This is a genomic window from Myxococcota bacterium (assembly GCA_035498015.1).
Taxonomy (GTDB): Bacteria; Myxococcota_A; UBA9160; order SZUA-336; family SZUA-336; genus VGRW01.
In genome coordinates this window covers 1-42,343 of the sequence record DATKAO010000226.1, presented here as the reverse complement: position 1 = coordinate 42,343, position 42,343 = coordinate 1, and the positions used below count along the sequence as shown (strand labels likewise).

Below are 42,343 nucleotides of genomic sequence, written 5' to 3'. Positions count from 1 at the left end.
CGCGCCCAACGGCGTCGGGCTCTCACCCGACGGCAGCCGCGTGTACGTGGCCGAGACCCACACCGGCCGCGTGTTCTGGTGGGATCTCTCGGCGCCGGGCCAGATCCGCCCGCACAGCTCGCCCAACCAGGGCCACCTGCTGGCCGGGCTGCCGGGCCTGCAGCTCCTCGACTCACTCGCCGTCGATGCCGGCGGCAACGTGTGCGTGGCCACGATCGTGAACGGCGGCATCACGGTGATCTCGCCCGACGGCGGCAAGATCGAGCACGTGCCCATGCCCGACCCGCTGACCACGAACGTCTGCTTCGGCGGCAACGACCTGCGCACCGCCTACGTGACGCTCTCGGCCACGGGCAAGCTCGTCTCGACACCCTGGCCCCGGCCGGGGCTGAAGCTGGCCTTCGGCTAGGGCCGAGCAAGGGCCCGCAGGCGAACGTAGTCAATCAGTCAAAGCGTTCGAGTGACCTTCTTCAGGCCTGCCGGCTTGTCGGGGTCTCGGCCGCGCGCGCGCGCGAGCCAGAAGGCGAGCAGCTGACCGGCGATCGCCGCGGGAATGGGCGCGAGCCACTCGGGCGCGGCGGGGGTACACAGATCTGCGTCGCTCTCGCTGGCCACGCGCACGATGCGCGCGCCGCGCTCGAGCAGCTCCGCGGCGAGGCGGCGCACGTCGGGCGCGGCCGGGCCGTGCAGCTCGATGGCGAACACCGGGGCGCCGCTCTGCGCCAGCGCGATCGGGCCGTGCCGGTAGTCGGCGGCCGAGAACGGCTCGGCGAACACGCCCGCGAGCTCCTTCAGCTTGAGCGCCCACTCGAGCGCCACGGGATAGCCGAAGCCGCGCCCCACCACGGCGCAGGCGGGGTGCGGCGCGAGCGCCTCGGCGAGCTTGCGCGCGGCGGCGTTCAGCGCGAGCGCGCGCTCGGCCAGGCCGGCGGCGCGCTCGAGCTCGCGGTCCTCCTCGCCGCGCCAGCCGGAGGCCAGGTGCGCGAGCGCGAGCAGGCTGGTGGTGAACGAGGCCGTGGCCGCCACGGCGCGCTCGCCGCCGAGCCCGAGCCCGACCACGTGCTCCGACGCGGCGGCCAGCGGTGACTCGAGCCGGTCGGTGATCGCGAGCGTCACGCAGCCCTGCGCGCGCGCGTCGGCGATCACGCGCACCACGTCGGGCGAGGCACCCGATTGGGAGATGCCGATCGCGATCCAGCGGTCGAGCCGCAGCTCGCGCTCGTAGAGCGTGATCAGCGACGGCGCGGCCAGCGCGACCGGCACGCCGAGCCGCGCGCCGAACAGATACTTCGCGAACACCGCGGCGTGGTCCGAGCTGCCGCGCGCCGCGATCAGCACGCCCGCGGGGCGGCGCGCGCCCAGCTGCGCGCCCAGCTCGATCGTGCGCTCGCCTTGCTGCGCGCAGAACTGCGCCAGGAGCTCGGGCTGCGCGAAGATCTCGCGGGCGAGCAGCGAGTCTTCCGGGCCGGTCATCAGGCCACGAGCTCGCGCAGCTTCTCGACCTCGCGCGGCGTGGCTGCGACCAGAGCGCCGCGCACCCCGGGCTCGAAGCGCGCCGGCAGCGCGCCGTCGAGTGACTCGATCGCGCCGCCCGCTTCCTGCAGCAGGAGCCCCGCGATCCACGCGCGCCGCGACAGGCCCTGCGACTCCGCCGCGATGCGCACGCCGCCGCCCACGCCGTCGAGCAACGGCGCGATCCCGATCGCGGCGCCGGCGGCGACGATCGGCTTCCAGCCCGAGGCGTTGGCGCGCGCGCGCACCTCTTGCGGCAAGCCGTGCGAGACCAGGAGCTGCGGGCCGCGGCGCTCGGCGCGCACGCGCGCGAACTCACCGCCGTTGCGCGCGAGCTCGGCGCCGCCACCGCGGGTGGCGCGCACCAGCACGCCGAATTGCGGCACCGCGACCAGCGCCGCCTCGACCCGCCCCTCGCGTTCGAGGCCCACGAGCAGCGCGTACGGGCCGTCGCCGCGCAGATAACGCGCGGTGCCGTCGATCGGGTCGATCACGACGGTCTCGACGGAGCGGTTGCCGGCGAATGCCTCCGCGGTCGGCGTGTCCTCCTCGACGAACACCGAGACCGCGGGAAAGTGCGCGCGCAGCGCGACCAGCAGGATCTCCTGCGACACGCAGTCGCCGTCGGTGAGCGCCGCCTTCTCGGGCGTGAGCTCGTCGGCCTTGGGCCGATTGCGCACCCGGCCCTCGAGCCAGCGCACGGCGGCACACGCCTGCCAGACGGGCAGGGTCATGCGCTCGATGAATTCCCTCGGATCCATATGGAGCCGGCGAACCTTAGCGACTTCGTTCGCCTGCGGCTCACAGGCCTCGCTCGGGCGGCCGGCGCTCGGCTCTCAGCGCGTCCGCCGCGCTCGCTCGAACAGGGCGTCGATCAGCTCCGGCTTGCACGGCTCGTGCTCGGCCAGGGCGAGGTTCTCGTCCACGTGCTCGGGGCTGCGCATGCCGACCAGGGCCGTGGTGACTCCGGGCGTGCTGCGTGCGAACTGGAGACAGCGCTGCGCATCGGTCGCCAGGTCGGGGAACGCCTGGCGGAAGAACGCCGGAAGCCCGCGCGCCGCGCGGCCCTGCACCAGCGACGCGGCGGTGAACACCGACGTGCCGGTGTCGCGCAGCGTGTCGAACAGGTTGGCCGGCCGGGCTTCCGGGCCGAACTGTGAGTCGAGGCCGCGGGCCTCGCCCTGCCCCACGCTGTAAGGGAGCGCCATGCCGCGCAGGTGGTGGTCGGGCCCGCCGACCGCGATCGCGGTCTCGAGCAGCTCGAACATCGAGAGGTGCCCGCGCTCGCCGTACGGCAAGAGCAGCCCGTGCCAGGTGGACAGGCCGTAGGCGGCGATCGCGCCGCGCTGCACCGCGCGCTCGAGCGCCTCGAACCAGGCCGCGAGTGACTCGCGGAAGCCGCTGGGTCCGCGCGCGGCGAGCTGCAGCTCCGGGTCCTCGAGCAGATACAGGTCGATGGTCTCGAGGCCCAGGTTCGCGCGGCTGCGCTCGATCTGGTCGGTGATGAAGCGCGGCGAGAGCACGTGCACGCCGTTCACGACCTCGTCGAGCGCCACCAGCCCGCTGTCGAGATACGTGCGCACCAGGTAGCGGCGGCCGTCCATCACGCTCTCGGCGTCGGGCGCGAGATACCCGCACTTGCTGATCACGAACACTTCGTCGCGCCGGGCCAGCTTCTCGCGGAACGCGCGCGCCAGCGCGCGGCCGAGCGCACGCTCGCTGGTCTGCTGCCGGTACGAGATCGAGGTGTCGAAGACGTTCACGCCCCCCTCGAGCGCGCGCGGCACCACCGAGCGATAGCACAGGTCGTCGACGCCGCCGGGCATGCCCGACTTGGTGCCCAGACCCAGCGACGAGAGAGTGAGTCGGTCGGGCCGGCGGAAGTGACCCGGCAGCCCGGAGAAGCGCCCGGCGAAGCGGCGGGTGCCGTCGGCGGTCGCGCGTCCGGGAAGCAGCTCGGCCTCGGCCATGCGCGCAATCTAGCGCGAGGCGGCCGCCTCGCGGAGGCGCAAACGCCAGCGCTCCGAGCCCTCGCTCTCGAAGGCGCGCAGCCGCAGGTCCTGCGCCACCCGGTAGAGCGCGCGCTGGAAGGCCGCGCGGTCCCAGGCCAGCTCCTCGCTCTCGGAGGCGGCCGCGCCCCCCAGAGTCACTGCCGCGATCGAGTCGTCGCCGCCGAACACGTCGGGGCCGGCCAGGTCCGCCCAGAAGCGCTCGCCCTCGACGCGCGCCTCCTCGCGCGCGGCGAGCGACGCCATCGCGACCGCGTGCGCGCCGTGGCCGTACTTGCGCAGGAGCCGCGCCGCCTCCTCGAGCGGAGTCATGGCTCGCCCAGCCCCGGGCTGATCTCTTCCAGGATGCGCCAGGCGCCCTCCTCGCTCGGCCCCACCAGGAGTGACACGGGCAGGCGCCGGCCGTTGGTCGAGACCGCGCGCTTGGCGCTGATGCGCACCTGCCCGCCGTCCTCGAAGAACGACGGGTCGCGCCACTCGACGGTCTCGCCCGAGGACTTCCAGTGCGCGAGCTGCTTGCGCAGCTCCGGCTTGTACTCGGCGCCGGTCGTGGGCGCGGCGTCGATGATCTGGATCTTGGCGTCGATGCTGTAGCAGTCGGTGAAGTGCGGGTCGGCCGCCTTGAGGCGGTGCGCGCACTCCTCGAACAGCCGATGGGCGGTCTCGGCCTTCGACTCACCTTCGCGCGACTGGACCGCCGCCACGCGCTCCACGTCGACGCGCTGCTCCTCCTCCTGCTGCGCGGCGAGCGCGCTGTCCTTCGGGATCGTGTAGGGCAGGAGCACGGTGTCGCCGATCAGCGAGAACGGGAAGTCGACCGACGAGAACACGAACGCGCCGATGTTGAAGGTGATGAGCGCTTCGGGCCACATCTTCAGGTCCTTGCGCACGCCGCTGTAGACGTACGGGCCCGGGTAGCTCGCGTCCATCTGGGTGTCGATGGTCAGGCAGCCCGGCGCGGCCAGGGCTGCGACCAGCGCGAAGAGCGCGCGGCGACTCACCGCCGCGTGGCCGTCGCGATCCAGACCGCGTAGCCCAGGTGGACACCGTTCGGTGTCATGCGCGAGGCGACGAGCTCCGCGATCGCCCCGGTCGCCGCCTGGCGCGCGGCCTCGGGCGCATCGCGCAGCACGCGCGAGACGGGGCCGATCTCGGTCACGAAGCGCGACGCCTCCGCGGCGTTCGCGCCCAGCCACAGCTCGCCGGTCTTCGGCTCGAGCGCCACGTCGGAGAAGCCCGCGCGCTCGAGGATGCCCCGGGTGCGCGCCGCGTCGCCGAAGGCGAACGGGCCCGGCGCGTCGGGCGGCGGTGGCGGCGGCAGCGGCAGGCTCTTGGCGACCGCCAGCATCGGCTCGCGCACCCAGGCGTTCTGCAGCACGGGCTGCCAGCACACGAAGGCCAGGCGCCCGCCCGGGCGCAGCGCGCGCGCCAGGTTCGCGAAAGCCGCGACCGGGTCGACGAAGAACATCACGCCGAAGCGCGAGAAACACAGGTCGAACGCGCCCGCGGGCAGCGAGTGAGTCTGCGCGTCGGCGTTCTCGAAGCGCACGTTCGTGAGTCCCTGCTGGCGCACGCGCTCGCGCGCCAGCTCGAGCATGGGCGTCGAGATGTCGACGCCGAGCACCGCGCCCGACGCGCCCACGCGCGCGGCGAGCTGGAGCGAGGTCTGTCCCGTGCCGCAGCCGACGTCGAGCACGCGCTCGCCCGGGCGCGGCTGCGCGCGCTCCTGGGCGGCGGCGCCCAGCGGCTCGATCAGTGAGTCCATGCGAGTCACTTGGGCGACCCACTGCGGTCCCCCCTGCTTGTTCCAGTACTCGATCTGCTCCGCGTTGGGTCCGTTGGCTTCCATGCCCGGGATTCTATGGAAACTTCGGGCTTGACTCCGAGGCGAAAATAGAGCGAAACTCCCTCCGTGCGACAGAGCCCGGTCCGAGTCGACGCCCTGCGCGAGATGCTGCTCCAGGCAGGCCTCGCGGATCGCGTTCGAGTCGGTGCCTCGAGTCCCCCACCCGAGGCAGCGCCGGCTTCGAAAACCCACCGCACGAGCGAAAGGACGAGGCAAACCCCCGGGGCGGAGGAGACGTTTTCCCCGGACGAGCTCCTCCGCCCCACCTCCCTCTCCATGGGCGGGTGCCTGATCGAGCTCGGGGGCGAGCCGTCCTCGGGCCGGACGGCGCTCGCCTACCGCATGGCCGCGCTCACCTCGGCGCGCAGCGAGCTGGTGGGCTGGGTCGACCTGCCCAACGCGCTCGACCCGCGTTACCTGCAGCGCGCCGGCGTGCGGCTCGACGACGTGCTCTGGGTGCGCCCGCCCGGGCTCCAGGCCGCGCTGCGCTCGGCGGAGCTCCTGATCAAGACCGGCTTCGCGCTGGTGGTGCTCGACCTCGAGGGCGCGCCCGCGCCCGAGCTCGCGCGCCTGGGCGCCGCGGTCTGGACGCGACTCACACGCGCGCTGCGCGAGTCGCGCGCCAGCGCGTTCGTGCTCGGGTCACACGGCCTCGCGGGCACGTTCGCCACGCTGGGCGCGCGCACCCGGCGCGAGCGCGCGCTGTTCGACGCCGGTCTCTTCGAGGGCCTCGCTGGCCAGCTCGAGGTGCTGCGGCGCCGCGCGGGGCCGCCCGGCGAGAGCCTACACTTCTCGGTGTTGCAGCGGGCCTGAGCGCTCAGACCACCGACTCGCGCACCAGGGCCGCGACGTCGGCCTGCGCCGCGCCCAGGCGCGACTGGAGCGCCTCGAGGCCGCGCTGCTTGGCGAAGGCCGCCTCGCTGCTCGTGATCGGCAAGAGCCAGATGAAGCGCGCGGTGGCCGTGCGGTCGGACAGCCACTCGAGCTCGGGATCGAAGACCGCGGGCAGCGCCACGACCAGGTGGTCGGCGCTCGCGCCCGGCAGCCAGGAATGGCCGATCTCGAGCACCTGCCCGAGCGACAGCGGATAGCGCGGGTCCGCGTGCAGGTTCGCGACCATGGCCACGAGCTTCGCCGCCTCGAGGCCGCGCGCCGGTGCGCACAGCAGGAACTCGAGCCCGTAGCCGTCGTCCATGGGCTCGGCCGAAGCGCCGCCGGACACGTACAGCCAGGGCGCGTGCGGCTCGCCCGGCGGCGGCGCGACCTCGAACACCGCGAGCTCCGGCAGGTTCACCACCAGGCCCGCCCGCGGCAGCGCCGCGCGCGTCAGCTCGCGCTTGGGAAACACCCGCGCGAGGTGCGCGCGCACGGCTTCGGCAATCCCGGTGGACGGCGTGGGCACCCTACCCACGCCTCCGGCCGCGTCGTGACTCCGCCACGGCGCGCATCGTAGCCGATGCGGCTAGGTCTGCGCCCCGAGGATGCCCGCGAACAGCTTCTGCACGCCGCTCACGATCTCGGGCCGCGCCTTGGCGGGCGAGCCCGCGTCGGTGGGCGGCTGCGGGTCGTACTCGATCGCGAGCTGGACGGTCTCGGCCAGGTCGCGGCCGCCCATGCGCTCGACCAGCGCCAGCGCCATGTCGATGCCCGAGCTCACGCCCGCCGCGGTCACGATCCGCTCGCCCGCGAACACCACGCGCTTGGGCGTCGGCTTGGCGCCCAGCGTGCCGAGATAGTCGAGCATCAGCCAGTGACTCGTGGCCTCGAGGCCGTTCAAGAGACCCGCCGCGGCCAGCAACAGCGAGCCCGTGCACACCGACGTGGTCCACTGAGAGCGCGCGTGCAGCGCGCGCAGCCAGGGGATGATCGGGTCGTTCGGGATCAGCGTGTGGGTGAACGGCGAGCCGCCGACCACCACGATGTCGGCCTCGCCGACCTCGCCGAAGCTGCGCGTGGCCTCGAGCCGCACCGCGCCGCTGTCGTCGGCCACGGGCCCGCGCCGCGCCGCCACGAAGAACGTCTCGGCGCCGGGCAGCGCCGAGAGCACCTGGTAGGGGCCGATGATGTCGAGCGCCGTGAACTTGTCGTAGAGAGCGAGAGCGATCTTCATGACTCACACCTCCGCCGCGTAGGGCGGCGCCGGGTCGTACTCCATGATCCGCTGCACCTTGCGAGCGGACTCGGGGTCGTGGATCTGGCCCACCAGCCACAGGGCCATGTCGATGCCGGCCGAGATACCGGCCGAAGTCACCAGGTTCCCGTCGCGCACCCAGCGCACGTGGTCGAGCACCTCCACGTCGCCGCGCGCGCGCAGCTGGTCGACGAAGCCCCAGTGCGTGGTGACTCGCTTGCCCTTGGCGAAGCCCGCCTCGTGCAACAGCAGCGCGCCGGTGCACACGCTCGTGACCCAGGTGGCCTGCGCGCCAGCCTTGCGCAGCCAGTCCACGAGCTCGGGCTTGCCGACCTCGCGGCGCGTGCCCTGGCCGCCCGGGACGAGCAGCACGTCGAGCGCGGGCGCGTCGGCGAACGAGTGATCCGGCAGCACGCGCATGCCTTTGGCCGCGCGCACCGGGTCCTTCGTGCGCGCGATCGTGACCACGCGGTTCTCCGGGAAGAGCTGCCGGGCGACCGTGAAGACCTCCCACGGCCCCACGGCGTCGAGCTCTTCGAAGTCTTCGAACAAGAGGATTCCGGTCGTGATTGCCATTTCGTCTCTCCTTCGAAAGTCAGTCGTTCAGGCCGCCGCCGAGCGGAAGCGCGCGCGGTAGGCGCTCGGCGACACGCGGATCTGGCGCAGGAAGGCGCGCCGCAGCGTCTCGGCGGTGCCGAAGCCAGAGCGCGCGGCCACGGCGTCGACGCCCAGCTCGCTCTCCTCGAGCAGGCGCTGCGCCGCCTCGACGCGCGCGCGCTCGACCCAGCGCGCCGGCGTCTCGCCGACCTCGCGCGCGAACACGCGCGCGAAGTTGCGCGGGCTCATCGCGGCCCGCTTGGCGAGCCGACCCACGCCCAGGTCGTCGGCCAGGTGTGACTGGACCCAGGCCTGCAGGTCGCGGATGCGCTCGTGCTCCGTCGCCTGCGCGGCGAGCCCCACGCTGAACTGCGACTGGCCGCCGGGGCGCTTGAGGAACAGCACCATCCACTTCGCGACCGTGAGCGCGAGCTCGCGGCCGTGGTCCTCCTCGGCCATGGCGAGCGCCAGGTCCATGCCGGCGCACACCCCGGCCGAGCTCCAGAACTTGCCGTCGCGCACGAAGATCGGGTCGCCCTCCACCGAGATGGCGGGGTGACTCCGGCCGAGCGCCGCGCAGCTCGCCCAGTGAGTCGTGGCGCGGCGGCCGTCGAGCAGCCCGGCTTGGGCCAGGAGAAACGTGCCGGTGCAGATCGACGCCACGCGGCGCGCGCGCGGGGCGGTGCGGCGCAGGAAGTCGACGAGCGCGCGGTCCTGGACCGCGGCGCGCGTGCCGTCGCCGCCCGCGACCAGGAGCGTGTCGATCGGACCGCGCACGTCGCGCAGCGCGCGGTCGGCGTGGAGGCGCATGCCCGAGCTGGTCGCGAGCGGCCCGGCCTGGGCGGCTGCGATCTCGATCGTGTAGCGCGGCGCGCGCCGGTCCTGGAGCGCGTCGAGACGGCGGTTGGAGTTCGCGAACACCTCGAGCGGCCCGGTCACGTCGAGCACCTGCACGCCGGGGAAGGCGACCATCAAGACGCGGCGCACGCGGCCGGCCTGGGCGGAGGGAACGAGCTTCATGGTGCGCAGGATCGGCCGGCCGCCGTCTGGCTGCAACGACAAAGACCCCTCGCTTCCTGCCAGACTGCCGAAAGGGCCTACTTGAGCTCGAGCGCTGCGGGTGGCAGCACCGGGTCGCGCCCGCAGCGGTCGCCGTAGCCGTCGAGGTTGGCGTCGGGCTGGGTCGGGTCGTTGACGGAGGGGCACACGTCGCAGTCGTCGGGCCAGCCGTCCTGGTCGTGGTCGACGGCCGGCGGCAGGCAGCCGGGCGCGCCGCACGGCAGGTGGTCGGGGTCGAGCACACACTGCCGGTACGGGCCGCGCGCACGGAAGCGGTCCCAGTTGACGAACACGGGCGCCCCGAGCGCCGCCGTGTTGCAGTACTGCAGGAGCTCCGGCGTGTCCTTCGAGCGGCAGCCCGCCGGGGCCGGATTCGACATGCGCAGGCGCGGATAGAACGCGCCGTCGTGGAGACGGAGTGAGTCGACCTCGAGCGTGCAGGTGTCCGCGCCGTCCGCGGAGCGCGCGCAGGCGCACGCCTTCGCGCCCGTGGGCGGGCTGGCGCCTGCGCCGCAGGTCGCGAGCACGGCGCCGGCGTCGTCCACCAGGTCGAGTGAGTCGAGCCGCTTCCCCAGGCCCGGATCATCGGCGCGGTTGCGCGGGTCGTTGCGCACGTGGATGCGCACGTCGGCCAGTCCGTCCGCGAGGTCGACGCGGGCCCCCATCGGCTGCCACGCGCCGCCGGCGTGCGGGCGCACCGAGAAGCGCAGCTCGGGCACGAACGAGCCCGAGAAGTAGCAGCGGCGCGCGAGCAAGGCGTCGATCACCGCCTGCCGGGTGCGCGCGGCGGCCCAGCACACGGTGGCGCCGAGCCTCGGCGAGCGCACGCTGCCCGGCCAGGTCGCGTAGTGATCGTCGGAGCCGTACGACGGGAAGAGCTGGTAGCCCAGATGCAGCGCGCGCTGGTACGCCTGCTCCCACTGGGGGTCCTGGGCCTCCGAGCCGACCTCGATGCCCTCGACGAACTGATCCGTGAACCCGCCGGGCGCGTTCTTCGGGTGGAACGGCCGCAGGTCCATCTGGTCCGCCAGCCCCGGGTGCGCCTGGATCAGCACCGGGCGCGAGCGCTCGCCCAGGGCCCACAGATACAGGTGCGCCTCGTCGCGGCAGTATTCGTCGCCGACCAGGAGCCCGTCGACGGTGCACAGGCCGCGAGTGTCTCCCGGCAGCACCACGATCTTGTGCCCGCCTTCGCGGGGCCCCACGCCCGAGGGGAAGAAGTTCTCGTTGGTGAACTCGCGGCCGGTGAACGCCAGGAAGCCGTTCACGGTCTTCGCCGCTGCGACGCGCGAGAGCGCGAGCGCCTCGTTGCTGGGCGGATCGACGGTGGTGCCCGGGCGGGTCGCGTCGGGGAAGCCCTTCAGCGGCTCGTGCGCGAGCCACCAGCGGTACTTCTCGCTCATGGCGTCGATGCACACGTTGGCGAGCTTGCCCGGGTAGTTCGTGTCGTGATGCGAGAGACTCACCCAGTCGTAGCCGCCCGTGCGCAGCGCGTCGTAGGCGTCGGAGGGCGACGAGTTCTCGTGCAGGTATTTCGGAAAGCCCGGTACCGGAGGATCCTTCTGCGAACGCTCGATCATGTAGAGCGTGGCCGCGTGCTGGTGGCTGTCGCCCGCGAGCGGAATCAGCCCCGCGTAGGCTTCGTCGCCTTCGCCCGCGCGCGCCGAGGCGCAGAGCGCGAGCGCGAGCAGCGCTGCGCAGGGCGCGAGCGCGCGGCGCATCACTCGATGCGCATCGACGGGGGCGTTCCCTCGGTGCGCTCGTGCTGGTTGAAATTGCGCAGCTGCCAGGCGGTCCAAGCGCGGCACTGTGACACGCGCTCCTCCACCCAGGAGTAGCGCGCCTCACACTCTGGACCGGGCTCCTCGCCCTCGCAGCCGGCCAGGAACGCGTCGGCCCAGGCAATGAACGGCCGGGTCGCGCACGGGTGCTGCCAGTCACTCTGGGCGCGCTCGACGCGCCCGTTCCAGTCGTCGCGCCAGGCGCCGCGGTCGGCGCGCACCTGCGGCGTCTGACAGGCCGCGCCGAGCGCGCACAGCGCGAGCGCGAGCAGCGCACGGCGGACGCGTGGCGGCATCACGGCGCCGGAGCGTAACGAAGGCGAGTCAGTCGAGCGACGGGATCTCGGGCATGTCCTTGGTGGGCGAGAGCGTCCAGCGCGGCTTGCGCTTCTCGAGAAAGCTCGTGACGCCCTCGCGCGAGTCGGCCATGCGACCCAGCGCCCACAGCGCCTTCGCCTCGCGCTTCGCCACCTCGAGCGGCGGCGGGCCGCCCAGATGCTCCCAGATCATGCGCTTGGTCAGTGCGACCGAGAGCGGCGCGCAGTTCTCGGCGATGCTGCGCGCGATCTCGAGCGCGCGCGGCAGCACCTGTGCCGTGTCGACGGCCTCGTTCACGAGCCCGAGTGACGCGGCCTCCTCGCCGAGCACGATGCGGCCCGACAAGAGCAGGTCGGCGGCGCGCGCGATCCCGACCAGGCGCGGCAGGATCCAGGTGCTCGACAGCTCGGTCATCACGCCGCGGCGCACGAACAGGAAGCCGAGCTTCGCGTCCTTCGCGGCGACGCGCAGGTCGTACTGCAGCGGCAGCGTCATGCCGACACCGACCGCCGCGCCGTTGATCGCGGCGATGATCGGCTTGCGCACCTCCCACGGCTGCACCACGCGGCGCGGCCGCGCGCCCGACCCGGCGCTCTCGGCGCCGCCGGCGAACGTCTCGCCGCCGCGCTCCAGGTCTGCGCCGGCGCAGAACGCGCGTCCCGCGCCGGTCACCACCACCGCGCGCACCGCGTCGTCCTCGTCGCAGCGCACCAGGTGGGCGTTCAGCTCCGCGCCCATCTGCGCGGTCCAGGCGTTCATCTTCTCCGGCCGGTGGAGCGTGATCGTCGCGATCCCGTCTTTCAGGTCGAAGCGCGTGTGCAGCGAGTCACTCATGACTTCTCCTCACCATCCGGCGAGCGCGGCCGCGCGCTCCCGGTGCACGGCGGGCGTGCCCAGGAAGGCGCGGTCGAACATCGCCCGCTTGAAGTAGATCTGGACGTCGCACTCCCAGGTGAAGCCGATGCCGCCGTGGGCCTCGACCGCGTCGCGCGCCGTCTGCATGTAGACCTGGGTCAGGTGCGCTTTGGCGAGCGCGGCGCTGCGCTCCGACTCCTCGGGCACGTGGTCGAAGGCGTGCGCGGCGTACCAGTAGAGGCCGCGCGCCGGCTCGATCTCGACCGCCAGGTTCGCGAGCTGGTGCTTCAAGCCCTGGAAGCTCCCGATCGTGACCCCGAACTGCTGGCGCGTCTTGGCGTACTCGACCGACGCCTCGAGCAGGTGCTGCGCGCCGCCGAAGGCGTCGGCGGCCAGCAGCACCAGGCCCGCGTCGCGCACGCGCGCCGAGGCCGCGACCCCGTTCGGCAGCGACTCACACGGCGTGTTCTCGAGCGCGAGCTCGCCCAGCCGGCGCGTGCGGTCCACGCCGTGCAGGTCGCGAGTCACGGCGCCGCGGGCACCGCGCTCGACCAGCGCGAGCCCGCCGCCCGCCGTGCCGACCACGAACAGGTCGGCGTGCTCCGCGAACGGCACCGCGCTCTTGACACCAGAGAGTGTCGGTCCGGCCGGGAGCGACCAGTCACTCGGCTGCCAGCGCTCGCCGCCGTCGTCGAAGGCCACCGTGCCCAGCCGCTCGCCCGCGGCCAGGCGCGGCAGCCAGGTCTTCTTCTGCAGGTCGCTGCCGGCCCAGAGTATCGCGAGCCCGGCCAGCGAGTGAGCCAGGAACGGGCCCGGCAGCGCGGCCCCACCGAGCGCCTCGGCGACCAGTGCCTGGTCGAGCAGCTCGAGCCCCGCGCCCCCGAACTCGTCGGGCACCGCGATCGCGCCCAGACCCAGCTCGACCAGCCCCTTCCACAGCTCGGGCTCGTGGCCGGCGTCGCCGTCGAAGATCGCGCGCACGCGCGTGGGGGGACACTCGTTGGCCGCGAACTGTCTCACCGTCTCCTGCAAGAGCTCCTGCTCTTCCGAGAGGTCGAAGTTCACGCTTCAGCCCTTCGCCGACGCCGCGGCGTCGCGCGGCAGCCCGAGCCCGCGTTCGCCGATCACGTTGCGCTGGATGTTCGCGGTGCCGCCCGCGACCGCGCTGCCGAGCGACCACATGAACTGGCCGACCCACTGCGCGTTGCTGCGCGGACCGGCGCCCAGGGTGCGCTCGCCCGGCTCGTAGAGTCCGTCGTCGCCGAGCAGGTCGAGCGCGAGCTTCGCGATCTCGTTGCCGATGTTCGTCGAGGTGAGCTTGTTCATGAGCTGGACGCGGCCGGGGTCCTGACTCTTGGCGGCCTTGGTGAGCTGCCGGTAGCCCGAGTACTGGTGCGAGCGCACGTAGCCTTCGAGCTGCACGAGTCTCTGGCGGATCGCGGGGTCCTGGATCGCGGGCTTGCCTGCGCGCGTGGTGCGCTGCGCGAGCGAGACGAGTGACTGGAAGGTGGCGAGCGCGTTGGCCGCGTCGCCGATCATGTTGCGCTCGTGCTTGAGCGTGGTGCGCGAGACCAGCCAGCCCTCGCCGCGCTTGCCCACGATCCAGTCCTTGGGCGTGCGCGCGTCCGTGAAGAACACCTCGTTGAAGTCGGCGGCGCCGGTCATCTGGCGCAGCGGCCGGACCTCGATGCCCGGCTGCTTCATCGACAAGAGCAGATACGAGATGCCGCCGTGCTTCTGCGCCGCGGGCTCGGTGCGGCACAGGCAGAACATGTAGTCGGCGCGGTGCGCGCCCGAGGTCCAGATCTTCTGCCCGTTGATCACCCACTCGTCGCCGCGGAGCTCGGCCTTGGTCTGCAGCGACGCCAGGTCACTGCCCGAGCCCGGCTCGCTGTAGCCCTGACACCAGACGATCTCGCCCCGGATGGTCGGCGCGATGAAGCGCTCCTTCTGCCACTCACTGCCCTTCTCGAGCAGCGTGGGCACGAGCATGCTGGGGCCGATGCCGGCCATCTCGCCGGGCGCGCGCGCGCGCGCGAACTCGTCGCGGATGATCTGCGCCTTCAACACGTCGGCGGCCTGCTCCGAGCCGCCGTAGCGCTTGGGGATCGAGCGCGCGAGGAAGCCCGCCGCGATCGCGCGCTCGCGGAACAGCGCAGCGCGCTTCTCGCCGGGCAGCTTCGCTTCGTCGCCGCGCAGCGGCCAGGAGCCGGCGAGGAACGCCTTCACCTCGCCGCGGAACTTCTCGTACTCGGCGCTGTAGCTGAGGTCCATGGGCTCCCTCGATTGGTGAACCGGACGCCGCGCAGCTTATCATGGGGTCTGGAGGAGCCGCCGATGCCCTACCCGATCATCTCCGCGGACTCGCACGTCACCGAGCCGCCCAACACCTACCTCGACTTCATCGATCACGCCTGGAAGTCGCGCGCGCCGCGCATGGAGCAGGTCGGCGAGATGGGTGACGTGTTCATCGTGGACGGCATGGCGCGGCCGGTGCTGGTCGGGCTCGCGGCCGCGGCCGGCAAGCCACCGGAAGAGATCCGCATCAAGGGCACCAAGTTCGCCGAGCTGCACCGCGGCGGCTGGGATCCCGAGGCGCGCATGGCCGACCAGGTGCGCGACGGAGTGTCTGCCGAGGTCATCTACCCCACGGTCGGCATGGTGCTCTGCAATCACGCCGACTTCGACTACAAGAAGGCGTGCTTCGACGCCTACAACCGCTGGATCGCGCAGTACTGCTCGGCTCACCCCGACCGGCTGCTGGGCGTGGGTCAGACCGCGATGCGCTCGCCCGCGGAAGGCATCGAGGACCTGCGCGCGATCCAGAGACTCGGCCTGCGCGGAGTCATGATGCCGGGCAACCCGGCGGTCGAGGACTACGACTCACTCGTGTACGACGAGTTCTGGGAGGCGGCGGTCGAGCTCGAGCTGCCGCTCTCGTTCCACATCCTGACCGTGCGCGAGACCGCGCCCACGCGCGGCCCGAAGATGAACAGCTTCCTGTCGATCATCCGCGGCTGCCAGGACATCATGGGCACGCTGATCCTGGGCGGCGTGTTCGAGCGTCACCCGAAGCTCCGGGTGGTGTGCGTCGAGGCCGACGCCGGCTGGGTGCCGCACTACATGTACCGCATGGACCACGCCTACAAGCGGCACCGCTACTGGCTGCCGGCCGGACAGCAGCTCTCGAAGCTGCCGTCCGAGTATTTCTCCGAGCACATCTACACCACGTTCCAGGACGACTGGGTCGCGTTCAAGAGCGCCGATCAGATGAACTGGCGCCGGCTCATGTGGGCCAACGACTTCCCGCACAGTGACTCGACCTGGCCGTGGTCGCAGGAGATGCTGAAGGAGCACGCGGCGCAGCTCAGCGAAGAGCAGCGCCGCGCGATCCTGTCGCAGAACGTCGCCGACCTGTACAAGATCGATCTGGCGCCGCTGCAGTAGTCAGCGGAACAGCTGCTCCGTCGCCGCGTCGGCGGGGAAGAAGCTCTCGATGCGCAGCTCGTCGGCGGTCACGTCCTGCGGCGTGCCGAAGGTCGCGATCATCGTGAAGAGAGACATGCGTACGCCGCCGATCTCCAGCACGAGCGGCAGCACGGGCAGAAGGGCCGCGTCGGCGTCGCCCCAGAGAGTCTCGTTCGACTGGTAGGGCGCGAGCTCGGCCAGCACGGCCTTCATGTCCTGGCCGCCGACGGCCTCGGCCTCTCGGCTCGCGCGGTGCCAGAGCAGCGGCGCGATCTCCGCCCAGTTCGCGATCAGCGGGCGGATGCCGCCGGGGTGGAACGTGAGGCGCATCAGGTTGCGCTCCGCGCCGCCCACCCGGGCCCAGACGTTCGCGCCCAGAAGTGACTCGAAGCGCTCGAACGCGCGGTTGGCGAGCCGGATGTTCCAGGCGCGATCGATGGCGATGGCCGGGAACGGCTCGTGATTCGCGAGCATGAGCCGCACCGCGCTCATCACCTGGTTCATCTGCGGGTCGTCCAGGAGTCGCGCGCGGAACACGGGCGCGAAGCCCGCGGCCACGAGCCAGTCGTTGCGTTCGCGCAGGGGCACCTCGAGGGTCTCGCTGAGCTGCAGGATCATCGCGCGGCTGGGCTTCGCGCGGCCCGACTCGAGGAAGCTCAGGTGGCGCTGCGAGACTCCGGACTGCAGCGCGAGCTCGAGCTGCGACAGCCTGCGGCGCTTGCGCCCGGCCTTCAGGAGCCCTGGGAACGGCGAGGACTCGACGCGGCGCGCGCGGAGGGTCGAGAGTGACACGGTGCTTCTCCTCGTTCTCGGCCTGGATTCTCGCGCGGCCGCGGAGGCGGCTCAATGACCTCGCAGGTAATTGAAGCGCCGCAGGGCACGACCGATCCTGGCCTCACAACCTTGGGAGGAACCCCCGATGTCTCTTCGGCTTCTCGCGCTCTTCGTGGTGCTCGGCCTGTTCGGTCTGCTTACGGCGCTCGCGCTGCGCGAGGTCGGCTACCTCGGCATCATCGAGCCGCACTTCCAGAGCTGGGGCCAGGGCCAGGTGCTGGCCGACCTCGTGATCATGTGCGCGCTCGGCTGCATCTGGATGCTCGCGGACGCGCGCGCGCGCGGCATCTCGCCCTGGCCGTTCCTGATCGTGACCGTGTTCGCCGGCTCGTTCGGGCCGCTGCTCTATCTCGTGACTCGCGAGCTGCGCGCCGCGGCTACCGCCTCGAGCCGCCGAGCAAGCCCGGTAGCTCACTGAGCCGCTCGATTCGCACGCCGCCGTCCAGGCGCAGGCCGATGAATGCGACCTTCGCCGCGGCGGCGGCGGCGCGATCGAAGCGCGAGTCACCGACCACGACCGCCCGTTCGGGAGTCACTCCCAGCCGGCGGCAGGCCTCGAGCACCATGTCGGGCGCGGGCTTGCCCGCCGCCACGTCGGTGCCGCCGACCACCGCGTCGAGCTCGAGGCGCGCGTGGCGCAGGATCTCCTGCGCGAGCGGCCCGGGCGTGTTGGTGATCAGCGCCTGGCGCAGGCCGGCGGCGCGCAGGCCTGCGATCACTCGCGCCGCGTCGGGGTCGATCCGCAGGTGCGCCGCGTGCGCCATGAAGTTCGCGTGGTAGAAGGCCTCGACCTCGGCGATCGTGCGGCCGGGGTAGAAGCTCTCCACGTCGCGCTCGATGCCCTGGCCCCAGCCCGCGGCGAACGCCTCGCGCGACACCGCCGGTGCCGCGAACGCGCGTGCGCAGTGATTCAACAGGTGGAACCACACCTCGTAGCTGTCGACCAGCACGCCGTCCAGGTCCCACAGCACCGCGCGCAGCGAGTCACGACTCACGAATCAATCGAGGCTGCAGCCGTCGGGATCGGCGTTCCTCCGCTTCACCAGCGTGCTGTCGTTGCGCACGTTCACGCCGCCGAAGCTGGCGCACAGGCGCTGGCCGCCCGAGAGCATGAGCTGCACCGCCACGTCGCCCTTCACCGGCAGGGGAATGTGCTCGTGGTCGCCCGCCAGGCTGCAGCGCGCGCGCAGCCCGCCGCGCGAGAGCTGGACCGAGCGGCACGGGTCGAGGTCCGAGCCGTCGCCCTTGTACCGGAACATGCGCGGGCCGCTCGCCTTCCCCACCCGCTTCCAGCCCGAGGCCGGCAGGCCGAACGCGATCTGCTCTCCTGCGCCCGTGTCGGTCACGACCAGGGTCGCGCCGGCGACCGTGGGATCGAAGTCCGGCGTCGAGAGGTCGAGCTTGTCGAGTGAGTTGGCCTTGACCCGCAGCACGCTCGCGCCCTTCAGCAGGAGCGCGCCGCCGTCGAGCGTGTGGTCGGTGGGCGCGGCGCGCGAGATCAGGATGCCCGTCGTGATGCGCACGTTGTTGGTCTCGTCCGTCTCCGCGATCTGGCCCAGCGGGTCCACGGTGACGCGCAGATCGTAAGTGCCGTCGGGCAGGTCGGTCACGTCGACGTACTGACAGCCGAGCCAGTACGGATAGGTGTCGGAGCAGTGCGGGTTCAGGCCCTGGTCCTCGCAGGTGTGACTGCCCTTGAAGCCGGGCTCGCAGTCGGTGTCCTCGAGGCAGAAGCTGCGCTTGCCGCCCACCGCGACCGTGCCGTTGGGGTCGTTGGGGTCGACGATCTCGTAGCGCAGGAAGTCCTGGTAGTGCGGGTGGTCGTGACCGCCCGCCGGGCTGCAGATGAACAGCGGGTTGCCGCACACCTCGTCGGGGTGGGTCAGGCAGTTCGGGCACATCGGGTCGCCGAGCTCCTCCTCGCCCGGGCCGTCGTTGCGCGTGGTGAGACTGAGTCGCACCAGGTCGCGGTGATCGGTCGCGGCCGCGCAGCCCTCGGCCACGTCGCCCTCGTCGACGCTCGTGTCGTACTCGACGAGCAGGTCCGAGACGTCGGGCGTGAGGTCGGGCAGCGCTGCCTGCGCGGCGGCCCGCCCCGCCAGACCCACGAGCGCCAGCGCCAGCAAGAGCGCCGGCTTCGCGGCGCGCGCGATGCGCAGCGCGGCGGCGAACGACGGCACGTTGGCGCGCCACCCCGGCAGCACGGCGGTGATGGCGACCTCTTCGATCGCCTCGAGCATGAGAAACAACACCGCTGCCTGGAAGAATCCCGCGACCCCGAAGCCGAGATACAGGATCAAACCCACCCCCATCACGATCGCGACCGCCTTCGCCAGGCGCGTATGGTAGCTGGTGATGCGCCGGAATTTCGCGAGCCCGATCACCGTCGGCGCCAGGAACCCGACCAGCGCGGCGATCACGAACGGAAGCTGCTCGGTGACCTTGTCGTGGAACGCCCACCACGCGCACAGCGGAAAGGCGGCATAGGTCGCGAAGTCGCCCCAGCTGTCGAGCTTCGCGCCGAGCAGCGTGCCCGAGCGGAAGCGGCGCGCGAGGTAGCCGTCGAGCAAGTCGGTCGAGAGCGAGAACGCGAAGGTCACGAGAAACGCCGTCGGGTGTCCTCGAAATGAAAGCCACAGCAACACCGGCACCAGCGCGATGCGCAGACCGGAGAGAGCGTTCGGAGCGTGTCTGCGCAGGTCCATCCCGGCCGATTCTACCCCGGAGCCGCCTCGCCGAGATAGGCGCGTCGCACCCGCGGATCGCGCGCCAGCTCCGAGGCCTCGCCCGAGAGCGCGAGTGACCCGGTCTCGAGCACATAGGCGCGCTTCGCCAGGCGCAGGGCCTGGTGGGCGTTCTGCTCCACCAGCACCACGGTCGTACCCTGGCCGTTGATCTCGCGCACGATCTCGAAGATCTGGCGCACCAGGAGCGGCGCGAGTCCGAGCGACGGCTCGTCGAGCAGGAGCACCGCCGGCGCCGCCATCAGCGCGCGGCCGATCGCCAGCATCTGCTGCTCGCCGCCCGAGAGCGTGCCGCCGGCCTGGGTGAGTCGCTCGGCGAGGCGCGGGAACAGGCCGAGCACGCGCTCCAGCCCCGCCTTCTCGGGCGCGCGGCCCGGCCACGCGCCCATCTGCAGGTTCTCGAGCACGGTCAGGTTCGCGAAGATGCGCCGGCCCTCGGGCACGTGGGAGCAGCCGAGCGCGACGATCGCCTCGGGCGCCGCGCGAGTCACGTCCTGCCCGCGCAGCGCGACGCGCCCGGACGCGGGGTGGATCAGGCCCGAGATCGCGCGCAAGAGCGTCGACTTGCCCGCGCCGTTCGAGCCGATCAGGCTCACGATCTCGCCGGCGCGGGCCTCGAACGACACGCCGCGCAGCGCGTGGATCGCCCCGTAGCGCACGTCGAGTGACTCGACCGAGAGCAGGGTCTCGCTCACGCGCCCGCTCCCGCCTCGGAGTCCGCGCCGAGATAGGCCTCGATCACGCGCGGATCGGCGCGCACCGTCTCGGGCGTGGCGTCGGCGATCTTCTCGCCATGGTCGAGCACCGCGACGCGCTCGGACAGGTTCATCACGAACGACACGTCATGGTCGATCAGCACGATCGTCAGCCGCAGCACGCGCCGCAGCTTGGCGATCAGCTCGCGCAGCGCCTGCTTCTCCGCGGGGTTCATGCCCGCCGCAGGCTCGTCGAGCAGGAGCAGGCGCGGCCGGGTGGCGAGCGCGCGCGCGATCTCGAGTCGCCGCTGCTCGCCGTAGGGAAGTGAGTCGGCGCGCGCGTCCGCGCTCGCCTCGAGCCCGAGCGTCGCGAGCAGCGCGAGCGCCTCGTCCTCGGCCTGCGCCTCGCGGCGGCGCCAGGCCGGGCCGCGCAGCACGTCGCGCACGCCGCTCCGGCTCCGCCCCTGGAGCGCGGCGCGCACGTTGTCGAGCGCGCTGAGCCCGCGGAACAGGCGGATGTTCTGGAAGGTGCGCGCCACTCCAGCGGCGCAGATCACGTGCGGCTGCGCGCCGCCGATCTCGCGCCCCGCGAAGCGCACGCTGCCCGAGCTGGGCGCGTACACGCCCGTGATCACGTTGAAGGCCGTGGTCTTGCCCGCGCCGTTCGGGCCGATCAGCGCGACCAGCGCGCCCTCCTCCACGCCGAAGTCGAGGTGCGACACCGCCGTGAGTCCGCCGAAGCGCACCGTCAAGTCACGAACTTCGAGCAGCGCCATGTCTCTTCCCGAAGTGCAGGAGCTCCCGCTGACCCAAGAGGCCCTGTGGCCGCAGGATCATGGTCACGATCAAGAGCAGCGCGTACAGCACCATGCGCCACTCGCCCAGGCCGCGCAGCAGCTCGGGCGCGGCGGTGAGCGTGGCCGCGGCGATCACGGCGCCCGAGATCGAGCCCAGGCCGCCCAGCACCACGAACGCCACCAGCTCGAACGAACGCACGAAGCTGAAGCTGTTGGTGTGGATGTAACCCTCGCTGTGCGCGAACAGCGCGCCCGCGACGCCCGCGAAGAAGCTCGCCACCAGGAACGCCTCGACCTTGACGCGCGTGGTGGCGATGCCGAGTGACTCGGCCGCGGTCTCGTCCTCGCGCACCGCGCGGAACGCCAGCCCGCCGCCCGAATACACCAGCCGCGCGATCGCCAGGATCGTGAGCGCCGCGACCCCGTACACGCCCGCCAGGCTGTCGAAGCGCAGGTCGACCGCGGGGTGATCGGACGAGGCCAGCGAGAAGCCGCGCGCGCCGCCGACCGCGTCCACGTTCAGGATCGCGATGCGGATGATCTCGCCCGCGCCCAGGGTCGCGATCGCGAGATAGTCGCCGCGCAGACGCAGGGTCGGCACGGCCACCACCAGTCCCGCCAGCGCGGCGAACAGCCCGCCGCACACCAGCGGCAGCGGGAAATACGCGAGCCTGGCCAGCGCGCCGTTCCCCAGCGCGTCGAGCAGAGCCGCACCGAGATACACCGAGAACGCCGCCGAGCCGTAGGCGCCCAGCGCCATGAAGCCCGCGTGACCGATCGAGAACTGGCCGGTGAAGCCGTTCACGAGCTGCAGGCTCACGGCCGCCACCACCGCGATGCCGATGCGCGCGAGGATGGTCGCGTAGTACGGGTTCAAGAGCGCAGGCGCGCCCCAGTGCAACGCCGCGAGCGCCGCGAGCGCCGCCCCGACCTGCCCGAGCCGCGCCGCGCTCAACTCACACCTTCTCGGTCTGCGGCGCGCCGAACAGACCCGTCGGCCGGTACAACAAGATCACCACCAGGATCACGAACGCGATCGCGTCGCGGTACGTGCTGGACAGATACCCGGTCACGAGTGTCTCGATCACGCCCAGCAGGAGCCCGCCGATCATGGCGCCGGGCACGCTGCCGATGCCGCCCAGCACCGCCGCGACGAACGCCTTCAGCCCGGGCATGAGTCCCATCAACGGCTCGATCTTGGGGTTCGAGAGACCGACCAGGATCCCGGCCGCCGCGGCCAGCATCGAGCCCAACACGAACGTGCCCGAGATCACGCGGTCGACGGGCACGCCCATCAGCGCCGCGGCCGGCGCGTCGTAGGCCACGGCGCGCATGGCGCGGCCGAAGCGCGTGCGCTGCACGATGAACTCGAGCGCGCCCATCAGCACGAGCGCGGTCACCAGCACCGTGACCTGGATGTTCGAGATCGCGACCTGACCCGCGCGAAACACTTCGCGCGAGCGCAACAACGGCGGGAAGAACTTCGGGTCGGCACCGAACACCAGCTGCCCGGCGTTCTGCAGGAAGAGAGACACGCCGATCGCGGTGATCAGCGGCGCGAGTCGCCCCGCTCCGCGCAGCGGCCGGTACGCCACGCGCTCGATCGTGGCGCCGAGCAGGCCGCAGATGGCCATCGAGGCCGCCAACACCGCGACCAGCCCCAACAGACTGGGCTCGGCGCCCACGCCGAGCGCGCGCGCGACATAGAAGCCGCTCATCGCGCCGATCATGTACACCTCGCCGTGCGCGAAGTTGATCAGGCGCAGCACGCCGTACACCATGGTGTAGCCCAGCGCGATCAGCGCGTAGATCGAGCCCCAAGTCACTCCGTTCAAGAGCTGTTGGAGCAGATTCTCCACGTTCCGGCGGCGCCGCTCACTCCGCGGAGACGGTTCGGAAGAAGCGGAACTTCCCGCCCTCGATCTTCAGCACCACGGCGTCCTTGCGCGCATTGTGGTGCTCGTCGATCGTGATCTTCCCGGTCACTCCGTCGAAGTTCTTGGTGGCGGCGATCGCGTCCTTCAGCTTCTCGCCGTCGGTCGAGCCGGCGCGCGCCAGCGCATCGGCCAGGATGCCCGCGGTGTCGTAGCCCAGCGCCGCCATGGCATCGGGCGTGGCGGCGTACTTGTCGTGGAAGCGCTTCACGAACTCCTGCACGTGCGGGTCGGTCGAGTCCGCCGCGTAGTGAGTGGAGAAGTAGTAGCCCTCGACCGCGTCGCCGCCGATCTCGAGCGTCTTCTCCGAGTCCCAGCCGTCGCCGCCCAGGAGCGGCACGGTGATGCCGAGCTCGCGCGCCTGCTTCGCGATCAGCCCGAGCTCGGTGTAGTAGCCGGGCACGAAGATCGCGTCCGGGTTCGCGGCGCGGATCGTCGTGAGCTGCGCGCGGAACTCGATGTCACCCGAGGTGTAGCGCTCGTCGGCGACGATCTCGCCGCCGTTCTTCTTCACGGTCTGGCGGAAGAAGTCCGCGAGCCCCACCGAGTAGTCCTGCTTGAAGTCGAACAGGATCGCGAGTCGCTTGGCGTGCAGCTCGTCGGCCGCGAACTTCGCCATCACCGCGCCCTGGAACGGGTCGATGAAGCAGGCGCGGAACACGTAGTCCTTGCCCTCAGTCACTTTGGGGTTGGTCGAGCCCGGGGAGATCATCGGCACCTTCGCGCGCTCGGCCTCGGGCGCCGCGGCCAGCGAGCGCGACGACGCGACTTCGCCGAGCAGCGCGATCACGTGGTCGCGCTGCAGGAGCTTCTGCGCCGCGGTGCGCGCCTCTTCGGTGACCGAGCGGTCGTCCTCGGTCACGAGCTCGAGCTTCTTGCCGAGCACGCCGCCCTTGGCGTTCAGCTCTTCGATCGCCATGCGCATGCCCTGGTCGGCGCTGCGGCCGAAGGTCGCGGTGTCTCCCGTCATGGAAGCGACGTGACCCACGACGATCTTGTCGCCACCGCCCTGGCCGCCGCTGCACGCGAGCACACCCGCGGCGAGTGACAGGCTCAGAACCGCCGCGCGCAGCACCCCCCGCATGCTCGCCCTCCTCGTCCCCGTCTCGCGGAGACCCGCCTTGGGTACACGGCCCACCCTTCATGCGCAAGCGCGGCCCGCCGATTGCATCGTTGCCGGGCAGGACCGAGCTTGGTACGAACTCGGCGGGAGGTGAGATTCATGTACAACCGTGCGATCTGCCGGGTCTTTGTCGTCCTCTCGTTCACGTTCACGCTGTTTGCCGCCGCGCCCGCGGCCCACGCCGAGAAGATGTGTGGCGGCCGCTCCGCACAAGGCGCCATGTGGTGGTCGATCTTCCACCCCGGGGTCGGAGAGTGGTACCTGAAGGGCTTCGGACCTCTGCACAAAGCACCGCAGAAGAAGTTCTGGCTGGGGTTCATCCCCGTCTACGGCTGGCCGGGCTATCTGCAGGTGAAGAGCGCGATCGACTCCGAGAAGTGTCTCACCAACGACAATCTCACGTTCAGAAACGACTGACGCGTCCGACTGGGCGTTCGTTCGCCTTCGGCTCACTGCGCGCGCCCTGGGGCGCTTGCGGCCTCGCTCAGGACGGCCTTCGCTCGGCCTCATTGACTTCGTTCGCCTGCGGCTCACTGCGTGCGCCTCCGGCGCTTGCGGGCCTCGCTCAGGGCGGCCTTCGCTCGGCCTGCTGCAGCGCCTTGAGAAGTGCCGCCAAGGACTCACGCGCGAAGCGGTCGGGGCGCCAGGGCTCCTGTGACAGCGCGCCGAGGTGCGCCTCGGCGATGACGTAGACCTCGGCACTCACGTTCTCGCCCGCGCTGGTGCGCACGGTCAGCGTGCGGCGCTCGTAATGGTGGGTCTCGAAGCGGTCGAGCCGCGCGACCGAGCGCGGGTCGAGGCCGCGCCACAGCACGCCGGAGGTGCTGGCCGACGCGCGCGCGCGCACGCCGGGGAAGCGCGTGCCGCGGATGCACACGCGCGTCCAGCCGGGCAGCCGCGCCGGCTCGTGCGCGAACGAGCGGCCGGTGACTGCGCGCATCACCTCCGCGAAGACCAGGGACCCGTAGGTGAAGAGGTTCATGCGGCTCCGATGCGAACCCGGTACTCTTCGCGCGGTCGATGCGACCGTTCGCGTGGCTCGCGCTGCTATTGTGTCTCGCCCGTCCGGCGGAAGCACGCGACGTGCGCGTGCCGATCCACCTGGACTACGGCTTCCTGCGCGAGCTCCTGCTCGCCACCGCGTTCACCGACCCGGAGCAGACCGCGGTCGTGCACAGCGACGGCGTCGACTGCAACCACGTGGTGCTCTCGCACCCCGCGGTGCGCGGCGGCGAGGGCGCGGTGCTGGTGGACGCGGACGTGTCGACCAAGTTCGGCACGCTGTTCCTGGGCATCTGTCTGTTCGCGGTCGAGTGGCAGGGCCGGATCGCGTCGCAGCTCGAGCCAGAGATCGACCCCGGCGCGCCGCTCGTGCGCTTCCGGCTGCGCGACTCGCGCCTGCTCGAGGCCGACGGCTCGGTGCGCGGCACCACGACCACGGTCTGGGACTGGGTCGAGAAGTGGGTGCGGCCGCGGCTCGAGAAGCTCGCGATCGACCTGTCGGCGCCGATGGCCGACCTGCGCGCCACGCTGCCGCTGTTCCTGTCGGCGGCGAACGTGCCACGCGCGCAGGCGCTGGTCGACTCACTCGCGCTCGACTCGGCCTCGGCCACGCCGCAGGACCTGGTGCTGGGCCTGCGGCTCGACGCGCCCGGCGCGGCGCCGCCCGAACCCGCGGGCGCGGCGCCCGAGCTCACGCCCGACGAGCTCGCGCGCTTCGAGGCCGCGCTCTCGCGCTGGGACGGGTTCATCACCTACGTGGTGAAGAACGCCGGCACGCAGACCACCGATCCCGCGCTGCGCGAGCAGCTGCTCGAGGTGCTGCTCGACGCGCGCGAGGAGCTGGTCGAGTCACTGGCTGCGCCGGTGCGTTCCCAAGACCCCGTGCGGCCGCTGTTCCTCGCCACCTGGCGCCGGCTGGGTGCGGCGCTGCGGGAGCTCGGGCCGCAGCTCGGCGCCAAGGGCGCGCTGCGCTACCTGGGCTTCGTGGCCGCGGCCGACGCGCTCACGGCGCTCGACGCGCTCGGCCCCGAGTTCGGCTTCGAGATGACCGCCGACGGCATGCGCCGGCTGGCGCGCGTGATCGCGCCGCCGGCGGACACGAGTGACCCGCTGGCGGCACCGGACACAGTCGATCCCGAGCTGCGGCGGGCGCTCGACTTCGGCGAGCCGCTGCCCGCGCCCGACCTCGACGAGCCGGCACCGGATGCCCCGCCGGAAGTCACTCCGGCCGTCCCGCCCGAAGCGCCGCCGGACCCCAACGCCTCGCGCCTGGACTCCGGGCTGCGCTGGCTCGCGCAGGCGATCCTGCCCGCCGCGCGTGCCGCCGAGCCCGTGCCCCTGCCCTCGCTGCCGCCACTCACGCACGAAGAGGAGCGGCGGCTGCGCAACTGGGCGCCGCTGCGCCCGGAGCTGAGCGAGTATCTGCCGCTGGTGCAGCGGCTGCTGCACGGAGCGGGCGAAGCCGCGGTGAGTGGCAAGAAGACCGAGCCCGAGGTGCGGCGCGCCTATCTCGAGCTGCAGCTCGCCACCGCCTGGCAGGAGACCTGCTGGCGCCACTACGTGCGCGTGAACGGACAGGTGCGCGCGATCCGCTCGCGCGCCGGCGCGGTCGGGCTCATGCAGGTCAACTCGCGCGTGTGGCGCGGCTTCTACGACCCGCGCTTCCTGCTCGGCGACCCGGCGTACAACGCGCGCGCCGGCAGCGAGATCCTCGTGCGTTACTACCTCGACCTGGCCTACGCCAAGGGCGAGCAGCGGCGCGGCGGCATCGAGGGGCTCGTGCGCGCGACCTACTCGGCCTACAACGGCGGGCCCGGCGCGCTCGCGCGCTACCGCGACGCGCAGGCGCACGGGCGCGCACGCTCGGTCGACGCCGCCTTCTTCAAGAAGTACCAGGCGGTGCGCGCGGGCCGCGTGCTCGACGTGCTGAAGTGTTTCGGCTAGCTCACAGCCGGACGGAGCGCAGCCGCAGCGCGTTCGCGATCACCGACAGCGAGCTGGCGCTCATCGCGGCCGCCGCGATCATCGGCGAGAGCACGATCCCGAACGCAGGATAGAGCGCGCCCATCGCGAGCGGCACACCGAGCGCGTTGTAGGCGAAGGCGAAGAACAGGTTCTGCCGCAGATTGGCGCCGGTCGCGCGACTCAGTCGGCGCGCGCGCGCGATCCCGCGCAGGTCGCCGCGCAGCAGAGTGACTCCGGCGCTCTCGATCGCCACGTCGGCGCCCGTGCCCATCGCGATGCCCACGTGCGCGCGCGCCAGCGCGGGCGCATCGTTGATGCCGTCGCCGGCCATCGCGACGCGGCGGCCCGCTTGAGCCAGCGCGGCGATGGCCTCGGCCTTGGCGATCGGGGAGAGCTCGGCGCGCACGTCGTCGATGCCGAGCGCGCGCGCGACTTTTGCAGCGGTGCGCGGGCCGTCGCCGGTCAGCATGGCGATGTGCAGGCCCTCGGCGCGCAGCTCGCGCAGTGACTCGGCCGCGGTGGGCTTGACCGCGTCGGCCACCGCGAGCGAGCCGAGCAGCTTGCCGGCGCGCCACACGTGCACCACGGTCGCGGCGCCGAGCTCGGCCGCGCGCGCGTCGAGCCGGGCCAGCTCGGCGGCGTCCACGCCCAGGTCGGCCAGCAGCAGGCGGTTGCCGAGCGCCGCGGGTCCGGCGGCGAGCGTGCCCGAGACGCCGCGGCCGGGGTCCGACTTCCAGCCGCGCGGCTCCTCCAGCGCGAGGCCGCGCGCCGCGGCGGCCGCCGTGATCGCGCCCGCGAGCGGGTGCTCGCTGCCGCGCTCGAGCGAGGCCGCGACACCGAGCAGTGTCGCCTCGTCCACCCCGTCCTCCGGCAGCAGGCGCGCCAGCGTCGGCCGGCCCTCGGTCAGCGTACCCGTCTTGTCGAGCGCGAGTGTGTCGACCTCGCGCAGGCGCTCGATCGCTTCGGCGTCGCGGAACAGGATGCCCGCACTTGCGCCGCGGCCCATCGCCACCATGATCGACATGGGCGTCGCCAGGCCGAGCGCACACGGACAGGCGATGATCAGCACCGAGACCGCGGCCAGCAGCGCGTGCGCGAAGCGTGGCTCCGGTCCCCATGCGGCCCAGGCCAGCGCGGCGGCCCCGGCCGCAGCGATCACCGCCGGCACGAACACCGCCGCGACGCGATCGGCGACGCCCTGGATCGGCGCCCGGCTGCGCTGCGCGCGCGCGACCTCGGCCACGATGCGCGCGAGCAGCGTGTCGGCGCCCACGTGCAGCGCCTCGACGAGCAGCGTGCCGGACTGGTTCCCGGTGGCTCCCACGAGCGAGTCACCGGGGCGCTTCTCCACGGGCAGCGGCTCGCCGCTGACGAGTGACTCGTCGACCGAGCTCGCGCCTTCGAGCACGCGCGCGTCGACCGGCACCTTCTCGCCGGGGCGCACGCGCAGGCGGTCGCCCACGCGCACCGCCGCGAGCGGGACGTCCTCCTCCACGCCGTCCGGCCGCACGCGGCGCGCCTGCGGCGGCGCCAGCGCCAGCAGCGCGCGCAGGGCATCGCCCGTGCGGCGGCGCGCGCGCAGCTCGAGCACCTGACCCAGGAGCACCAGGGTCACGATCACCGCGGCCGCCTCGAAGTAGGGCGACACCGAGCCGTGCGGGCCGCGGAAGGCCCCGGGGAAGAGCCCCGGAGCGAGCACCGCGGCAGCGCTGTACGCCCAGGCGACGCCCGTGCCGAGCCCGATCAGCGTGAACATGTTGAGCCGGCCCGAGCGCAGTGACTCGAACGCGCGCGCGAAGAACGGCGCGCCGCCCCAGAGCACGACCGGGGTCGCGAGTGCTGCCTGGAGCCAGCCGAACGCGCGCATGCCGACCGCCATCGAGACCGGCATGCCCGGAAGCATGTCGAGCATGGCGGCGGCGAACAGCGGCGCAGTCAGGAGGGCGCTGACCCGCAGCCGGCGTTCGAAGTCCGCGAGCTCGGGGCTCGGCCCCGCGTCGGCGCCGGGCGCGACCGGCTCGAGCGCCATGCCGCAGTACGGGCACGCGCCCGGGCCCGCCTGCCGCACCTCGGGGTGCATCGGACAGGTGTAGACCGCACCGGGCGCGGCCGGCGCCGGCGGCGTCTCGACCGGCGCGGGCGCGAGATACTTGGCGGGCTCGGCCTCGAACTTCGCCAGACAGCGCGGGTTGCAGAAGCGGTACTCGACGCCCGCGTGCGCGTGCCGGTGCGGCCCGTCGGGACGGACCGTCATGCCGCAGACGGGGTCGATGAATTCGCCGGGGCTCATCCGCGCTTGGATGCTAGCCGAGCGGCGCGGCGGTCTCCGTGTCTTCGAGCTTGAGGAAGGCCCCGCACGAGGCGCAGCGCTGGATGGCCGGCAGCGCGTCGGGGAGCTTCAGGTCCTCGGTCTTGCCGCAGTCCGGACACGCGCCCCGGAGCGACACAAATTCGCGTAGCTGGCGGTAGCGCTTGCGCCCGAACACCACGCCGACCGTGGTCCAGGTCGCGAGCCACACGACATGGGGCGGGAGGATCAGCATGCCGCAGCCCGCACCGAACCAGGGCAGGAACGCGCGCAGGCCGCGCCGCACGCGCTCTGCGCGCGTGAACTCGTGCACACGCGCGCTGAGCGCGGTCGGCGTCTTCCCGTACGTGGACGCACGGATCGTGAGGTCGAGCGTGGTCACGCGGCCCGAAGGTTAGGCGCGCGCGAGGCGAATTGCCGCGCAGCGCATTGCTGCGCTCAGCGCGCCTCCCAGTCGAACATGCGCCGGCGCCGGACCTCGCGGAAGTTCGTGATCTCGAGCCGGATTCCGTCGGGGTCCTCGAAGAACGTGGCGTAGTAGTCGGCCGAGTACTCCGGGTACAGGCGCGGCGCGCTGGCGCCGACGCCGAGCGCCCGCAGCTCGCCGAAGGCGCGGTCGACCGCGCGCTCGTCCACGACGCGGAAGCAGAAGTGGTGCAGCCCCGGCGCGTACGGGTCGTGACTCGCGGCGCTGCGCGCCGGCCGCAGCGAGAAGCCGAACTGGCGGTTGTAGTAGTGCACGTGCGGGTCGCCGCCGATCGGCGCCTCGAGCTGCGCATAGCCCAGCACGCCCATGACTCCGTCGTAGAAGCGCTTGGAGCGCGCCAGGTCGCGCACGCAGAGATACACGTGGTCGATGCCGATGACCTCGACGGGCATGCCCGGCTCCTCAGCGAGTCACGGGCTCATCCGGCCCGGGGCGGACTCGCGCCGGCCGGTCGCCGGCACGGTCCTGGTCGCGCGCGCCAGCCCGAAGGGCGGCATGTTGTTGTACACGCACTCGAAGTCACCGGGCCGCACCCGGTACGTCTCGTGCCAGATGCCCACGTCGCCGTTCGAGCCCACGGCGCGGTTGAACGCCGCCCAGGCGGGCAGGTGCACGCGGTCTCTCGCGGTGGCGTAGGCCTCGAGCTGCTCGAAGGAGCGCCAGTACTGCACCATGATCGACGGGTTCCCGAACCACTGCTCGACCCCGAGAAACCCGGCGTCGGGCAGCTGCTCGAGCTCGGCGAGCATTGCGCGCATGGCGCGCGCCACCGGCAGCCAGCGGTGCAGCTTCCACGGCTTGTTGATGCGCATGCCGATCAGGAACACGCAGAACTCGCCCTCGACCTGGGCAGTGACTCGCGCGCGCACCACGCCGGCCATGTCAGTGGTCGAGCGCCCACGCATGACTGCGGTGGTGGAGCTCGGCCGCCGCGACCGCGGGCTCGAGCCACACCAGCTCGTACTCGGCGACGCCGCTCGCGGGGCCGACGAAGCGGCCCTCGAAGAACACGTGGCGGCCCTCGAAGGCGCCCTCCAGGGTCTCGAAGAACTCCAGCGCCATGCCGATCTGGCGGTCGATCGCGACCGGGCGCGCGCATTCCTCGCGCAGCTCGCGGCGCAGACACTCGATCAGCGTCTCGCCGCGCTCGAGCCCGCCGCCGGGCAGCATCAGGCCGAGGCTGGTCTTGACCGCCGCCACCCGGCCTTCTGCATCGCGAATCACCGCGTACACGGCGGCGCGCGGCCGGTGCTCGCGGCCTTCGAGCGGCGCGCCGAAGACCGGCACGGAGTCACTCATCGGGGTCGCTCCGCCGGCCGCGGTGGCGCGGCAGAGCGCCGATCGTGCGCTCCCAGGCCACGGCGTCGGCGGTCCAGGTCTGGTCCGCGGGCGGAAAGTCGCCGGCGCGGTCGAGGCTCAGCGTGGTCACGTCGAGTGTCTCCGGTTCGTCGTCCCTTGCGTAGCCGATCGGCGTGCCACACCGACCGCAGAAGCTCCGCACCACCTGCGGAGAGGATCGATAGCGCACCGGCTCGGCGCCGGTAAGGACGAACCCGGCCCGGGGGAAGGTGACCCAGGCGACCATGGGCGCAGCCGACGCCTTGCGGCAGCTGTGGCAGTGACACAGCGTGGCGTTGCTCGCCGGTCCGGTCGCGCGGTAGCGCACCGCGCCGCAGAGACAGCCGCCCTCGTATGTGCTCACGGATTCTTCCGACCGGTCCGCAGCTTGTTTCCGACCTCGCGCAGCACGCGCGGGGCCAGCGCCGCGCGGTGGGCCTGGACGAAGCGCCGCACCGCGGCCGGATCGCGCTCGGCCAGCGCGCGCAGCGCCCACGAGAGCGCCTTCACCACCAGGTCCTCGCGGTCGTCGACCAGCGCGCGGCAGATGCGCAGCGTGCGGGGCGCGTCGCCGCTTCCGCCCTGCGCGCGGACGTTGAGCGGCACGGTGCTGACCAGCGCCGCGCGCCGCCAGAAGAGATCGCGCGAGCGCGTCCAGCGCAGGATCTCGGACTGGGCGAGCCGCCCGTCGCGGAACGCCTGGCCCGAGATCGCGCAGCCGAAGACGTCGACGTCGGACCAGCTCTCGAGTCTCCCGGCCAGCCGGCGCGCGTCGGCGGCACGCAGCGCCGAGAGCGCGGTCGGGTGGTGGCGCACGAGCTCGCTGCCGAGCACGCGCGCGCCCGGAGCCCCGCTCGCGACGAGTGACTGGCCGATCTCGAGCACGAGCCGGGCCGGCGCGCCGCGCAGCGCGCGCGAGGTGTCTCGCCGCAGCCGGCGCAGCGCCGCCAGGCCGCGGGCCTCGCCGGCGCCGAGCCGTGCCGCCAGCGCCGCCGCCACTGACTCGCCCAGGGGCGCGAAGCCCGCGGGCCAGGCGAAGCCGTCGCCCCGGCGCTCGAGGCGGCCCACTCCGGCGATCGCGCGCAGCGCGATCGGCCCGTACACGTGCGGGAACTTCTCCGCGCTGGCCAGGTGGGTGGTGGGCGCGCCGGGCAGCGGCGCGGGTGCCTCGAACACGAGCCGCGCGTCGAGCCGCGCGGGGTCGAGCTCGAGCAAGAGCACGGCCGACGTCGCGCCCGCGAAGTAGTCGCGCGCCACCGCCAGCGCGCTTGCGCGGTCTGCGCAGCAGTGCACGAAGCCGTCCTCGGCGAAGCGCGCGGGCGTGTAGTGACTCGCGCCGATCCCGGCCGCGAGCTCGGGCTCGCTCACCAGGTGGAAGACCGGGCTCATCCCCCGCTCAGCGCGCACAGGATCCGCACGTCGTCGCCCTCGCGCACGGCGCTGCCCAGGCCGGCGAGCTCGCGGTTCACGAAGATGCGGATGTGGACCCGGATCCGCTCCTGCTCGTCGACGATGCGAAAGCGGATGCCGGGAAACGACTGGTCGAGGCTGCGCAGCAGCTCGTCGACCGTCGCGCCCGAGGCGGGCACGTGCTCTCGGTTCTGCGTGTAGCCGCGCAGGGCGCTGGCCAGGGTGACCTGCATCAGCGCGGAGTCACCGCTGTGACTGCGTACACGTGCGGCAGGTGCGCCGCGATCTGCCGGAAGCTGCGGCCCTCGTTCGGGCTCATCCACAGCTCGCCGCTGGTGGTCCCGAAGTAGATCCCCACCGGGTCCCCGCTGTCTGCGCAGAAGGCCTGGCGCTTCACGGTGTACCAGGCGTGCTCGCGCGGCAGGCCGCGGTCCTGGCGCAGCCACGACGCGCCGGCGTCGCGCGTGCGGTAGAGCGCCGGCTGGCCGCCGATGCTGGTGCGCGGCCAGACCGACGTGCCGTCCATGGGAAACACCCAGGCGGTGTCCGGATCGCGCGGGTGCAGCACGACACCGAAGCCGATGTCTCCGATCTCGGGCGGCATGTTGCGGCCGACCCGCTGCCAGCGAGTGGCCGGCCGGTCGAGGCGGTAGATGCCGCAGTGATTCTGCTGGTACAGCCGGTCGGGCCGCAGCGGATGCAGCGCCATGCAGTGCGGGTCCTGGCCGAACTCGGGGTAGCGCTCGGGGCCGAAGTCGACCTCGACCCCCTCGTTCAGCGGCCGCCACGAGTCACCGCGGTCGAGACTCTCGAAGCTGCCGCCGCCCGAGCAGCCCACGTAGAGGTGACTCGGGTCGCGCGGATCGACGATCACCGAGTGCATGATCGAGCCGTCGGGCGTCTGGTCCTCGGGCGGGCACCACTGGAAGCGCATGGGGTGCTGGTTCCAGCCCTCGACGCCGGCCCAAGTGACTCCGCCGTCCGCGCTGCGGAAGAGCGCGGGCGGAGACACGGCGGCGTACCAGACGCCGGGCTCGCCCGAGTGCCCCGGCGTGAGGTGGAAGGTGTGGCTCACGGCCAGCGCGCGCTCGCCCTCGCGCGCGCGCGCGAAAGCCGGGGGCTGCTTCGCTTCCTGCCAGGTCGCGCCCAGGTCCGCCGAGCGGTAGATGGTGGGCCCGAGCTGGCCCGGGCGAACCGCGGCCAAGAGCGTCCGCCCGTCGCGCGGGTCGAGCGCCACATGGTTCACGATCTGGCCCAGGAAGTGCGGTCCCTCGAGGCGCCAGCGCGTGCGCGCCGCGTTGGCGAAGTAGAAGAACGCGCCTTTGCGAGTCGCCACGAGCAGAGCGACGCGGGGGCCTTCGGCTCGCCGCCGTCGGGGGAGTGACTTGCGCGGCAGGGGCCGGCGAGGCATGCGGCCCATCGTAGACAGGCCCACCGCGCGGCGCAACGAGTTTGCTCAGCGGAGCGCAGACCAGGCGGCCAGCGCCGCGCACTTCTCCTCCGCGGCCCAGGGCTTGCCGAGCGCTCGCCCCCAGTCCGCGAGCGTTGCGCGCAGCGCGTCGGGCCGGCGTCCCAGGGCGCGGGCCGCGTGCTCCCACAGCTCCTTCTCGGCGATCACCGCGCAAGCGAGGCCCAGTGACTGGGCCGCGGCCTGCAGCGCCTTCCAGTACACCTGGCCCTCGAGCGCGTGCGCGCGCACGTGGGGGTTCCGGATGCCGGAGGGATCGCCCAGGCTGCCCGCCACCAGCGCGAGCCCGCACAGCCGGCCGCCGTCGCCGACGAGTGACTCGCGCAGGCCCTCGAGCTCGCGCCCAGCCACCGCGCGGATGGCTTCGAGCGCGCGCGCCAGGAGCGGCGCGGCGGCCTCGGGCGGCAGCTCGAGCTCGACGTGGTAGGGCTGACCGGAGTGCGGCACGGCGGGGTCGTAGAGCTGCAGGGCCCGGCGCTCGATCACGCGCGGCTGCTGCGCGCTGCCGGCGACCACCACGGCGGTCGCGCGCCCCGTCTTCACGCGCAGGCCGACGGCCCGGCGCTCGGCGCTCACGGCCGCAGCGCCATCAGCAGGCTTCGGTCGGAGAAGCCGCCGACCACGCCGTGAAGCTCGGCGCGCAGCGCCGCACTGGGCTCTTCGACGTTGAAGCCGAGCGCGCGGTAGGCGCGCTGCGCGCGCTCGTTCGTCTCGTAGACGCTGAGCCAGAGGTGACTCGCCTGGAGCACGCCGAAGCTGCGAGCCGCGAGCTGCCCGATCGCCTCGCGCCCCAGCCCGCGGCCCTTGCTCTCGAGCACGATGCGCTTCAAGTGCACGCCGTGCCCCGCCGCGCGCAGGTCGAACGCGATCAGGAAGCCCGCCGGCGCGCCGTCGCGGCGGCGCGCGATCAGCCAGTGCTCGCGGTCCGGCGACTCGATCGCGTGCGTGTGCTGCTCGCGGCTCCACTGGCCGACGAACGGCGCGTTCTCGGGGTGACGCTCGAGCGCCATCACGAAGTCGAGGTCGTCGGGCACGGTCGGGCGCAGCACGACCTCCCAGCCCGGATACAGGTCGAAGCGCGGCAGCGAGTCACTCGGGCCCAGCCACGGCACGCGGTCGCCGTCGAAGACGTGGCGCGCGAAGTGGATGCCCTCGCCGTCGTCCAGCGTGGCCAGGTGCAGCGCGAGCGCACCGGGATCGTCGAGCCGGCGGATGGCCAGCTTCGAGCCGCAGTGCCGGCAGAACAGCCGCTCGCGCGCGGGCGACGAGCGGTAGGCCGACAGCTCGCGCTCGCCGCTGCGCCAGGCGAGGTCGGCGGCGCGCACCTCGCCGTAGCTGGCGAATGCCGCGCCGTGCGCCTTGCGGCACATGCTGCAGTGACAATGCTCCGCCAGGCGCGGTGCGCCCCGCAGCGCGTAGCGCACACGCCCGCACAGACAGCCGCCCGTGCGCTCGCTCAGGCCGGCAGGTGGCATACGGCCTCGATGTTGTTCCCGTCGGGATCGAGGACGAACGCGCCGTAGTAGGTCGGATGGTAGTGAGTCCGCAGGCCCGGAGCGCCGTTGTCGCGGCCGCCGGCGGCGAGCGCGGCCTTGTGGAAGGCGTCGACTTGCGGGCGGCTGGCCGCGCCGAAACACACGTGCGTGGGGCCGCCCGCGGTGCCCTGGCCGAGCCAGAAGTCGGGCCGGCCCGCGCCCAGCCCGGCGGCCCCGTCGAACTCCATCAGCACCGCGTAGCCCAACGGCGCCAGCGCCGCCGCGAAGAACTTCTTGCTGCGCCCGAAGTCACTGACCCGGAGACTCACGTGGTCGATCATGGCGTCCTCCTGTGGGGGTTCAGAAGCGCTCCGCGCCGCGCCTGCGGTGCGGATCCGGGAAGTCGCGGTAGAGCGCGAAGCGCACGTCGGTCGCGACCTGGTTCACGCGCGCGTGCAGCTCCTCGATCGGCTCCGCGCGCTCGGACACGGCCTGGAACGCGCGCTCCAGCTGCGCCAGGTCGTCGACCTCGATCGCGATGTGGAACTCGCCCAGGTCGCGCGGACCCAGCCCGAGCTTGCGGCGAGTCAGCCGGAAGCCGCGGATGCGCCCGCCCTCGCGCAGCGACCCGAGATAGCGGCTCACGTCGTCGCAGAAGCCGACGTCGGAGACGCCGGGCTTCAGGTTGCACCAGACGTGGTACTGGTCCACCGCTCACTCCACCCGCTGGAACGAATGGCGCCCGCCCACGCGTTCGATCAGGAACACGTCGGGGTTCGCGAGCGCCTGCCAGCCCGCGAACCCGAAGCGCGGGTCGATGCGCTGCAGCACGAGCGAGATCAGCTGGCCGTGACTCGCCACCACCGGCAGCGCGCGACCCGAGTCCAGGATGGCCTCGAGCGCCTTCCAGCCGCGCTCCAGCGTCTCGCGCCCCGACTCGCCGCCGGGCACGCGGTAGTCGGGGTCGACGAAGGAGCGCTCGACCACCTCGCGCCAGTGCGGGACCGGCGCCGGCGAGAGCCGCCGCTCGACGAGTCTCTCGTCGAGCTCGAGCTCCAGCCCGCGGCGCGCGGCGAACGGCGCCAGCGTCTGCCGCGCGCGCGTGTAGCTGCTGGACACGACCCGGTCGATCGGGTGGGCGAGCAGTCTCTCGGCCAGGACGTGCGCAGCGACGTGGCCGGCCTCGCTCAGCGTCGCCTCGGGCTCCTGGCCCATGGACTGGCAGTGTCGGACGAGCAGGAGCCGGGCCATCGCACCGTCACGCTACCACGGACTCACGCGCTGCGCAGCCGCTCCAGGCGCCACACGAAGTGCTGCGCGAGCAGCGGCTCGAGCGGCCGCGGCACCACGTAGCGCACCTTGTGCTTGGCGCCCTTGCCTGCCAGGCGCGCGAGCTTCGACAACAGCGCCTGCTTGCCGAACGACGCCTGCGCGGTGACTCGAAAGCCGGCCTCACGGAACATCTCCTCGAGCGTCGAACGGGTGAAGAAGCGGTAGTGGTAGCCCTCTTGCTTGGGCGGGTGACCGGTGAGCGCCCGCCAGCGGTATGCGATGTGCACCACGTTGGGAGTGGTCACGATCAGCCAGCCGCCGGGGCGGATGACTCGCGCGAGCTCGGCCACCAGCGCCTCGGCCTGCACGATGTGCTCGATGACCTCGATCAGCGTGGCGCCGTCGAGCGAGCCGCTCGCGAACGGCAGACCGTGGTTCAGGTCGGCCACCAGCGCGGGCCGGCCGGTCGCGCGCAACGCCTTGGCGCTGGCCGCCGCATAGTCCACGCCGATTCCGCTCCTGTCGCCGCCCGAGGCCTGCTCGATGAACTCACCGCGCCCGCAGCCCAGGTCCGCCCAGCGGCCGAGCGGCGCCGCTGGCAGGAGCCGCGCCGCGAACGAATACCAGGGCCGGTCCGGGTCGCGCCGCCGCAGCGGAGGCAGGACTCGTGACTCGACGGCCATCCCGGTCACGACCTGCCGAGCAGCGTCAGCACGTTGCCGTCGGGGTCGCGGAAGTGCGCGAGCGTGCCGCCCCAGGGCTGCTTCTCGGGGGGCGCCACGAACTCGACGCCGCGCGCGCGCAGCTCCTCGTAAGTCGCCGCCACGTCGTCGACCCGCAGTGACACGCCGACGAACCGGCCCATCAGGCCGTGTGACTCGGGGTCGCCGGGCCGTGCGCGCTCGAGCGCGAGCGGCGCGACGCCGATGCCGAGCTCCGCCCAGCCGAGCTGCTCGTTCGCCATGCGCACCGGCATGCCCAGCGTGTTGGCGTAGAAGTCGAGCGCGCGCTTCCAGTCGCGCACGAAGATGCGCACGGCGTAGAGCTCGTAGCTCGGCATGGGGTTGGACCGTAACACGCTCTAGCGCCCTCCGGCGACGTCGAGGGGCTCAGCCGAGCTCCTTCGAGAAGCGCACGCCCGTGGCGCGGTAGCCGAGCTTCTCGTAGAAGCTGTGCGAGCCCTCGCGCTGCACGCCGCTGTTGAGGAAGATCTCCGCCGCCCCGTGGTCCATGGCCCATTTCTCCACCGCGCGCACGAGCGCGGCGCCGACGCCGTGGCCGGCCTTGTCGCCCGAGACCACCAGCGCGCACAGCCGCGCGTACACGCCGTTCCGCTCGTAGAAGCGCGCGATGCATGCGCCCGCCATGCCGACCACGCTGCCGCCGAGCTCGGCCGCGAACGTGGTGTAACTCGCGTCGGCGAACAGCCCCTCGAGCCGTTCCTTCATGTCGGTGGCGTTGGTGGGATAGCCGAGCGCAGTCACGAGCATCGCGATCTGCGGGTGGTCCGCGAGCGTGGCTTCGCGGATCGTGGGCCGGCCGCGCGCGGTCTGGCCCGCGGGCCGCGTTCTGGCCTGTGCGCACATCCTCGTCTCCCCTCGCGCAGGCGCGCCGCCGCAAGCTAGCATCGCCACGTGGCCGACCGCGAGATCCGACCGATGAGACACGACGAGCTCGAGGCCGTGGTGCGCGCGTGGCGCCGCTCGCGCGACGCCAACCAGCCGTGGCTCGAGGCCCGCATGAGTTATGCACCCGCGCAGGACCTCGCGTTCTTTCGCGACGTGATCGCAGAGAAGTGCGAGGTGTGGCTGGCCGCGCGGGGCGGCGAGGTGCTCGGTCTCTTGGCGCTCCACGACGGCTTCGTCGAGCAGCTCTACGTCGACCCGCCCGCCTGGCGCCAGGGCGTGGGCCGCGAGCTGATCGCGCACGCGATGGCGCGTTTCCCCGCGGGTCTCTCGCTCTACACGCACCAGCGCAACCAGCGCGCGCGCGCCTTCTACGAACGCCTCGGCTTCCGGCCGGTGGCCTTCGGAGTCAGCCCTTCGCCGGAGTGCGAGCCGGACGTGAAGTACGCCTGGGCGCCCGCGGCGTTGTAGCCCGCGGGGCGGCTCGGATATCCTGAGCCGCATGTCGAATCACTTCTCGCCGAGTCTCGCACCCGGGCAGGTCGATTCGTTCAGGGAGCGCGGCTACACGTCGATCGCCGCGATCTCCACGCCCGACGAGGTGCGCTGGCTGCGCGAAGTCTACGACGAGCTGATCGAAGACGAGCGCCCTCTGCGCCTGCGCTACGGCGGGGCCGGCCCGAGCGGGGTCGAGGGCACGATCAACCAGATCTTCCTGCCCGAGATGCAGGTGCCCAAGCTGCTCGAGACGCAGTACATCCGGAACGCCAAGCGCCTCGCGGCCGAGCTGCTCGAGATTCCCGAGGCGACCTACGGCGGGCTGATGTTCATCTTCAAGCCCGCCGCCGCCGGGCGAGACACTCCCTTCCACCAGGACGAGGTGTACTGGGAGTTCCGCCACCAGCGCTGTCACTCACTCTCGGTCTGGATGCCGCTCGACGAAGTCACCGTCGACAGCGGCTGCATGCAGTTCGTGCCCGGCTCGCAGAAGAACGACGTGCTGCGCTACCGCAAGCCCGAGAACGAGCCGCTCGTGCTCGACCAGCCGTTCGACCTCTCCGGCGCCGTGCCCGTGCCGCTAAAGCCCGGCGGCGCCACCTTCCACCACTGCCGCACCGTGCACGGCACCGCGCCCAACACGAGCCCCCGCCCCCGCCGCGCGCTGACCACGATCTTCCACGGCCCGCGCGCCGAGCGCGTGCCGCCACTCACACGGCCGTGGATGGGGGAGAGCTAGAGCGGCTTCTTGAGAAACTGCTGCGACCCGCCGAAGCCGTGTCTCTCGTAGAGCCGGCGGGCGCGGTGGTTCGAGTCGCCCACCTCGAGCGTGACCCGGCAGGCGCCCAGCGTTCGCGCGCGCTGCTCGACCGCCTCGAGCAGCCGACTGCCGATGCCGCGCGCTCGGTGGTCCGGAAGCACCGCCAGGTCGTGGATGTTGACCAGCGGCTGGCCGTGGAAGGTCGAGAAGCCCACGAAGCAGACGGCCACGCCGACCGGCCGCCCGCCGTCGAAGGCGAGCAGAGCGAACGCCGCCGGGTGCGCGCGCAACCCTTGCGGCAGACGGGCCCGCGCAGCGGCCGAGAGCGGCGCGTTCTGGCCGCCCGGGCCGCGCGCGTAGGAGTCGACGATCTCGACCAGCGCTCGCGCGTCGTCCTCGCGGCTGAGATCGGCTTCGCGGATCTGGATCAAGCGTCCTCCAGAGTGAGTGGCCGCGGCTGGCGGCCGTCGACGTCGCGAAAGAGTGCGATCGCGATGCCGCGGCCCACGCCGCGGGGCGATCCTACTCCGCTACGATCGCGAGCGTGAAGCAGGCGGTCATGGCGGTGATCCAGCGCGGCGAGGCCGTGCTCGCGATACGGCGCGGGCCGCGCGGGCCGTTCGCGGGTCACTGGTCGCTGCCTTCGGGCCGGATCGAGCCGGGCGAGAGCCAGGCGGCGGCGGTGGCGCGCGAGGTCGCCGAAGAGGTGGGGCTGGCGGTGACTCCCATCGCGAAGGTCTGGGAGTGCCCGACCGACGACGGGGCGTACCTGTTGCACTGGTGGACCGCAAGGCCGGCCGGCGCCTCGCTCGAGCTCGCGCTCGATCCCCACGAGGTGAGCGCCGCGCGCTGGGTCACGGCCGCAGAGTTTCTCCTGCTCGAGCCCGGCTTCGCCGGCGATCGCGAGTTCTTCGCGCGCGTGCTGCCCGGGCTCACGCGCTAGCCGGCGCGCCCCAGACCACCAGCGCCGAGCCCGTGCCGCGCACCAGCCCGTCCGGCGTGTGACTCAGCACGGCCGTCCGCAGTGACGCATCGAACTCCGCCGCCGCCCGCTCCGTCATGCGCTCGCGCGAGAAGCCGTTGCGCGAGTGGAACGACTCGACGTAGTCGGCGAGGCTCTGCACGACCGGCTCGGGTGGCGTACGCCGCCGGCCCAGCTCGCGGAACAGCCCGCGGCTCGCGAGCTCCTCGATCAGGTCGTACGGCCGGAAGCCGCGGTTGGTCGAGTGAGTCGCGATGAGCCGCCGCAGCTCGCCGTCCCAGGGCAGCGGGGCCAGCTCGCGCGCCACGATCGCCAGCACCGCCCCGGGCCGGAGCCAGCGCGCAACGCGCGGCAGCACGACCGACCACTCCATCCAGTGCAGGCTCTCCGCGGCGACGGCGAGCGCGTAGCTCTCGTCGGGCTCGAAGCGCTCCGCCGGAGCCGCGTGCCAGCGCACCTGGGGATGCGCCGAGCCGGCGCGCGCGCGCGCGACCTCGAGCATGGGCCGCGAGGGGTCGAGCGCGTCGAGCGCCGCCACGCGGGGCGCCAAGGCCAGCGTGAGATCACCCGTGCCGCAGCCGAGCTCGAGCACGCGCGCCGGACCAGGCGCGAGCAGTGACTCGAGGATCTCCACCGTGCCGGCCGGATACGGCGGGCGCGCGCGGTAGGCGCGCACCACCGAGGGGTCGGCGAACTGCGACGCGAACTCGGCGGACAGGTGGGCGGGCCGGTCAGTCATCGTGGCAGTATGGGGCACCAGGAGGAGGGTCTCACGTGCACCGCAGCCGGCTCGCGACCGTCGTGATCGATTGCCCGAAGGAGGACTCGGACCGGAGCTTCGAGTTCTGGAGCCGCGCGCTCGGACGCGACGCCGTCCCGTTCGAGAACCCGATCTACGCGTCGCTGCGCGGGCGCGTGGGCGGCGAGGGCGGCCCGATCGTGCTTCTTCAGCGCGTGCCGGCCGCGGAGCGCGCGGTGCATCTCGACATCGAGACCGACGACGTCGAGGCCGAGGTCGCGCGCCTCGAACGGCTCGGCGCGCGCGTGAAGGCGCGCATCCGCAACCACGTGGTCATGGAGGCGCCCTCGGGTCACCCCTTGTGCGTGGTACCGGTGTACCGCGCCGACTTCCCGGCCAAGGCGACGGTCTGGGACTAGGCGTTCCAGCGCGCGGAGAGCGTGCGCGCGAACGGGACGAAGCCCAGTGACTCGGCGATGCGCAGCGCGGGCGCGTTCGCCGCCAGCGTCTGGTACTGCACGAGCAAGCCCAGGCCGAACGCGTGCGCGGCCGCGGCCTGCACCACGCGCCTGCCGAGCCCCCGGCTGCGCGCGCGCGGATCGGTCACGACCCCCACGTGCGCCACCGAGTCGAGCAGGCGCTGGAAGCCCGAGGCCGAGGCGAGCGCGCCCTCGTGCGCCCAGGCGAACAGCGGCGGCTCCGCAGCCTCGAGGTTCGCGTGCCGCCATTCCTCGGCTCGGACCGCGGCGCGCAGCGCGGCCAATGCCGGGTCGTGCGCCGAAGTCACCCTGACCACCGGCTGCGGCGGTGCGGGGGCGCGCTCGAGATACGCAAGGCAGGCCGGTCCCACGAACGCCGCCCCGGCGGGCAGCACGCGGGCGGCGGCCTCGCGCGTCAGGAGCCCGGCCGGGTCCGGATGCTCTCGCAGGGCGGCGTGAAGTGACTCTGGCGCCGCCACCACCACGGCCGACCCCGCGGCCAGCGCGTAGAACCCGCGCGGCTCGGCGTGGCGCAGCAAGGTGAGCCCGGACCGCGTGAGGTCGGCGGCGGAGCAGCCGAGCCGGGCGGCCCAGAACCCGGCGGGAGTCACAGCCGGGCCAGCAGCCGCGGCGCGAGCACGAGCAGCCCGATCGCCACCGCGCCCGCGGACGAGTGCTGCGAGCGCAGCAGGACGGCGATGCCGCGCAGCGCGAAGCGCACGCTGCGCAGCCGGCCGGTGAAGGTCAGTGACTCCGCTCTCTCTTGCAAGGCGACTCCTCTCGGGTCAGCCCTGCGCGGCCGCCCACTTCGGCTCGTAACCCGGGACCCAGC

At 72.6% G+C, this 42,343-nt stretch carries 55 protein-coding genes; 10 read left to right on the top strand and 45 right to left on the bottom strand.

From position 1 onward, the window contains the following. Nucleotides 1-409: SMP-30/gluconolactonase/LRE family protein (locus tag VMR86_20085; protein ID HTO09363.1), on the top strand; the 409-nt coding region annotated here is incomplete at its 5' end. A gap of 38 nt (nt 410-447) precedes the next feature. Here VMR86_20085 and VMR86_20080 read toward each other — a convergent pair. The 6 genes from VMR86_20080 to VMR86_20055 all read right to left on the bottom strand — a co-directional run bounded on the left by VMR86_20080 (nt 448) and on the right by VMR86_20055 (nt 5,370). Next, on the bottom strand, nt 448-1,473 hold the full coding sequence (locus VMR86_20080) for an SIS domain-containing protein (GenBank protein ID HTO09362.1): 1,026 nt from the start codon (nt 1,471-1,473) through the stop codon (nt 448-450). Next, nucleotides 1,473-2,273 carry an inositol monophosphatase family protein gene (locus tag VMR86_20075; protein HTO09361.1) on the bottom strand — a complete coding sequence of 267 codons (801 nt, stop codon included), beginning with the start codon at nt 2,271-2,273 and terminating at the stop codon, nt 1,473-1,475. The genes VMR86_20080 and VMR86_20075 overlap by 1 nt, the downstream gene beginning before the upstream one ends. Nucleotides 2,274-2,348: 75 nt before the next feature. Further along, nucleotides 2,349-3,482: an aldo/keto reductase gene (locus VMR86_20070; protein HTO09360.1), complete on the bottom strand. Its 1,134-nt coding sequence runs from the start codon at nt 3,480-3,482 to the stop codon at nt 2,349-2,351. A 9-nt stretch (nt 3,483-3,491) separates the two neighbouring features. Further along, complete coding sequence (locus VMR86_20065) at nt 3,492-3,833, bottom strand: hypothetical protein (protein ID HTO09359.1); 342 nt, start codon at nt 3,831-3,833, stop codon at nt 3,492-3,494. Then, nucleotides 3,830-4,522: a YceK/YidQ family lipoprotein gene (locus VMR86_20060; protein ID HTO09358.1), complete on the bottom strand. Its 693-nt coding sequence runs from the start codon at nt 4,520-4,522 to the stop codon at nt 3,830-3,832. The genes VMR86_20065 and VMR86_20060 overlap by 4 nt, the downstream gene beginning before the upstream one ends. Then, nucleotides 4,519-5,370 (bottom strand): class I SAM-dependent methyltransferase, encoded by an 852-nt coding sequence (locus tag VMR86_20055; GenBank protein HTO09357.1) that lies wholly within the window; start codon nt 5,368-5,370, stop codon nt 4,519-4,521. The genes VMR86_20060 and VMR86_20055 overlap by 4 nt, the downstream gene beginning before the upstream one ends. A 273-nt stretch (nt 5,371-5,643) precedes the next feature. On the opposite strand from VMR86_20055, the gene VMR86_20050 reads away from it, so the two are divergent. Then, entirely contained in the window at nt 5,644-6,180 is a 537-nt protein-coding gene (locus VMR86_20050) for a hypothetical protein (protein HTO09356.1), read from the top strand. Nucleotides 6,181-6,184: 4 nt separating this feature from the next. Here VMR86_20050 and VMR86_20045 read toward each other — a convergent pair whose 3' ends face one another. From VMR86_20045 to VMR86_20005, 9 genes are all read right to left on the bottom strand, one after another. Next, complete coding sequence (locus tag VMR86_20045; GenBank protein ID HTO09355.1) at nt 6,185-6,769, bottom strand: suppressor of fused domain protein; 585 nt, start codon at nt 6,767-6,769, stop codon at nt 6,185-6,187. Nucleotides 6,770-6,829: 60 nt separating this feature from the next. Then, nucleotides 6,830-7,477 (bottom strand): DJ-1/PfpI family protein, encoded by a 648-nt coding sequence (locus tag VMR86_20040; GenBank protein ID HTO09354.1) that lies wholly within the window; start codon nt 7,475-7,477, stop codon nt 6,830-6,832. Between the two features lie 3 nt (nt 7,478-7,480). Beyond that, nucleotides 7,481-8,074: a DJ-1/PfpI family protein gene (locus tag VMR86_20035; GenBank protein HTO09353.1), complete on the bottom strand. Its 594-nt coding sequence runs from the start codon at nt 8,072-8,074 to the stop codon at nt 7,481-7,483. 27 nt (nt 8,075-8,101) lie between these two features. Next, entirely contained in the window at nt 8,102-9,115 is a 1,014-nt protein-coding gene (locus VMR86_20030; protein ID HTO09352.1) for a GlxA family transcriptional regulator, read from the bottom strand. Between the two features lie 77 nt (nt 9,116-9,192). Beyond that, a complete protein-coding gene (locus VMR86_20025) occupies nt 9,193-10,875 on the bottom strand; it encodes a hypothetical protein (protein HTO09351.1) in 1,683 nt (560 codons plus the stop codon). After that, nucleotides 10,875-11,231, bottom strand: a complete 357-nt coding sequence (locus VMR86_20020) for a hypothetical protein (GenBank protein ID HTO09350.1) — start codon at nt 11,229-11,231, stop codon at nt 10,875-10,877. The genes VMR86_20025 and VMR86_20020 overlap by 1 nt, the downstream gene beginning before the upstream one ends. Before the next feature lie 28 nt (nt 11,232-11,259). After that, a complete protein-coding gene (locus tag VMR86_20015; GenBank protein ID HTO09349.1) occupies nt 11,260-12,087 on the bottom strand; it encodes an enoyl-CoA hydratase-related protein in 828 nt (275 codons plus the stop codon). 9 nt (nt 12,088-12,096) lie between these two features. Then, nucleotides 12,097-13,173 (bottom strand): acyl-CoA dehydrogenase family protein, encoded by a 1,077-nt coding sequence (locus VMR86_20010; GenBank protein ID HTO09348.1) that lies wholly within the window; start codon nt 13,171-13,173, stop codon nt 12,097-12,099. Nucleotides 13,174-13,176: 3 nt separating this feature from the next. Next, nucleotides 13,177-14,382 carry an acyl-CoA dehydrogenase family protein gene (locus tag VMR86_20005; protein HTO09347.1) on the bottom strand — a complete coding sequence of 402 codons (1,206 nt, stop codon included), beginning with the start codon at nt 14,380-14,382 and terminating at the stop codon, nt 13,177-13,179. 63 nt (nt 14,383-14,445) lie between these two features. Here VMR86_20005 and VMR86_20000 point away from each other — a divergent pair, with 63 nt between their 5' ends. After that, nucleotides 14,446-15,555: an amidohydrolase family protein gene (locus tag VMR86_20000; GenBank protein ID HTO09346.1), complete on the top strand. Its 1,110-nt coding sequence runs from the start codon at nt 14,446-14,448 to the stop codon at nt 15,553-15,555. Here the strand turns inward: VMR86_20000 and VMR86_19995 are convergent, their stop codons facing one another. Beyond that, nucleotides 15,556-16,368 (bottom strand): helix-turn-helix transcriptional regulator, encoded by an 813-nt coding sequence (locus tag VMR86_19995; protein HTO09345.1) that lies wholly within the window; start codon nt 16,366-16,368, stop codon nt 15,556-15,558. 127 nt (nt 16,369-16,495) lie between these two features. On the opposite strand from VMR86_19995, the gene VMR86_19990 reads away from it, so the two are divergent. Further along, complete coding sequence (locus VMR86_19990; GenBank protein HTO09344.1) at nt 16,496-16,828, top strand: DUF2834 domain-containing protein; 333 nt, start codon at nt 16,496-16,498, stop codon at nt 16,826-16,828. On the opposite strand, the gene VMR86_19985 is transcribed toward VMR86_19990, so the two are convergent. From VMR86_19985 to VMR86_19955, 7 genes are read right to left on the bottom strand one after another with little or no spacing between them, the layout of a single operon-like run. Continuing rightward, nucleotides 16,788-17,405 carry an HAD family hydrolase gene (locus VMR86_19985; GenBank protein ID HTO09343.1) on the bottom strand — a complete coding sequence of 206 codons (618 nt, stop codon included), beginning with the start codon at nt 17,403-17,405 and terminating at the stop codon, nt 16,788-16,790. The two genes, VMR86_19990 and VMR86_19985, sit on opposite strands and share 41 nt — an antisense overlap. Before the next feature lie 3 nt (nt 17,406-17,408). Next, on the bottom strand, nt 17,409-19,115 hold the full coding sequence (locus tag VMR86_19980; GenBank protein HTO09342.1) for a lysyl oxidase family protein: 1,707 nt from the start codon (nt 19,113-19,115) through the stop codon (nt 17,409-17,411). 11 nt (nt 19,116-19,126) lie between these two features. Beyond that, a complete protein-coding gene (locus tag VMR86_19975; GenBank protein ID HTO09341.1) occupies nt 19,127-19,837 on the bottom strand; it encodes an ABC transporter ATP-binding protein in 711 nt (236 codons plus the stop codon). An 8-nt stretch (nt 19,838-19,845) separates the two neighbouring features. Further along, nucleotides 19,846-20,625: an ABC transporter ATP-binding protein gene (locus VMR86_19970; protein ID HTO09340.1), complete on the bottom strand. Its 780-nt coding sequence runs from the start codon at nt 20,623-20,625 to the stop codon at nt 19,846-19,848. After that, nucleotides 20,603-21,601 carry a branched-chain amino acid ABC transporter permease gene (locus VMR86_19965; GenBank protein HTO09339.1) on the bottom strand — a complete coding sequence of 333 codons (999 nt, stop codon included), beginning with the start codon at nt 21,599-21,601 and terminating at the stop codon, nt 20,603-20,605. The genes VMR86_19970 and VMR86_19965 overlap by 23 nt, the downstream gene beginning before the upstream one ends. Before the next feature lies 1 nt (nt 21,602). Further along, nucleotides 21,603-22,505, bottom strand: coding sequence for a branched-chain amino acid ABC transporter permease (locus VMR86_19960; protein HTO09338.1), 903 nt, complete (start codon nt 22,503-22,505; stop codon nt 21,603-21,605). 16 nt (nt 22,506-22,521) lie between these two features. Next, the gene (locus tag VMR86_19955) at nt 22,522-23,664 is read right to left on the bottom strand and encodes an ABC transporter substrate-binding protein (protein ID HTO09337.1); all 1,143 of its coding nucleotides are present in this window, start codon (nt 23,662-23,664) and stop codon (nt 22,522-22,524) included. A gap of 138 nt (nt 23,665-23,802) precedes the next feature. Here VMR86_19955 and VMR86_19950 point away from each other — a divergent pair, with 138 nt between their 5' ends. Further along, nucleotides 23,803-24,120: a hypothetical protein gene (locus tag VMR86_19950; GenBank protein ID HTO09336.1), complete on the top strand. Its 318-nt coding sequence runs from the start codon at nt 23,803-23,805 to the stop codon at nt 24,118-24,120. Between the two features lie 148 nt (nt 24,121-24,268). Here VMR86_19950 and VMR86_19945 read toward each other — a convergent pair whose 3' ends face one another. After that, a complete protein-coding gene (locus VMR86_19945) occupies nt 24,269-24,685 on the bottom strand; it encodes a gamma-glutamylcyclotransferase family protein (protein ID HTO09335.1) in 417 nt (138 codons plus the stop codon). A gap of 38 nt (nt 24,686-24,723) precedes the next feature. Here VMR86_19945 and VMR86_19940 point away from each other — a divergent pair, with 38 nt between their 5' ends. After that, on the top strand, nt 24,724-26,649 hold the full coding sequence (locus VMR86_19940) for a transglycosylase SLT domain-containing protein (GenBank protein HTO09334.1): 1,926 nt from the start codon (nt 24,724-24,726) through the stop codon (nt 26,647-26,649). A gap of 1 nt (nt 26,650) precedes the next feature. Here VMR86_19940 and VMR86_19935 read toward each other — a convergent pair whose 3' ends face one another. From VMR86_19935 to VMR86_19855, 17 genes are all read right to left on the bottom strand, one after another. Further along, complete coding sequence (locus VMR86_19935; protein HTO09333.1) at nt 26,651-28,960, bottom strand: heavy metal translocating P-type ATPase; 2,310 nt, start codon at nt 28,958-28,960, stop codon at nt 26,651-26,653. Nucleotides 28,961-28,973: 13 nt separating this feature from the next. Beyond that, the gene (locus VMR86_19930; protein ID HTO09332.1) at nt 28,974-29,360 is read right to left on the bottom strand and encodes a hypothetical protein; all 387 of its coding nucleotides are present in this window, start codon (nt 29,358-29,360) and stop codon (nt 28,974-28,976) included. A 56-nt stretch (nt 29,361-29,416) separates the two neighbouring features. After that, nucleotides 29,417-29,857, bottom strand: a complete 441-nt coding sequence (locus VMR86_19925) for a VOC family protein (protein HTO09331.1) — start codon at nt 29,855-29,857, stop codon at nt 29,417-29,419. Between the two features lie 18 nt (nt 29,858-29,875). After that, complete coding sequence (locus VMR86_19920) at nt 29,876-30,346, bottom strand: DUF4188 domain-containing protein (GenBank protein HTO09330.1); 471 nt, start codon at nt 30,344-30,346, stop codon at nt 29,876-29,878. A 1-nt stretch (nt 30,347) separates the two neighbouring features. Beyond that, nucleotides 30,348-30,764: an NUDIX domain-containing protein gene (locus tag VMR86_19915; GenBank protein HTO09329.1), complete on the bottom strand. Its 417-nt coding sequence runs from the start codon at nt 30,762-30,764 to the stop codon at nt 30,348-30,350. Continuing rightward, nucleotides 30,757-31,167, bottom strand: a complete 411-nt coding sequence (locus VMR86_19910; GenBank protein ID HTO09328.1) for a GFA family protein — start codon at nt 31,165-31,167, stop codon at nt 30,757-30,759. Before VMR86_19910 ends, VMR86_19915 begins: the two co-directional genes overlap by 8 nt. After that, the gene (locus tag VMR86_19905; GenBank protein HTO09327.1) at nt 31,164-32,192 is read right to left on the bottom strand and encodes a DUF952 domain-containing protein; all 1,029 of its coding nucleotides are present in this window, start codon (nt 32,190-32,192) and stop codon (nt 31,164-31,166) included. The genes VMR86_19910 and VMR86_19905 overlap by 4 nt, the downstream gene beginning before the upstream one ends. Continuing rightward, on the bottom strand, nt 32,189-32,446 hold the full coding sequence (locus VMR86_19900) for a MoaD/ThiS family protein (protein ID HTO09326.1): 258 nt from the start codon (nt 32,444-32,446) through the stop codon (nt 32,189-32,191). The genes VMR86_19905 and VMR86_19900 overlap by 4 nt, the downstream gene beginning before the upstream one ends. Then, the gene (locus VMR86_19895; GenBank protein HTO09325.1) at nt 32,446-33,549 is read right to left on the bottom strand and encodes a glycosyl hydrolase; all 1,104 of its coding nucleotides are present in this window, start codon (nt 33,547-33,549) and stop codon (nt 32,446-32,448) included. Before VMR86_19895 ends, VMR86_19900 begins: the two co-directional genes overlap by 1 nt. A 120-nt stretch (nt 33,550-33,669) precedes the next feature. Beyond that, a complete protein-coding gene (locus tag VMR86_19890) occupies nt 33,670-34,257 on the bottom strand; it encodes a hypothetical protein (GenBank protein HTO09324.1) in 588 nt (195 codons plus the stop codon). After that, complete coding sequence (locus VMR86_19885) at nt 34,254-35,156, bottom strand: GNAT family N-acetyltransferase (protein HTO09323.1); 903 nt, start codon at nt 35,154-35,156, stop codon at nt 34,254-34,256. The genes VMR86_19890 and VMR86_19885 overlap by 4 nt, the downstream gene beginning before the upstream one ends. Next, nucleotides 35,138-35,497 (bottom strand): VOC family protein, encoded by a 360-nt coding sequence (locus tag VMR86_19880; GenBank protein ID HTO09322.1) that lies wholly within the window; start codon nt 35,495-35,497, stop codon nt 35,138-35,140. Before VMR86_19880 ends, VMR86_19885 begins: the two co-directional genes overlap by 19 nt. 19 nt (nt 35,498-35,516) lie before the next feature. After that, nucleotides 35,517-35,867, bottom strand: a complete 351-nt coding sequence (locus VMR86_19875; protein HTO09321.1) for a DUF6614 family protein — start codon at nt 35,865-35,867, stop codon at nt 35,517-35,519. Between the two features lie 3 nt (nt 35,868-35,870). Next, complete coding sequence (locus VMR86_19870; protein ID HTO09320.1) at nt 35,871-36,407, bottom strand: histidine phosphatase family protein; 537 nt, start codon at nt 36,405-36,407, stop codon at nt 35,871-35,873. 23 nt (nt 36,408-36,430) lie between these two features. Further along, the gene (locus VMR86_19865) at nt 36,431-37,111 is read right to left on the bottom strand and encodes a class I SAM-dependent methyltransferase (GenBank protein ID HTO09319.1); all 681 of its coding nucleotides are present in this window, start codon (nt 37,109-37,111) and stop codon (nt 36,431-36,433) included. A gap of 5 nt (nt 37,112-37,116) precedes the next feature. Continuing rightward, nucleotides 37,117-37,488 carry a VOC family protein gene (locus tag VMR86_19860; protein ID HTO09318.1) on the bottom strand — a complete coding sequence of 124 codons (372 nt, stop codon included), beginning with the start codon at nt 37,486-37,488 and terminating at the stop codon, nt 37,117-37,119. Nucleotides 37,489-37,537: 49 nt separating this feature from the next. After that, a complete protein-coding gene (locus VMR86_19855) occupies nt 37,538-38,014 on the bottom strand; it encodes a GNAT family N-acetyltransferase (GenBank protein ID HTO09317.1) in 477 nt (158 codons plus the stop codon). Nucleotides 38,015-38,062: 48 nt separating this feature from the next. Here VMR86_19855 and VMR86_19850 point away from each other — a divergent pair, with 48 nt between their 5' ends. Together VMR86_19850 and VMR86_19845 are read left to right on the top strand one after the other, a co-directional pair. Then, entirely contained in the window at nt 38,063-38,524 is a 462-nt protein-coding gene (locus VMR86_19850; protein ID HTO09316.1) for a GNAT family N-acetyltransferase, read from the top strand. Between the two features lie 31 nt (nt 38,525-38,555). Beyond that, nucleotides 38,556-39,290, top strand: a complete 735-nt coding sequence (locus VMR86_19845; protein HTO09315.1) for a phytanoyl-CoA dioxygenase family protein — start codon at nt 38,556-38,558, stop codon at nt 39,288-39,290. Here the strand turns inward: VMR86_19845 and VMR86_19840 are convergent. Further along, the gene (locus VMR86_19840; protein HTO09314.1) at nt 39,287-39,742 is read right to left on the bottom strand and encodes a GNAT family N-acetyltransferase; all 456 of its coding nucleotides are present in this window, start codon (nt 39,740-39,742) and stop codon (nt 39,287-39,289) included. The genes VMR86_19845 and VMR86_19840 overlap by 4 nt on opposite strands. A 128-nt stretch (nt 39,743-39,870) precedes the next feature. On the opposite strand from VMR86_19840, the gene VMR86_19835 reads away from it, so the two are divergent. Beyond that, nucleotides 39,871-40,254 carry an NUDIX domain-containing protein gene (locus VMR86_19835; protein ID HTO09313.1) on the top strand — a complete coding sequence of 128 codons (384 nt, stop codon included), beginning with the start codon at nt 39,871-39,873 and terminating at the stop codon, nt 40,252-40,254. Here the strand turns inward: VMR86_19835 and VMR86_19830 are convergent. Beyond that, entirely contained in the window at nt 40,244-41,032 is a 789-nt protein-coding gene (locus VMR86_19830; GenBank protein ID HTO09312.1) for a methyltransferase domain-containing protein, read from the bottom strand. The genes VMR86_19835 and VMR86_19830 overlap by 11 nt on opposite strands. 35 nt (nt 41,033-41,067) lie before the next feature. Between VMR86_19830 and VMR86_19825 the strand changes: the two genes are divergently transcribed. Beyond that, entirely contained in the window at nt 41,068-41,451 is a 384-nt protein-coding gene (locus VMR86_19825) for a VOC family protein (GenBank protein HTO09311.1), read from the top strand. On the opposite strand, the gene VMR86_19820 is transcribed toward VMR86_19825, so the two are convergent. Together VMR86_19820 and VMR86_19815 are read right to left on the bottom strand one after the other, a co-directional pair. Further along, a complete protein-coding gene (locus tag VMR86_19820; GenBank protein ID HTO09310.1) occupies nt 41,448-42,122 on the bottom strand; it encodes a GNAT family N-acetyltransferase in 675 nt (224 codons plus the stop codon). The genes VMR86_19825 and VMR86_19820 overlap by 4 nt on opposite strands. Further along, nucleotides 42,119-42,280, bottom strand: a complete 162-nt coding sequence (locus VMR86_19815) for a hypothetical protein (GenBank protein ID HTO09309.1) — start codon at nt 42,278-42,280, stop codon at nt 42,119-42,121. The genes VMR86_19820 and VMR86_19815 overlap by 4 nt, the downstream gene beginning before the upstream one ends. Between the last annotated feature and the right edge of the window lie 63 nt (nt 42,281-42,343).

Bases quoted from the DNA above. Each gene is read 5' to 3' on its own strand.
- VMR86_19920 (HTO09330.1), bottom strand. From the start codon at position 30,346: ATGGCCGGCGTGGTGCGCGCGCGAGTCACTGCCCAGGTCGAGGGCGAG.
- VMR86_20055 (HTO09357.1), bottom strand. From the start codon at position 5,370: ATGGAAGCCAACGGACCCAACGCGGAGCAGATCGAGTACTGGAACAAG.
- VMR86_19845 (HTO09315.1), top strand. From the start codon at position 38,556: ATGTCGAATCACTTCTCGCCGAGTCTCGCACCCGGGCAGGTCGATTCG.
- VMR86_19925 (HTO09331.1), bottom strand. From the start codon at position 29,857: ATGCCCGTCGAGGTCATCGGCATCGACCACGTGTATCTCTGCGTGCGC.
- VMR86_19835 (HTO09313.1), top strand. From the start codon at position 39,871: ATGGCGGTGATCCAGCGCGGCGAGGCCGTGCTCGCGATACGGCGCGGG.
- VMR86_19980 (HTO09342.1), bottom strand. From the start codon at position 19,115: ATGGACCTGCGCAGACACGCTCCGAACGCTCTCTCCGGTCTGCGCATC.
- VMR86_19915 (HTO09329.1), bottom strand. From the start codon at position 30,764: ATGAGTGACTCCGTGCCGGTCTTCGGCGCGCCGCTCGAAGGCCGCGAG.
- VMR86_19900 (HTO09326.1), bottom strand. From the start codon at position 32,446: ATGCAGGTCACCCTGGCCAGCGCCCTGCGCGGCTACACGCAGAACCGA.
- VMR86_20040 (HTO09354.1), bottom strand. From the start codon at position 7,477: ATGAAGATCGCTCTCGCTCTCTACGACAAGTTCACGGCGCTCGACATC.
- VMR86_19935 (HTO09333.1), bottom strand. From the start codon at position 28,960: ATGAGCCCCGGCGAATTCATCGACCCCGTCTGCGGCATGACGGTCCGT.
- VMR86_20020 (HTO09350.1), bottom strand. From the start codon at position 11,231: ATGCCGCCACGCGTCCGCCGTGCGCTGCTCGCGCTCGCGCTGTGCGCG.
- VMR86_19865 (HTO09319.1), bottom strand. From the start codon at position 37,111: ATGGCCGTCGAGTCACGAGTCCTGCCTCCGCTGCGGCGGCGCGACCCG.
- VMR86_20005 (HTO09347.1), bottom strand. From the start codon at position 14,382: ATGGACCTCAGCTACAGCGCCGAGTACGAGAAGTTCCGCGGCGAGGTG.
- VMR86_19955 (HTO09337.1), bottom strand. From the start codon at position 23,664: ATGCGGGGGGTGCTGCGCGCGGCGGTTCTGAGCCTGTCACTCGCCGCG.
- VMR86_19970 (HTO09340.1), bottom strand. From the start codon at position 20,625: ATGGCGCTGCTCGAAGTTCGTGACTTGACGGTGCGCTTCGGCGGACTC.
- VMR86_19945 (HTO09335.1), bottom strand. From the start codon at position 24,685: ATGAACCTCTTCACCTACGGGTCCCTGGTCTTCGCGGAGGTGATGCGC.
- VMR86_20000 (HTO09346.1), top strand. From the start codon at position 14,446: ATGCCCTACCCGATCATCTCCGCGGACTCGCACGTCACCGAGCCGCCC.
- VMR86_20080 (HTO09362.1), bottom strand. From the start codon at position 1,473: ATGACCGGCCCGGAAGACTCGCTGCTCGCCCGCGAGATCTTCGCGCAG.
- VMR86_20050 (HTO09356.1), top strand. From the start codon at position 5,644: ATGGGCGGGTGCCTGATCGAGCTCGGGGGCGAGCCGTCCTCGGGCCGG.
- VMR86_20030 (HTO09352.1), bottom strand. From the start codon at position 9,115: ATGAAGCTCGTTCCCTCCGCCCAGGCCGGCCGCGTGCGCCGCGTCTTG.
- VMR86_19885 (HTO09323.1), bottom strand. From the start codon at position 35,156: ATGCCACCTGCCGGCCTGAGCGAGCGCACGGGCGGCTGTCTGTGCGGG.
- VMR86_20035 (HTO09353.1), bottom strand. From the start codon at position 8,074: ATGGCAATCACGACCGGAATCCTCTTGTTCGAAGACTTCGAAGAGCTC.
- VMR86_19950 (HTO09336.1), top strand. From the start codon at position 23,803: ATGTACAACCGTGCGATCTGCCGGGTCTTTGTCGTCCTCTCGTTCACG.
- VMR86_20070 (HTO09360.1), bottom strand. From the start codon at position 3,482: ATGGCCGAGGCCGAGCTGCTTCCCGGACGCGCGACCGCCGACGGCACC.
- VMR86_20065 (HTO09359.1), bottom strand. From the start codon at position 3,833: ATGACTCCGCTCGAGGAGGCGGCGCGGCTCCTGCGCAAGTACGGCCAC.
- VMR86_19855 (HTO09317.1), bottom strand. From the start codon at position 38,014: ATGTGCGCACAGGCCAGAACGCGGCCCGCGGGCCAGACCGCGCGCGGC.
- VMR86_20015 (HTO09349.1), bottom strand. From the start codon at position 12,087: ATGAGTGACTCGCTGCACACGCGCTTCGACCTGAAAGACGGGATCGCG.
- VMR86_19990 (HTO09344.1), top strand. From the start codon at position 16,496: ATGTCTCTTCGGCTTCTCGCGCTCTTCGTGGTGCTCGGCCTGTTCGGT.
- VMR86_19880 (HTO09322.1), bottom strand. From the start codon at position 35,497: ATGATCGACCACGTGAGTCTCCGGGTCAGTGACTTCGGGCGCAGCAAG.
- VMR86_19830 (HTO09312.1), bottom strand. From the start codon at position 41,032: ATGACTGACCGGCCCGCCCACCTGTCCGCCGAGTTCGCGTCGCAGTTC.
- VMR86_19860 (HTO09318.1), bottom strand. From the start codon at position 37,488: ATGCCGAGCTACGAGCTCTACGCCGTGCGCATCTTCGTGCGCGACTGG.
- VMR86_20025 (HTO09351.1), bottom strand. From the start codon at position 10,875: ATGCGCCGCGCGCTCGCGCCCTGCGCAGCGCTGCTCGCGCTCGCGCTC.
- VMR86_19940 (HTO09334.1), top strand. From the start codon at position 24,724: ATGCGACCGTTCGCGTGGCTCGCGCTGCTATTGTGTCTCGCCCGTCCG.
- VMR86_19905 (HTO09327.1), bottom strand. From the start codon at position 32,192: ATGAGCCCGGTCTTCCACCTGGTGAGCGAGCCCGAGCTCGCGGCCGGG.
- VMR86_20075 (HTO09361.1), bottom strand. From the start codon at position 2,273: ATGGATCCGAGGGAATTCATCGAGCGCATGACCCTGCCCGTCTGGCAG.
- VMR86_19870 (HTO09320.1), bottom strand. From the start codon at position 36,407: ATGGCCCGGCTCCTGCTCGTCCGACACTGCCAGTCCATGGGCCAGGAG.